This is a genomic window from Burkholderia sp. IO2, assembly GCF_029522185.1.
In the GTDB taxonomy this organism is placed as follows: domain Bacteria; phylum Pseudomonadota; class Gammaproteobacteria; order Burkholderiales; family Burkholderiaceae; genus Burkholderia; species Burkholderia cenocepacia.
The window spans coordinates 1-56,303 of sequence record NZ_JAKWFH010000041.1 but is presented as its reverse complement, the minus strand read 5'-3'; the positions used below and the strand labels follow the sequence as shown (position 1 = coordinate 56,303).

Genomic DNA, 56,303 nt, shown 5'->3' with positions numbered 1-56,303 from the left:
AGCTGCGCCAGGACCAGTTTGCGTACGAAGACGTGCGCGTGCTCGACGTCGTGATGATGGGCCACACCGAGATGTGGGCCGCGATGACCGAGCGTGACGCGATCTACGCGAACCCGGAAGCCACCGACGACGACTACATGCACGCGGCCGAGCTCGAGGGCAAGTTCGCCGAATACGGCGGCTACGACGCCGAAGCGCGCGCGGGCGCGCTGCTGCTCGGCATCGGCATCGAGGAGAAGTTCCACAACGGCACGATGGCCGACGTCGCGCCGGGCTGGAAGCTGCGCGTGCTGCTCGCGCAGGCGCTGTTCTCGAAGCCGGACGTGCTGCTGCTCGACGAACCGACCAACAACCTCGACATCAACTCGATCCGTTGGCTCGAGCACACGCTCAACGAGTACAACTCGACGATGATCATCATCTCGCACGATCGTCACTTCCTGAACTCGGTGTGCACGCACATGGCCGACATGGATTTCGGCACGCTGAAGGTCTGGCCGGGCAACTACGACGACTACATGCTCGCGTCGGCCCAGGCGCGCGAGCGCCAGGCTGCGGCGAACGCGCGTGCGAAGGAGCGCGTGGCCGAACTGCAGGACTTCGTGCGCCGCTTCTCGGCGAACAAGTCGAAGGCGCGCCAGGCCACCAGCCGCGCGAAGCAGATCGACAAGATCAAGATCGAGGAATTCAAGCCGTCGTCGCGCCAGAACCCGTTCATCCGCTTCGAGTTCGAGAAGAAGCTGCACAATGTCGCGGTGGTCGCCGAAGAGATCACGAAGAAGTACGAGCGCACGATCTTCCAGAACTTCAACCTGTCGGTGCAGCCGGGCGAGCGCATCGCGATCATCGGCGAGAACGGCGCGGGCAAGACGACGCTGCTGCGCTCGCTGCTCGGCGCGCTGCCGCTCGATCACGGCACGGTGAAGTGGTCGGAGAACGCGAACGTCGGCTACATGCCGCAGGACACGTACGAGGAGTTCCCGAACGACATCACGCTGATGGACTGGATCGACCAGTACCGCAAGGACGGCGACGACGAAACGATGGTGCGCGGCACGCTGGGCCGCCTGCTGTTCTCGTCGGACGACATCAAGAAGTCGGTGAAGGTGCTGTCGGGCGGCGAGAAGGGCCGCATGATCTGGGGCAAGCTGATGCTCGGCCGCCACAACGTGCTGCTGATGGACGAGCCGACCAACCACATGGACATGGAATCGATCGAGTCGCTGCAGATCGCGCTCGAGCAGTTCGAAGGCACGCTGATTTTCGTGTCGCACGACCGTGAGTTCGTAAGCGGGCTGGCGAACCGGATCATCGAAGTGAAGACGGATGGCACGCTGTTCGACTTCGGCGGGAATTACGAGGAGTTCCTGACGAGTCAGGGGCAGGAGTAAGTGTCCTGAGGTTTTCTCCGGTCGTGGGTGCACGGTAGGCATACCGGACGGAGCGAATCGCCGGAACCGCCACAAGCCCGCATCGACAGTAATGTCGATGCGGGCTTTTTCATATCCACTGCGGTAAAACGCGACCGCATCGCGCATCCGAGTTTCCTCCGCGTAATCGACTTCAGGTAAATTACCCACCCAACGCCCCATCATTCCCCATTTCACCCCGGAGCCGCCCTCGATGCAGGACCATCCTCGCCCGCTCGACCTGTCCGGCCTTGCGCCCAGCCTGTACGCGCAGGGCACCGAGGAGGGCATCCTGGCGCGCCTGATGGAGCGGATCGCGCCGACCAACCGCTTCTGCGTCGATATCGGCGCGAGCGACGGCCTGCGCAACAGCAACACGGCGCGGTTGCTGCGTGAACACGATTGGGCCGGCGTACTCGTGGAAGGCAGCGCATACCGGTTCGGCAAGCTTGCCGCGCACTACGCGGGCGTGGAACGCGTCCGCCTGCACCATGATCGCGTGCAGCCCGACACGGTCGACCGACTGCTCACCGACGCGAACGTACCGGCCGACTTCGACCTGCTGTCGATCGACATCGACGGCAACGATTACTGGGTGTGGCGCGGGCTGCAAGCGTTTGAGCCGCGCATCGTCGTGATCGAATACAACCCGTACTACACGCCGCCGGAGCGGTGGGTCATGTGCTTCAATCCGGACCACGAATGGGACGGCTCGACCTATTACGGCGCGAGCCTCGAATCGCTCGTGCATCTCGGCCGCGATAAAGGCTATGAACTCGTCTGCTGCGACGACATGGGCAATAACGCGTTTTTCGTGCGACACGACCTGTACCCGCTGCTCGGCATCGCGAACAACGATCCGTCGGTGTTGTTCCGGCCGGCGATGTACAAGCTGCGCTACGTCGGACACAACACGTTTCTGACGGGCCATCCGTATCGGCACGGGCCGGCCGAGCACATCTGAATGGATTCGCTCGCCGTCACCTTCGACGAGATTCGCGGCGCGTACGACCTCGGTCGCGGCGGGCCGCCGACGCAAGTGAGCGAACGGGTGTGGCATCTGCCGACCAGCGGCGGCGCGGGCGTGGCAGTGAAACTCTATGCGCTCGAACACCATGCGCGCGCAGTCAAGGAAACCGCCGTGCTCGCGCATCTGGAAACGCATGACGACCTCCGTTTTCATGTGCAGACGCTCGAGCGCACGACGTCCGGCGCATCGCTGTGGTCAGGGCAACATGCGCACGCGATGCTGACGCGCTGGGAAGCCGGGCAATTCAAGACCTACGATACGTTCTCGCCAGCCGAATGGGATGCGCTCGGCGCGAGTCTGGCCGCGTTGCACGTGAGCCTCGAACGACTGCATCTGCCGTCGCTCGATACGATCCGTGCGCGACTGACGTCGATCGACGCGGATGCGGTACGCCGGAACCTGCTGGATGCACTCGATCGAGCCGATGCGAACGCCGCCGACGCGACGAACCTGCGCCGCTACGTCGATCTCGCGCTGCGCATGCTCGACCGCTACTATCCGGGCAGCATCGAAGCGTTTCCGGCCGACGATCCGCAGCACCCGATCCACAACGATTACAACCAGTTCAACTATCTGTTCATGGGCACGCTGCCGCCGCTGATCGTCGACTGGGAAGCGTCGATCGGCGCGCCTCGAGAATACGAGCTGGTGCGCTGCCTGAATCATTTGCCGCTGGAAGCGCCGCACCTCGCGCAAGCATTCGTGCGTGCTTACCAGCGGGTGCGGCCGGTGAACCCCGCGCACATCGCGTGGGCGGTCGATGCCGCGTGCGTGCAGCACGCGCTCAAGCTGTGGATCGTGCAAGGCTGGCTTCACGATCCGTCGTGCTTCGCGTCGCACCTGAACGGCGCGGTGACGATGGCGTCCGCGATGGTGGACGCGCGTGGCCATCTGATCGATTTCTTTTCCCGTTGCGTGGAAGCAGGAAGCTGATGTGAGTGCGAATCCGAACCAGATCCCGAATCCGCCGCGCTCCGGCGAGCGGCAACACGTGTTTCCGCCGCCGCTGGATCGCGATTACCGCGTCGAGGACGGGCGCGTGCAGACGCGCTCGCTGGAAGCGCATATCGTCGATCACTGCAACCTGACCTGCGCGGAATGCTGCTCGCTGTCGCCGCTGTTGCCCGAGTGGTACGCGAGCCCCGCATCGATCGAAGCCGATCTGCGCAAGGCCGCGAAGGTGTTGCGCCCGCGCATGTTCAAGCTGGTCGGCGGCGAGCCGTTGCTGCATCCGGCGCTCGTCGAAATGATCGAGCGCGTACGCGCGACCGGCATCGCGCCCGTGATCTCGGTCACGACCAACGGCCTGAAACTCGGCGAGATGCCCGACGCGTTCTGGCAAGCGGTGGATGCGCTGACGATCTCGCGCTATCCGAAGCCCGCGCTTTCCGCCGAACTGATCGCGCATGTCGAGCGCCAGGCCGCGCGCTTCGACGTGCGCCTGAACTGGAAGGTGCAGGACGTGTTCACGACGATGAACCGCGCCCAGGCGGGCACGGATCGCGACGAAGCCCGACGCCTTTACCACGATTGCTGGATTCGCGAGCGCTGCCATATGATTCGCGACGGCATGTTCTACACGTGCACGCGCCCCGCGCATTTCCATACGCTGTACCAGGGCGAGAAGGATTTTCAGGCCGATGGCCTGCCGCTGCGCGACGATGCGGGCATGCTCGACGCGATGCTCGCCTATCTGCAACGCGAGACGCCGCTCGAAGCGTGCCTGCATTGTCAGGGCGGCAGCGCGCCGGTGGCGCCGCATCGCATCCTCAAACGCATTGAAGTGGACACCTTGAAGGCTCGTTATCCATGATCGTCGGCACGCGCGACCCGTTCGGTTTCGATCGTCTGCACTACCATCCGCGCAGCGGCGTGTCGGCGTCGGGTATCCGCGCCGTATTGCGGGCGTCGGGGCAACCGGCCGGCGCCCCGGACGCGGCCGCCATCGCGGGCTACCTGAGCGGCGAGCGCCTCGTCGGCCGCACCGTGCTGCGCGACGTGCTCGCGGTGCCGCCCGGCCATGCACTGATCCGGTCGCCGCAGGGGCTGACGGTGCAGCCGGCGCCCGGGCGGCCGCAGCCCGCCGATCTGGGCACCGCGCTGCGCGCGGCGCTGCAGCGCGCGCTCGACAGCGGCAAGCGGGTCGCGCTGGCGCTGAGCGGCGGGCTCGATTCGGCGCTGCTGCTCGCGTTGCTGCGCGAGCTCGGCGCATTGCGGCACGTGACGGCCTACATCCTCGTGACCGACATGCCCGATTACTGCGAACGCGACGCGGCGCTCGAATTCGCCACGCAGATGCAGGCGAACGTGAAGATCGTGCGCGCGACCGAGGCCGATTTCATCGCGGCGCTGCCGAGAACGACCCATGCGGTCGAGGAGCCGATGTTCAACCTGCATCCGGTCGCGAAGCTGCTGCTGGCCGAGGCGATGGCAGCGGACGGCGTCGAGGCCGCGATAACCGGCGACGGTGCGGATCAGGTATTGCGCCGCGACCGGTCGGCCAACTATCTGCCGCTGTGTCACGCATTGTTCGACGCCGCGTCGGTGGATCTGCATCCGCCGTTCGTCGATGCCGCCGTCGTCGCGCATCTGACGAGCATCGCGCCCGATCCGAACAAGCAGTGCCTGCGCGATCTCGGGGCGCGCCTGAACCTGCCGGACCGTCTCGTGCACGGTCCCAAGCGCGGGCGGCTCGCGCCGGCGATGGATCTCGCGACGCTGCTCGATCGCGACCGCACGCATGCGCTGGCCGACACGCTCGGCGTGGCCGCGCCCGCTTTGCAGACGGATACCGAACGCGTGCTGTGGACGACGCTGACCCTGATCCTCGATCATCTCGATCGCCTTCATCCCGATGCCGTGCATCGCCCCACCTGAGCCGTTCATGAAACGCATCCTGTTCTGCGTGGTGCCCGAGAAGGGCCACGTCAATCCGTGCATCGGCCCGGCCCAGCATCTGCGCGCCGCCGGTTGCGACGTCGCGTTCTATGCGCCGGCCGACATCAGCGACCAGCTCGACGGCGCCGGCGGTTTCGCGTTCGTCGGGCCGCGCGAGACGCCCGAGCGCCACGACCTGTCGCGCGGCGCAAGCTTCGCCGCGAACATTCGCGACGCCGACTGGCTGCGGCACTGGATCCGCACGCTGCTGATCGACCTCGCGCCCGCGCAGGTGGACGGCATCCGCGCGGTGCTGCGCGAATGGCAGCCCGACGTGGTCGTGATCGATCCGCTGCTCTATGCGGCGGCGATTGCCGCGGAGCTGGAAGGGCTGCCGTGGGTGTCGATGTCGAATTCGCTGAATCCGGTGCTGCCGGACGATCTCGATTCGGAACTGCTGCGCACGGTGCGATGGCTCGCACCGGAACGCACGCGCCTGTTCGCGCGCTACGGCCTCGACGCACGCTTTCGCGGTTGCGACGTGCTGTCGCCGCACCTGACGCTCGCGTTCACGACCGACGCGCTGGTCGGCGCGCCGCCCGCGGGTGTCGAACTGGTCGGCCCTGCGATGCCGTCGGGCCCGCGCGGCGACGAGACGGCGTTCCCGTGGGAGCGCCTCGACGCGGATCGGCCGCTCGTCTACATGTCGCTCGGCAGCCAGCTTTACTACCATCCGGACCTGTTCGCGAAGGTGATCGACGCGACGCGCGCGACGTCCGCGCAACTGCTGCTGTCGGTGGGTGAACTGGTCGATTCGGATCTGCTGCCGGCCGGTGACGCACGCGTGATCGCGGTACGTTACGCGCCGCAACTGGCGCTGCTGCGGCGCACGCACGCGTTCGTCAGCCACGGCGGCGCGAATTCGGTGATGGAGTCGCTCGCGTGCGGCGTGCCGATGCTGCTGTCGCCGTTCTGCAACGACCAGTTTCATTCGGCGCACTTCGTCGAGCGGGCCGGTGCGGGCTGCGTGCTCGATCTGCAGCAGGCGGGTGTCGCGGACATTACCGATGCGCTCGAACGCCTGTTACGCGCCGGACCGTTGCGCGAACACGCGGCGCGGATCCGCGACAGCTATGCGGCGCGCGACGGCTCCGCGCAAGCGGCCCGCCTGATCAGCGCACTCGCTTCAGGAACCCGCCTGGCGACAGCGTCATGAGCACGCGGTCCTCGATGTCGTGGTCGACTTCGAAGCGATCGTCGCGGGCGAGGAATTCGCGTGTGGCCGTGGCCGGGTTGTTGCCGCGGCCGTACGGCTTGCCGTCGAACATCGACTCGGGCAGATACTCCATGATGGTGTCCATCACGATCGCGTAGCTGCCGGGCGTCACGAACGGCGCATAGCATTCGAGTTCGCGCAGCACGTGCGCGTGCGTGTGCGTGAGATCGAGGATCGCCATCACGCGCGCGCCGTCGTCGATCTGCGTACGCACCGATGCAAGCGTGTCGGGCGCGCACGATTCGCCTTCGATCAGCACCATGCGATCGGTGAGGCGGTGCGATTGCAGGCGCTGGCGGACCTCGTCGCGCAGGCGCGGCTCGATTGCGACGACGCGGCCGTGATTGCCCGCGAGTTCCAGCATCGACGCGGTGAACACCACGCCGCCGCCCGCCGCGATGCCGGTCTGGACGATGCAGTCGGGGCGCTCGCGCCAGATCAGTTCCTGCAGCGCGAGCATGTCGCCGGGGAGATGGAAGAAGCGCTCGCCGAGCCAGCGGGTCTGGAACAGGTGGCCGAATTCGGCGGCGCGCGTCAGCCATTCGATGTTGATGTCCCGCATGCGGGCCGAAGGACGCTCTGACATGGTCAATGCAACGAGTAGGAGTGACGTGAAAACGCTGGAACCGTGGCTTCACCGGTACTGGAACATCGGGCCGGCGCGCCTGCAGGCGCTGGCGTCGGGCCATACTAACAAAACGTATCTCGTCGAGTGCGATGCGGGGCGCGCGGTGCTGCGCGTGTCGTGGGCCGGCAAGCCGCTCGGGCAGATGCAGCGCGAGGCGTCGATCCTCGGCCGTCTCGGCGCGGCACGCACGGCGCCGCGGCTGCCCGCGCTGCCGCGGCTGCGGCCGACCGTCGACGCGCGAACCGGCGTGCGGCTGCCCGACGGACGCTGGCTGCATCTGTTCGAGCATATCGACGGCCGTCCCGGCCTGCCGAACGACCCGCACGCGGGGGCGACCGATGCGATGCGCACGCTCGCGCATCTGCATACGGCACTGGCCGCGATACCCGCGATACCCGCGAGCGAAGCGGCGCCGCTGGCGTGGCTGTCCGCGCGGCATGCGCGCGTCGCGGCGCGCGCGATGCCGTCGCTGCCGGGCGATTTGAACGATGCCTACGACACGGTGATCCGCCGGATCGGCGCGCATCTCGACGCGGCGGCGGCGTGGCTGACGGGGCCGGCGCATTGGCTGCACGGCGATTATCACGCGGGCAACCTGCTGTACGTCGGCAACGCGGTGAACGGCGTGCTGGATTTCGACGACGTGGGCCAGGGCGCGCCATGGCTCGAGGCGGCCTTTGCGTCGTTCGCGCTGTCGCGCGATGCGGACCGGGACGATGGCTTCGTGTTCGACCGCGGGCGATGGGTGGCCAGTCTCGACGCTTATGCGGCGACGCGTCCGGATGCGGCGCCGGCTTGGCTGCGCGACCACCACGACGCGCTGACGACGCTGTTCTGCGCGGACCAGACGCTGATCCACCTCGAAGCCGCGCAGCGCGGGTTGTGGATGCCCGGGCCCGGCATCGGATTTCTCGGCGGCTGGCGGCAGTTGCTGGATGGGGCGGTGCCCGCGGGCTAACGGGGCGTGGCGGCAGCGCGCTGCCGGTTCAGGAACAGCCGCACCGCTTCGACCGTGTGGGGCCGCGCGTCGCCGTGCCGCGATCCATCGTGCAGGCAGAACAGCACGTCGCGATGCTGCGCCGCGCAGGCATCGGCATGCGCGCACATCGCGTCGAACAGCGCGTGCGGCGACGGCGCCGGCCGTTGCCAGTCGTCCAGTATCGCGGTCCAGCCCGTGTGTTCGCGTTGCGCGCGCGCGAGCACGGCCGCGCGACCGTCCTGCGGCATCAACCCGTATGGAAGGCGCAGCGGGATCGTGTCCGGCGCGGCAAGGCCGGCGCGACGGTAGACGTCGCGAATCAGCGCGTCGGTCGTGTCGATCTCGTCGATCAGCGCGGCGTCGGCGAGCGCGCCCGGTTTCGCGTGCGAATACGTGTGGTTGCCGAGCCGGTGGCCGTCGCGCGCGATTCTCGTTGCGACGTCGAGCGCGCCCGCGAGATGCTTGCCGAGCACGAAGAAGGTCGCCGTGCACGATGCGTCGTGCAGCACGTCGAGCAGCGCAGGCGTCGAGGGGCCGGGGCCGTCGTCGAAACTGAGGTGAATGGTCGTCATGGCTGGCCCGGGCCGCTTATTGAACCGGCTCGATGGCCAGCGGACACCGGCCGACTGGACGCAGCCGCGAACCGGTCCATTCGTAGAAGAACCGGGCCGCTTTCGCGTAGCTGTCGTCGCACGCATCGTTGAAGCAGCCGGCGACGATCAGCAGCGTGCTGCCGGCACGGAAGTCGACACGTTCGTCGTCATTGCCCATCACGCCCGAGATGGATTTCACGCCGGGCATCGTGTACGTCGCACCCGTGTCCTTGTCGACGATCGCGAAATTTCGGCAATCCGTTCCGCAACCCCAGATCGCGACGCGGTAGTGACCGGCAAAATTGGCCGGTTGCGCGAATTCGTCGCGAATGACGGTGCGGTACAGGCGCGCTTCCTTGCTGGTGAGCCGAGGCGTGGCAGCCGGCTTGCGCGGCGCACGGGCGGCGGTCGGTGCCGGATAACGGTCGAACGAAGGCGACGTGCAGGCCGAAGCCGTCGTGGCTACGGGCGCCGCAGCGGCGACATCGGTGGCATCGGCGCCGGCCATGAGTGCGGCCGATGCGCCGGCGATCAGCAAAAATCGATGGGCAAGCGCCACGCGAGGGTCATTCATTTCGAGGTGGATGTCGGATCGCAGCGGTCAGGCGGCCGACGACGATTCTATGACGCTTCGCGCGGGCCTGCGACACGGAAACGCCCGTCAAGCATTGTCAAATCGCTGCGATATCACGATGCCTGACGTTTCACGCGGCGTCGAAGGCTGTCATGCCACGGTCGATTGAGTATCCTTGGATGCGATTCGCGGTACTCACGCAATCACAACCGGGAGGCTTTACATGAATGCACGTCTTTACCGCGCGACCGTTGCCGGCGCGCTGATCGGATTGCTCGCGCCGTTTTCGGTCGCCCACGCGCAACTGGGCGACGTCCTGAAACAGGTCGGCGGGGGCGGTGATTCCGGCGGCAGCGCGGGCGGGGCGCTCGGCAACCTCGGCGGCCTCGGCGGCGCGCTGACGGGCGGCGGCGGTGCGTCGCTGATGCCGGGCAGCACGGGCAACGTCGCGGGCCTGCTGCAGTTTTGCATCCAGAACAACTATCTCGGCGGCGCGACCGGCGGCGGCGCGGCGTCGGTGAAGGACGCGCTGATCGGCAAGCTCGGCGGCAACGCGTCCGCGTCGTCCGACAGTGGCTATACGAGCGGTGCGAGCGGGATTCTCGACGCAGGCAACGGCAGCAAGCTCGACCTGAGCGGCGGCGGCCTGAAGCAGCAGGTGACCAAGCAGATCTGCGACAAGGTGCTCACGCAGGCCAAGTCGCTGCTGTAAACGCATCGGCACGCGTTGCGCGTGCCGGCGCCGGGGCGGCGCACATGCGCCGTGCCCCGGCAGTCATTCCGGCCGTGACGTTCGTCACGACGAACAGCGCGTATCCCGTCAGGCGATGCCGCGGCCCGGGCGCGGTCCGCGCGGCTCAATCCGCCAGCCGCTTGTCCGCGAGCGCCTTGCAGCAGTCTTCGTACACCCATTGCACGAGTTTGGCCCGATAGTCGAGATCGTCGGTATCGACGATTTCCTCGACCGCGTCGCGCGCCCACGACGCGTCGACGAACCCCGCATGCCGCTTCGCGATGTCCTGCGCGAGCGCCGCGAGCCTGGCGACCGACAGCCAGTCGGCCTGGCGGTGATGGCGGTCGAGCCAGCGGTGCGCGGCCTGCACCTGGAACGCGGCGTCCGGCCATGATTCGTTGAGGTAAAACGCGCCGAGGTTGCCGCAGGTGAGCCAGCAAAGCAGCTCCAGGCGGTCTTGCGAGCCGAGGGTATGGGATGCGTCGGACATGGCAGCGCTCACGAAGTGCGTCGATTCCGGGCGGCGCCGGCCGCAACGGGCCGATGCCGATATCAAAAACATAGCACGATGCGGGCCCGGCCGCGCACCCGGGCGGATGCTGACGTGGCGGCGACCCGACGGATGCCGCGCCGGCCGTGTGCGGCGGGCGGCGGAGCACCGGCGCGACGGGGCGCCGGTCCTTTCGAATCGCTGTCATTCGTCACACCCGTCACCGAAACGCTCGCTAGAATGGCGGCTTCCCTGGAGGCGGAACACGATGAAAATCTACGACCAGTTCTACATCGACGGCGCATGGCGCAAACCGGCCGGCACCGGCACGATCGACGTGATCGACTCGGGCACCGAAGCCGTGATCGGCCGGATTCCCGAGGGCGTCGCGTCCGACGCACAGGACGCGATCCGCGCGGCGCGCGCGGCCTTCGACGCGTGGGCGGCCATGCCGGCCGCGACGCGCGCGGGCTATCTGCGCAAGATCGTCGAGCATCTGCAGGCGCGCAGCGAGGAACTCGCGCAGTCGATCACCGGCGAAGTCGGCATGCCGATCAAGCTGTCGCGCGCGATCCAGGTCGGCGGCCCGATCTACAACTGGAAGGCGTACGCGAAGCTCGCCGAATCGTTCGAATTCGAGGCCCGGGTCTGCAATTCGCTGGTGGTGCGCGAGCCGGTCGGCGTCGTCGCGGCGATCACGCCGTGGAACTACCCGCTCAACCAGATCACGCTGAAGGTCGCGCCGGCGCTCGCGGCCGGCTGCACGGTGGTGCTGAAGCCGTCCGAAGTCGCGCCGCTCAACGCGTTCATGCTCGCCGAAGCGATCCACGAGGCCGGGCTGCCGGCCGGCGTGTTCAACCTCGTGTGCGGGTATGGCCCGGTCGTCGGCGAGGTGCTGGCGACCGACCCGGACGTCGACATGGTGTCGTTCACCGGCTCGACGCGCGCGGGCAAGCGCGTGGCCGAACTGGCGGCCGCGGGCGTCAAGCGCGTCGCGCTGGAGCTCGGCGGCAAGTCGGCATCGGTGATCCTCGACGACGCCGATTTCGCGACGGCGGTGAAGGGCACCGTCAACGCGTGCTACCTGAACGCCGGCCAGACCTGCTCCGCGCATACGCGGATGCTGGTGCCGGAAGCTCGCTACGACGAAGCGCGCGAGATCGCGAAGGCCGCGGCCGAAACGTACGTCGCGGGCGACCCGCGGCAGGAGGCGACGCGCCTCGGCGCGCTGGCGTCGGCCGTGCAGCAGCAGCGCGTGCAGGCCTACATCCAGCGCGGCATCGACGAAGGCGCGGAACTCGTGACGGGCGGCACCGGGTTGCCGGAAGGGCTCGCGAAGGGCTTCTTCGTGAAGCCGACCGTGTTCGGCCGCGTCGATCCGAAATCGACGATCGCGCAGGAAGAGATCTTCGGGCCGGTGCTGTCGATCATCACGTATCGCGATGAAGACGAAGCCGTGCGGATCGCGAACGATTCGCCGTACGGGCTCGGCGGCGCGGTGTGGGCCGGCAGCGACGAACGCGCGATGCGCGTTGCGCGCCGCATCCGCACCGGGCAGGTCGACATCAACGGCGGCACGTGGAACGGCGCCGCGCCGTTCGGCGGCTTCAAGCAGTCCGGGCACGGCCGCGAGAACGGCGTATACGGGCTCGAAGAGTATCTCGAATACAAGTCGATGCAGTTGAAGCCGGCCAAGCCGGCCTGAGCGCCGCGCGCGGCCCGAACCGGAGACGGCACGTTCGCGTGCCGTTTTTTTATTGACGGCCGTCAAGGTGCGCGGCGGTGGATCGTCGATCATCGCGGTTCCGATGTTCCGACGAGGTTTCAGATGACCGTACGCACTTCCTTTCCGCCGCTGACGATTCGCGGCCGCACCTTGCTGCCCGTCGTGCAGGGCGGCATGGGCGTCGGCATCTCCGCGCACCGGCTGGCGGGCAGCGTCGCGCGCGAAGGCGCGGTCGGCACGATCGCGAGCATCGACCTGCGCCACCATCACGCGGATTTGCTCGAGCGTTGCCGCGCGCAACCCGATCGCGCGACGCTCGAAGCGGCGAACCTCGACGCGCTCGCGCGCGAGATCCGTCTCGCGAAAACGTACAGCGAAGGGCGCGGGATGATCGCGGTCAACGTGATGAAGGCGGTGAGCGCGCATGCGGACTACGTGCGGGTCGCGTGCGCCGAGGGCGCCGACGCGATCGTGATGGGCGCGGGTCTGCCGCTCGACTTGCCCGACCTCACGCACGGGCACGACATCGCGCTGATCCCGATCCTGTCGGACAGCCGCGGGATCGCGCTGGTGCTGAAGAAGTGGATGAAGAAGGGGCGCCTGCCCGACGCGATCGTGATCGAGCATCCGGCGCACGCGGGCGGCCACCTCGGCGTTACGCAGATCGACGACATGCACGACGCCCGTTTCGATTTCGCGCGCGTGCTCGACGAGACCGCGCAGGTGATGGCGTCGCTCGGCATCGCCCGCGACACGATCCCGCTGATCGTGGCCGGCGGGATCAACAGTCACGATACGGTGCGCGCGGCGTTCGCGGCTGGCGCGGACGGCGTGCAGGTCGGGACGCCGTTCGCGGTGACCGAGGAAGGCGATGCGCATCCGCATTTCAAGCGCGTGCTCGCCGATGCGACGCCTGACGACATCGTCGAATTCGTCAGCGTGACGGGGCTGCCGGCACGCGCGGTGAAGACGCCGTGGCTCGATCGTTACCTGCGCAACGAGACACGCATTCGCACCAAGCTCGGCGCGCTGAAGCAGCGCTGCCCGACCGCGCTCGAATGCCTGAGCGTATGCGGCCTGCGTGACGGCATCGAGAAATTCGGCCACTTCTGCATCGATACGCGGCTCGCGGCCGCGTTGCGCGGCGATGTCGCGAACGGTCTGTTCTTCCGCGGCCGGGAGGCGTTGCCGTTCGGCCGCGCGATCCGCAGCGTGCGCGATCTGCTCGACCTGCTGCTGACGGGCAGTGCGACCGAGCCTGCGGCAAACCGTCCCACGTTTACGCTGGCTTGACCAATATCAAGATGACGAAAAGACCCTACAGGGAGAATGGAAACCATTCTTTGGGGGTCCGTACCATGCATAAAACGATTCGAACTTGTGTCACCGCTGCCGCCGTCGCGGCCACCATCGCGATGCCGTCGCTGTCGCACGCGGCGTCGCCGGGCGACGGCATCCATCAGGGTGACGTACTGGTTCGGCTTCGCGCGATCAGCATCCAGCCGAACGAGCGCGCGAGCGACACGCTCGGCGCGATCAACACGGGCGTGAACAACGCGATCGTGCCCGAGCTCGACTTCACGTACATGATCCGCGACTACCTCGGCGTCGAGCTGATCCTCGGCACGTCGCGGCATCAGTTGACGTCGAGTCTCGGCAATCTCGGCGGCGTGGGCGTGCTGCCGCCGACACTGCTGCTGCAGTATCACTTCAACCATGCGGGCAAGGTGCGCCCGTACGTCGGCGCCGGGTTGAACTACACGTATTTCTACAACAACGGACTCAACGTCGGCGGTGAGGGCGTGTCGATCAACAAGAGCAGCTTCGGCCCCGCGCTGCAGTTCGGCGTGGACGTGCAGCTGACGAAGAAGGTGTTCATGAACGTCGACGTGAAGAAGATCTGGATGAGCACCGATGCGACGCTGGGCGACAAGGGCATCGGCACGCTGCACATCGATCCGCTGATCGTCGGCGTGGGCGTCGGGATGAAGTTCTAGACGCGACGGAACAAGAACAGAGTTGGGGTTGGCGGCATGGCGGTCGGCATGCCGCTTTTTTTATGTGCGGGCGTCGCGGGCGGTATCGGGGTCCGGCTCGCAGCGCGCGTCGGCCCGCTCGTAGTAGCGCGTCGTGACGGGCGGCCGGTCCGGCAGTGCGATCGTCAGCCGACAGTGCTGGCCGTCCGGCAGCACGACGCGCAGCGGCATGCTCAACTGCGCGCCCGCGAGCAGCAGCTTGCCCGCGCTCGCGGATACGGTCACGAACCGGTCGTCGTCGTCGATGACGGTCGACAGCACCGGCAACGCCGCGCCGTTCGCTTGCGTCACGGTCAGCAACACGCGCCGCGTCGTCTCGACGGCGAATTCGACACGGCTCACCGAGCCGCGACCTGCTTCGACGGTCTGCATGCCGTTCTTCAGATCGATATTGCGCGGCAGGTCTTTCGTCCTGATCCGGATGAAGGTTTGCGCGTATGCGGGCAGCGACGCGATGACGGCCCGGCCGCGCCGATCGGTCCATACCGGGCCGGACGGCGTCGCGAGTTCGATGCCCGGCTGTTCGCCGACGCGCGCGAGCGCGAACGTGTCGCGAATCGCATACGGCGACAGCATGCCGGCGCCATCGATCCACGCGAGCGCGCCGCGCAGGTTGACGCTGAACATCGAGCGGCCGGCCCCGAACACGCCCGCGTTGACGGTGGCGCGCGCATGGTTCGGCGTCGCGCTGACGCTCGCGCGGATCGACGGCGACCGGCTCGCGGTGTCGTAGTCGGCCGCGACGCTGTAGTGGCCGGTACGGCCGAACGTGTCGGCGTAGCGTGCGCCGGAACGCACCGCATGGCCGTCGAGGTTCGCATAGGTGCCGACGTTGCGACGGCCGATCGGCACGCTCATGTTCACGTAGACCTGGGTGCCGCCCGCGCCGCGGCTGCCGAGCGTGCGGTTCACGTTCAGCGCGACCGATGCGCGTCCGAACGGACGCGTCCACGTGCCGGACACGCGCTGCAGCGCGGGGCCGTCGAACAGCCCGACGCGCGTGTAGTCGAACGACAGCGCGCCGAGTGCGCGATCGTGCCAGCCGAGTGTGGTCGCGAACTGGGTATGCGAGGGTGGCGTGAAGGCGTCCAGCGACCGGACGGCGTCGGTCAGCTCCCGGTATCCGGGCGTGCGTCGCACGAACGACAGACTGGCGCGCAGCGCCGTGTCGAGCGTGTTCGCCAATGCGATGCGGGCCTGGGTGCCGCGTCGGGCGGCGGTGCGGCTGACGTCGATGCCGACGGCCGCACCGAGCCCGGCAAGCGGCGCGAATTCGACGCGCGCGGCGCCCGACTGCAACGGCGACGACGCGAGGATGCCGGCGCTCAGCCGCGCACGCTGCCGGATCTGCCAGCCGCGCGTGGCGGTCGCGAGCCACGGCGCTTGCGCGTATCCGTCGTTCTGCACGCGGCCGACGGCGATCGCCAGCCCTTGCGCCGCCGCGAGCCCGGCGCCGGGCAGCGACGCGCCCGGCACGACGAAGTGCTGAACGCCGCCGGTTGCCTCGACCACCGTCACATCGAGATCCGCGGCGCCGCTGACGAGCGGCAGGTCGCCCAGCGAAAACGGTCCGGGCGGCACCTGCGACGCGTGGATCAGCACGCCGAGCTGGCGCACCTCCACGCGTGCCTGCGTCCGGGCGATCCCGGTCACCCGGGCAGCGGCGCCGGGCGCGGCGGCCAGCGCTTCGTCGGGAAACGTCTGCACGCCGAACATCCGGCCCACCGTGAACAGCGTCGATTGCGGAACGATCTGCCCGGCCTGCAGCGTCGTGCCGCGCGCGGCGAAGGTGCGCTGCGCGTAAGCCGCCTGATGCTCGACGCCCACGCGGCCGTCCACCGACGTGACGATCTGGCTGCTGTGCACGATCCAGTCCGATGCGTTGAATCCGGCCTCGGTCGCGGCCTGCCAGTACTGCGACGTGCCGGCCGGATTGCGTGTCGTCATCGCAAGCACGTCGTAGTTGACCAGGCCGGCGAGACCGCCGCGTGCGAACGTATCCGGCGTGCGCGGGCGCGTATCGAGGGCGTCGGCCGGTACGACGAAATCGATCGCGCCGTCGGCCGGGCGCAACGTGACGATCGCCTGCGGATACGCGCGCCGGTAATCGTGGCAGGCGGTCGCGTCGCGGAACGTGTCGGGCGCGACGAGGCCGGCCGCACGCAACAGCTCGGGCGTGACGCACAGGTTGCCGTCGGTGTCGAAACGCGCATCGGCACGGCCGGCGCGCCGGCCGTTGACCGTCAGCCGGACGGCCGAGAGACCCGGCATGAAGCGCGGTGCGTGCGCGAAATAGCGGCTGGTCGTGGCGTCGATACCGTGCTCGCGCAACGCGCCTGCGTCGAATTCGAGCGCGTCGGTCGACGGGTGTGCGGGGCCGGCCGGCGCTGCGCACGGCGCGCTGCCAGCGCCGACGTACAGCCCGAGCGCGAGCAGTGCGTTTCGGCGATGAGCGGAGCGCGACATGGACGGTCCGAAAACGATGCCGTGCGGTCTACCGGTGCGAGGCCGCATCGGCCGCACGGGGCGCGAGCGCCGCGTCGTAGTGCTCGACCGAGTAGCCGTAAACGGTGGCCGGGAAGATTCGTACCTGTTCGAGCGTTGCGGGACGCTCGGCGAGCGCGATCCGGCGGGTTTGCCCGGCCAGCACGTACGGCGTCGGCAGCGACACGATCTGCCGGGTCGGAAGCAGCTGCACTTTCTGTTCGAGGCGTACCACGTAGCGACTGTCGTTGCGCACGACCAGTTCGCCGCCTTCGACCGACCACTTCAACAACGTCCACGGTGCGTCGTTGCGCGCGAGATCGCGCGGCTGGATCAGCACGGGCAGGTTCTGGCGGATGATCGTCCGGATCTCGTTGCGGCCCGGACGCTGCGGCGGAATGCCCGAGAACGACGCGCGGGCGAGGCGCTGCGTGGCGAGCGGTGCGTCGCTGGCGAGGACGAACCGGACGAGCTGCACCGCACCGCCTTCGACTCGCGCGATCGGCGGGGTCACGACCACGAGCACGGCGTCGTCTTCGGGAATCGGTTCGATCGTCGTATGCAGCAGCGTCGGGTGATCGTCGGTGTTCTTGACCGAGATCGTGCCTTCGCCGTCGGCTTCGTCGACGATCACGACCGACGTTTCGGGCACGACGCCCATCGCGTGAACGGCGGCCGGGCCGAGCAGGCAACCGGCGAGCAGGGCGAGCGGGAAAAACCGCGGGAAATGGAGGGCTGGGAGAGTCATGGAACCGGCTGGCTGTTGGCGCAAGCGTGTGTCGCGCCGCCGCTTCGTGAAGCGGCGGCGCGGTCGACGCCTGTCAGGCGATCGAGTCAATCAATGGCACGACGCGTACCGGCATTACAGGTACACGAGGGACACGGTGGCGAGGCCGTCGAGATTGATTTCCTGGCTGAGGTCGAGATTCGACGTCTTGTCGATCGCGGCCTGCACGTCGAGCGTGCCGGAGAACACCTTCGCCGCGACCGGCACGGTCTGGCCTTTCTTGGCCCACGATTCGTAGCCGCCGGTGTTGTCGACCACGCCGTCGGAAGCCGTCCAGGTGGTGCCCTTGGTGCTCGAATAAATCGAATCGACGGCCGCGCCGTCGGCCTGGAACGAATTCTTCCGGAAACGGAATGCAAAGCCGCCGATATTCTTGCCGCTGGCCGTGCCGAGGCCGAATTGAACATTATCCGATTTCGACATGCCGAAGAAATTGATATTGCCGGAAAGGGCGCCGGTGCCGGCGCGATTATCCTGCGCCGTCAATGCGACGCGCGCGGCGGCGTCGCAGGTGATCGTGATCGAATCCGACAGGATCGCGAGCAGCGTGGGCGCGGTCGGGCTGAGTTGGGCCGAGCCGATCAGCCCGTAATCGAACGTGCCGCCGCCGGCCAGCGTCGGCGTGCACGCGCCGGGCTTCACCGTGCCGGTGACCTTGACGTCGAATGTGTCGGCGAAAGCCGCGGTGGTGCCCCATGCGAGCAGGCCTGCAATCACGAGGCGCGAGGCCTGGTTCGTCATCTTAACGAATTTCATCTGGACGTGTTCCTGGTGGCAATCCGGAATGCCGAAAATGGATTCGGCGATCCGGGTTTGTCTGGATTAATGAAATGAAACTTGCTCGCGGTTATTTCCGATGAGCGGAGGAAATTTATCAACTCGATTTCCGAAAAGAAATCGGACTTGTATAAATTTTCGAGGATATTTTTTATGAGATTTCCAGTTTTGGTCGGGAGGGGAATTCGATTTTCATGCGGAAAGCCGGTGTTTTAATTGTTAAGAATGTCAGATCAGATATTTTTAAACTTCGGCGACGATGAAGCGATATGGAATCGGCGTGCGCCGACGATGTTGACGAACGAAGTGCCCAACGGTTCGCACCGAGCGGTCGGCATTGGCGGCTCGGGACGGCGGACGCGTGACGTCATTGCGGCCGTCGCGTACGTCGGCAGCGGGAAGAGCGGGGAGAGAGGGAAGGTGTCGCGTCGGTGCGCGGCGGTGTAACAGCGAAGGCGGGCAGGGAGGCTGGCCGGATGAAGTCGGCCGGGGGGCGAGCGAGCGGCGTGTGAGCGGACGGCGCTGCCCGATCGTTCGCATCGCGTCGGCCTGCGCCGACGCGGGACGCTTTAGAGCTTGTCGTACTGGAAGCGCATCGCGGTGCCTTCGCGCGTGATGCGTTCCCACACCGCGCGCTTTTCGTCGTCGCTCAGGAACACCCAGTTCGACACTTCGGCGGCCGTGCGGCCGCAGCCCTTGCAGACTTCGTCGAAGAGCGTCGAGCACACGCCGATGCAGGGGCTGTCGGGGAGGTCGTGAAGATTGGAGGCCATCGGGAGGGTTCGCGCAGTTGAATCGTCAGCCGCCATTTTAATGCATCGCGGCGGCCCGGCCGGTCGCTCGCGCCGGCATGCTGTCCCGGCGCGGCAGCGGGACAGTACGGCCGGGCGTTGCCTGCGGGCGCCGGGCGGGCACGCCGGGCATGCGAACGCGGGTTCGCCGCTGTCCGTTTTTCCGGGTGGACAGCCGTCGATTACCCGATAGAATTCCCCCGGAACGCCCCGCCGCGCGGGCGGCCCGACGGGCCGGCGGCGGTAATCTGTTCCGTTTGCGCGACACCGGCATGATTTTTTTGTGACGGGGCGCGAATGATGGTAGTTTTCGGGGTTTTCGAGGGGCGGCGCGCCCGAATGCGCCGCCATGACGAGGCAGACGGCAGCCGGGCAGTGTGTCCGGCCGGAGGGAGAACGGGATGAAAGCAAAGGTAGTGGGCCGGTTCGCAGCGCTCGCGCTGTGCGTGGGTGCATCGGCGGCAGCGGCGAAGGATACGCAGCTCAATGTCTATAACTGGTCGGACTACATTGCGAAGGACACGATCCCGAACTTCGAGAAGCAGACGGGCGTCAAGGTCCGCTACGACAACTACGACAGCGACGACACGCTGCAGGCGAAGCTGCTGACGGGCAGCTCGGGCTACGACATCGTCGTGCCGACCAGCAACTACGCGGGCAAGCAGATCGCCGCCGGCATCTTCGCGCCGCTCGACAAGTCGAAGCTGCCGAACCTCAAGTACCTCGATCCGCAACTGATGGCGCTCGTCGCCGGCGCGGACCCGGGCAACAAGTACTCGGTGCCCTGGGCGTACGGTACGACCGGCCTCGCATACAACCTGACGAAGGCGCAGCAGGCGCTCGGCAAGGTGCCGCTCGACAACTGGGACATCCTGTTCAAGCCGGAAAACCTCGCGAAGCTGAAGACCTGCGGCGTGTCGGTGCTCGACGCGCCCGACCAGATGTTCGCGGCGACGCTGCACTACATCGGCAAGGATCCGATGAGCACGAACCCGGCCGACTACAAGGCCGCGATGGACGTGCTGAAGAAGATCCGTCCGTACATCACGCAATTCAACTCGTCGGGCTACATCAACGACCTGGTCGGCGGCGACATCTGCTTCGCGTTCGGCTGGTCGGGCGACGTCGTGATCGCGAAGCATCGCGCGATCGAGGCGAAGAAGCCGTACAAGGTCGAGTACTACATTCCGAAGGGCGGCGCGCCGGTGTGGTTCGACGTGATGGCGATCCCGAAGGATGCGAAGAACAAGGAAGCCGCGCTGCAGTGGATCAACTACATCGAGGATCCGAAGGTGCACGCGGCGATCACCAACGCGGTGTACTACCCGAGCGCCAATGCCGAGGCACGCAAGTACGTGCGGCCCGACGTCGCGAACGACCCGGCCGTCTACCCGCCGGCCGACGTCGTGAAGACGCTGTTCCTGCTCAAGCCGCTGCCGCCTGAAATCCAGCGTCTGCAGACGCGTCTGTGGACCGAGCTGAAGTCGGGCCGCTGACGCGAGCCGAAGTGAATCAGCAGTCATGAAGCCCCTGGTGCCCCCGGGGGCTTTGTTCGTCTAACGCAGGAGAGAAGCAGCACATCATGAATAGCCAGTCGGGCGCGCCGGTCGCGGGCGCGCCGTTCTCCGTTTCCTCCTCCGGCGCCGATGCGCGCGCCGAGAACTTTGTCCAGATCGTCGACGTCGTCAAGAAATTCGGCGACACCGAAGCCGTGCGCAGCGTCAACCTGACCGTGCGCCAGGGCGAGCTGTTCGCGCTGCTCGGCAGCTCGGGCTGCGGCAAGTCGACGTTGCTGCGGATGCTCGCGGGCCTCGAGACGGTCACGTCGGGCAAGATCCTGATCGACGGCGAGGACCTCGCGCAGATGCCGCCGTACAAGCGGCCCGTGAACATGATGTTCCAGTCGTATGCGCTGTTCCCGCACATGTCGGTCGAGTCGAACGTCGCGTTCGGGCTGAAGCAGGAAGGCACGCCGAAGGCCGAGCTGAAGGCGCGCGTCGCGTCCGCGCTCGAACTCGTGCAGATGGGCAAGTATGCGAAGCGCAAGCCGCATCAACTCTCCGGCGGCCAGCAGCAGCGCGTCGCGCTCGCGCGTTCGCTGGTCAAGCGCCCGAAGCTGCTGCTGCTCGACGAGCCGATGTCCGCGCTCGACAAGCAGATCCGCCAGCGCACGCAGATCGAGCTCGTCAACATTCTGAACAAGGTCGGCGTCACCTGCATCATGGTCACGCACGATCAGGAAGAGGCGATGACGATGGCGAACCGCCTCGCGGTGATGAGCGAAGGCCAGATCGTCCAGATCGGCTCGCCGAACGAAGTGTACGAATACCCGAACAGCCGCTTCTCGGCCGAATTCATCGGCTCGACGAACCTGTTCGACGGCGTGACGGTCGAGGACGAACCCGATCACGTGTACATCGAATCGCCGGAACTGCCGAGCCGGCTGTACGTGAGCCATGGCATCTCCGGCCCGCTCGGGATGCCGGTCACGGTGTCGGTGCGCCCCGAGCGGATCGCGCTCACGCGCAAGCCGCCCGAAGGCGCGTTCAACTGGGCGCGCGGCCGGATCAGCAACGTCGCGTACATGGGCGGCTATTCGCTGTATCACGTGAAGCTCGATGGCGGCAAGACGGTGATCGCGAACGTGTCGAGCCTCGCGATTTCGGAACTCGACACGCCGGCGCTCGGCGACGAGATCTACGTGCGCTGGAGCGCGACCGCCGGCGTGGTGCTGACGTCATGAACGCGTTCAAGTCCCTGCTCGAGTGGCCGGTGCGGCGCTTCAACCTGACGGGCGCGACGGCGGTCGTCGCCGGGCCGTTCACGTGGCTCGTGCTGTTCTTCCTCGTGCCGTTCGTGCTGGTCGTGAAGATCAGCTTCGCGGAGCTGCAGCTCGGCATCCCGCCGTATACGGAGCTTGCATCGTACGCGGACGGCGTCGTGCACATCGCGCTGAACCTGTCGCACTACGCGTTCCTGTTCACGGACAGCCTGTATTTCGCGACCTACGTGAACTCGGTGTGGGTCGCCGCGATCACGACGCTGCTGTGCCTGCTGCTCGGCTATCCGATGGCGTACTACATCGCGCGCTCGAACCCGGCCACCCGCAACCTGCTGATGATGGGCGTGATGCTGCCGTTCTGGACGTCGTTCCTGATCCGCGTGTATGCGTGGATCGGCATCCTGAAGAACAACGGCCTGCTGAACAACTTCCTGATGTGGATCGGGCTCACGCATACGCCGATCGAGCTGTACCGCACCAACTACGCCGTATACATCGGGATGGTGTATTCGTACCTGCCGTTCCTCGTGATGCCGCTCTACGCGCACCTCGTGAAGATGGACCTGCGCCTGCTCGAAGCCGCGTACGACCTCGGCGCGAAACCGTGGAAGGCGTTCGTGCAGATCACGCTGCCGCTGTCGAAGAACGGGATCATCGCGGGTTGCCTGCTGGTGTTCATCCCGGCGGTCGGCGAGTACGTGATTCCGGAGCTGCTCGGCGGCGCGAATACGCTGATGATCGGCCGCGTGATGTGGAACGAGTTCTTCAACAACGCGGACTGGCCGATGGCGTCGGCCGTGACCTGTGCGATGGTGTTGCTGCTGCTCGTGCCGATGGCGATGTTCCAGCACTTCCAGGCGAAGGAACAGGGGGGGCGTCGATGAAGCCGAATCGCTACCTGCAGTTCGCGGCGCTGTTCGTCGGCTTTGCGTTCCTGTACGTTCCGATCATCAGCCTGATCGTCTATTCGTTCAACGAGTCGAAGCTCGTCACCGTGTGGTCGGGCTTCTCGTTCCGCTGGTACGCGGCGCTCGCCGAGGACGACGAGCTGCTGACGGCCGCGTGGCTGTCGCTGAAGATCGGCGTGCTGACCGCGTTCGCATCGGTGTTCATCGGCACGTGGGCCGGCTTCGTGCTCGCGCGGATGGGGCGCTTTCGCGGCTTCGCGCTGTTCAGCGGGATGATCAACGCGCCGCTCGTGATCCCCGAGGTGATCCAGGGGATCTCGCTGCTGCTGCTGTTCATCGAGCTCGCGAAGTGGATCGGCTGGCCGGCCGAGCGCGGCGTGTTCACGATCTGGCTCGGCCACGTGATGCTGTGCATCTCGTACGTCGCGATCATCGTGCAGTCGCGCGTGCGCGAGCTGAACCCGTCGCTGGAAGAGGCCGCGCTCGATCTCGGCGCGACGCCGCTGAAGGTGTTCTTCACGATCACGCTGCCGCTGATCTCGCAGGCGCTGATCGCCGGCTGGCTGCTGTCGTTCACGCTGTCGATCGACGACCTCGTGCTGTCGGCGTTCCTGTCGGGCCCCGGCTCGACGACGTTGCCGCTCGTCGTGTTCTCGCGCGTGCGCCTCGGGCTGAACCCGGAGATGAACGCGCTCGCGACGCTGTTCATCATCGCGGTGACGGCCGGCGTCGTGATCGCGAACTTCGTGATGCTGCGCCAGGAACGCAAGCGGCTGGCGGGGTTCGCGGCCTGACGCGCCGATTGCGGTCGTCATGAAAAACGCCCGGTGCCGACGACGAGTCGGCCCGGGCGTTTCGTTTTGGCAGCGCGTGACGTCGCCTGGGTTTATCCGCCGAACGCAGCCTTGGCCAGCAGCCCGAGTGCGACGCACACGAGCACGGCCGCGAAACCGGCCTGCACGTGCCGCGCGGCGAGGTGGCGCGACGCGCCGCGGCCGGTGGCCATGCCGAGCGCGGTCGCGACGGTGAACCACAGCGTCACGTCGAGCGGCGCGCGCGTGCCGGACACGAGCGTCGCGAGCACGCCGCCCGTGCCGACCAGCGCGATCACCATCAGCGACGTCGCGACCACCCCGTGCATCGACACGTTCGTGAACTTGCGCAGCATCGGCACGATCACGAAGCCGCCGCCGACGCCGAGCAATCCCGTCATCAGGCCGGTGACCGCGCCGGTCGATGCCAGCGCGACGCCCACGGGCCACGACCACACGAGCCGGCCGGTGTCGGGATTGATGCGGCCGACGCACAGCGGTGACGCGTCGGCATCCGCCGCGACCCGCCGCAGCGCCTGTCGCAGCAGGCGGCCGGCGACGACCAGCATCGTCAGCGCGAACAGCGTGAGCAGCAGGCGCTGCGGCAGCACGTGCGCGAGCCGCACGCCGAGGGTGGTCAGCGGCACGCCGGCCACGGCCATCAGCAGCGCCGCGCGGTAGCGCACGAGCCCGCGGCGAAAGCCTTCGAGCGCACCGAGCGCGGCGCTGCCGGCCACCGCGACGAGCGCGACGGGCGTGGCCTGCTGCATCGGCCAGCTCATCCCGACGACGAGCGCGGGCACCGCGAGAATGCCGCCGCCTGCGCCGGTCAGGCCGAGCACGGCGCCCACGAAGCCGCCGAGTACGAGGGAAATCAGCATGACGTCATCGCGCTCCGGTCAACCTGCGATCGCGGGCTTCGCGAGCCATTCGCGGCCCTTGAGCATCGCCTTCCAGTAGAGCGGCGGCAGCACGCGCTCCTTGAGCAGCCACGCGAGCCGCGACGGGCGCTTGCCGTCGATCAGCCAGGCGGGGAAGGTCGGCGCGACCTTGCCGCCGTACAGGAATTCGGCGAGCACGATCTTGCCGCGCTCGACGGTGAGCGGGCACGAGCCGTAGCCGTCGTAGGCGGCGTCGCCGTGCGCGCGGCCGAGCGACGCGAGCAGATTGTGCGCGACGACGGGCGCCTGCTTGCGGGCGGCCGCGGCGGTTTTCGCATTGGTCGTGTTGGTGACGTCGCCGAGCGCATAGATGTCGGCAAACTGCTTGTGCCGCAGCGTCGCCGGATCGACGTCGATCCAGCCGGCCGCGTCGGCGAGCGGGCTCGCGCGCACGAAGTCGGGCGCCTTCTGCGGCGGCACCACGTGGATCATGTCGAACGACCGCTCGACGGTTTCCTTGCCGCCGTCCGGCAGTGCGCGCGAGAACGTCGCGCGGCGCGCGGGCCCGTCGATCGCGACGAGGTTGTGGCCGAACGACAGCGCGATGTCGTAGCTTTTCACGTACTCCATCAGCGCGGGTACGTAGTCGGCGACGCCGAACAGCGCGCCACCCGCATTCAGGAATTCGACGTTCGCGGCGTCGAGGCGCCCCGTGCGCCGCCAGTGATCGCACGACAGGTACATCGCCTTTTGCGGCGCGCCCGCGCACTTGATCGGCATCGGCGGCTGCGTGAACAGCGCATTGCCGCCGCGGAACGCGCGCACGAGTTCCCACGTGTACGGCGCGAGATCGTAGCGGTAGTTCGACGTGACGCCGTTGCGGCCGAGCGTGTCGGCGAGGCCGTCGATCGCGTGCCAGTCGAGCTTGAGCCCCGGGCACACGACGAGCTTGCGATAGCCGATGCGCCGGTAGCCGTCGAGCACGACCGCGTGCGCGTCGGGCTCGAAGCCCGCGACCGCGGCGCGGATGCGCTGCACGCCGCGCGGCAGCACGTCGGTTATCGGCCGCGCGGTGGTCCCGGGCTGGAACACGCCCGCGCCGACCATCGTCCAGCCGGGCTGGTAATAGTGGACGTCGGCGGGATCGATCACCGCGATGTCGAGCGACGCGTCGCGCGCGAGCAGGCTCGACGCGACCGCGATGCCGGCCGCCCCGGCGCCGACGATCACGATGTCGTGCCGTGCGTCCACGGCGGGCGTGCTCTGGCGGCTGTCCTGCGCGATACGCGATGCAAGCGCGCTCAGGTCGTAGCCGGCCGCGCCGGCGGTGGCGACGAGGTCGTCCAGTGGGCGCAGCCCCGCCTGCGACAGCGCCCACAGCGTGGCCGAGCGCGTGCCGCTGCGGCAGTACGCGAGCACGGGCGCGTCGAGCGACGCGACCAGCGCGCCGAATTGCGCGGCCTGGTCGCCGGTCACCTTGCCGGTATCGACCGGCAGGTAATGCACGTCGATGCCGAGCGGCGCGGCGGCCGCGCGGATCTCGGTGACGGTCGGCTGGTCGGCGCCTTCGCCGTCGGGCCGGTTGCAGATGATCGCGCGGATGCCCGCCGCGTGAAGCGCGGGCAGGTCGGCCGCCGCGATCTGCGGCGAGACCGACAGCGCGTCGGTCAGCTTGCGGATGTTTGTCATGTCGGAGTTCTCGGTGGGGTGCGGGCGCTCAGATCGCGTCGAGCGGAATCTTCAGATAGCGCACGCCGTTGTTCTCGGGCTCGGGCAGGTGGCCGGCGCGCATGTTGACCTGCACCGACGGCAGCATCAGCACGGGCATGTCGAGCGTCGCGTCGCGCGCGGTGCGCATCGCGACGAAATCGTCCTCGCTCACGCCGTCCTTCACGTGCACGTTCGCGCGGCGCTGCTCGGCGACGGTCGTCACGAACTGCACGTCGCGCCCGCCCGGCTGGTAGTCGTGGCACAGATACAGGCGCGTGTCGGGCGGCAGCGCGAGCACGCGTGCGATCGAGCGGTACAGCGTGCGCGCGTCGCCGCCGGGGAAGTCGCAGCGCGCGGTGCCGTAGTCGGGCATGAACAGCGTGTCGCCGACGAACGCCGCGCGTTGCGTCGCGTCGTCGACGCAGTAGGTCATGCACGCGGGCGTGTGGCCCGGCGTGTGCAGCGCGCGGATCGTCAGGGCGCCGAGCGCGAGCGTGTCGCCGTCGTCGACGAGCCGGTCGAACTGGCGACCGTCTTGCGCGAAGCCCGGCCCCGCGTTGAACAGCGTGCCGAACACGTGCTGCACGCGGCGCACGTGCGAACCGATCGCGATCTGGCCGCCGACCTGTGCTTTCAGGTACGGCGCGGCCGACAGGTGGTCGGCGTGCACGTGCGTCTCCAGCAGCCAGTGCACGGTCGCGCCGAGTTCGGCGACGCGCGCGATCAGCCGGTCGGCGCTGGCGGTGCGCGTGCGGCCGGATTTCGGATCGTAGTCGAGCACGCTGTCGATCAGCGCGCACGCGCGGCTCGCCGTATCGAGCAGGAGATAGCTGACGGTGTGGGTGGCCGGGTCGAAAAAGCCTTCGACCGACAGGGCGGGGGCGTTGCTCACGGGGTGTCCTCGATCGGGTTCTGCATCTGCAATCGCGATCTTTACCTCAAGAAGCGTGCCAGCCGGCCGCGCGGCGCCGGCCGATGTGGCAGGGACTTGATTCGGCTCGGTTTTTCGGCGCGGTGGCGGCCCGGTGGACGAAACGGCGGCATCTGGTGGCAGACCCGGACTGCCATAACTGGCAGTGTCGTGGCAGAATTGGCAGTCAGCCTGGCAGTCCGTCCGGGCATCCCTTCGCCGAGCGAGCTTCCGCATGCCTCCGCACGACACCATTCCGATCGTTCCCGCACCGCGCCGCGACGCGATGCCGGACGTCCGCGCGCTCGTCGCGTATCTCGAGCAGGACCCGCAGCCGATGATCGTGGTCGATCCCGACTACCGCATCCTCGCGGCGAACGATGCGTACCGGCGCCAGTTCGGTGTAGCCGGCGTCGAGCACGTCGGCCGGCATTGCTTCCAGGTGTCGCATCACTATGACGTGCCGTGCGACCAGGCCGGCGAGCATTGCCCGATGAAGCAGGCGCTCGAGTCGCTCGGGCTGAACCGCGTGCTGCACATCCATCACACGCCGCGCGGCCCCGAACACGTCGACGTCGAGCTGCGGCCGATCTTCGACGCGGACGGCGACGTGATCGCGTACGTGGAGCGGCTGACGACGGTGCGCAGCGCGTCCGCGCAGCCGAGCGCGGAAGGGCTCGTCGGCGGCGCGGACGCGTTCAACGCGGCGCTCGGCGCGCTGCAGCGCGTCGCGCCGTCGACGCTGCCGGTGCTGCTGCTCGGCGAATCGGGCACCGGCAAGGAGCTGTTCGCACGCGCGCTGCACGAGGCGAGCGATCGCGCGATGGGGCCGTTCGTCGTCGTCGATTGCTCCGGGATCGCCGAGACGCTGTTCGAGAGCGAGCTGTTCGGCTACGAGAAGGGCGCGTTCACGGGCGCGAACCAGCGCAAGCCGGGCCTCGTCGAAACCGCGCAGGGCGGCACGCTGTTTCTCGACGAGATCGGCGACGTGCCGTTGCCGATGCAGGTGAAGCTGCTGCGGCTGATCGAATCGGGCACGTTCCGGCGCGTCGGCGGGGTCGAGGCGCTGCGCGCCGATTTCCGGCTCGTCGCGGCCACGCACAAGCCGCTGCGCGAGATGATCGACGACGGCCGGTTCCGGCAGGACCTCTATTACCGGATCAACGCGTTTCCGATTCCGCTGCCGGCACTGCGCGAACGGCGGGGCGACGTCGCGCTGCTGGCCGAATCGATCCTGCGGCGGATCGCGAACGCGCGCGGCAACGCGGGCGACGCACATGCGCGGCCGTTCGTGCTGACCGAGCGCGCCCGTGCGTGCCTCGACGCATATGCATGGCCCGGCAACATCCGCGAGCTGCGCAACGTGCTGGAACGTGCGTGCCTGTTCGCCGATGACGGGACGATCCGCGTCGAGCATCTGCCGGCCGAGCTCGTCGCGGCAGCGGCGGCGCCGCAGGCGCAGGCGGCGGACGCGCGCGGCGTGTCGGATGCGGAGCTGGTCCGTATTGCGCGCACGTTCGCCGGCACGCGCAAGGCGCTGGCCGAGCAGCTCGGATTGAGCGAACGGACGCTGTACCGGCGGATGAAGGCGCTCGGCCTCGGCACGCGCGAGCGCTGAACGGGCAGGTCGCGCGCGACGGGCAGCGGCACGCGGCCTTGCCCCACCCCGACTGGACGGTGCGCGACCACGACCGGGCCGACGCTCGGTCCGTTGCGCGCGATACGGGCGGGGCGGTACGAGTCAAGCACGCTTCGCGATAAAAAATCACAACGGAACAACAATTAATTATCGTTTTACGATAATTATCGACGTACAATCGACGCTCGTTCATTCGTCGTCGAGGACACGTCATGCATTCCGATCGCATCGCCCGTATCAGCCAGCGGATGGCCACCGTCACGCTGGGATTCATCTTCTGCATGCTGGTGCTCAACGCCGCGTGCTGGCTGTTTCCGTCGCTGAGCGCGGCCTCGGGGCCCGGCTTCGTCTTCGGCCTCACGGATTCGGTGCTCTCCAACCTGCATGTGGATGTCGCCGCGTTCCCGTGGTGGCAGAAGGCGGTTGCCATCGTGCTGTCGAGCGTGCCGCTCGTCGCACTCGCAAACGGCCTGCGGCATCTGCGCGCGCTGTTCCGCACCTATGCGCGGCGCGACTATTTCTCCGCACAGGCGGCTGGCCACCTCGGCAAGACGGGGCGGGCGATCGGCCTGTGGGTGGTGCTGAGCCTGCTGTGCGAGCCGCTGCTGAGCGTGTGGGCGACGCTGCGCGAACCGGTCGGCCATCGGGTGGTCAGCGTCGGTTTCACCCTGCCGTACGTGGTCGCGTTGTTCACCGCCGCGTGCATTGCGGTCATCGCGCACATTCTCCGGCAGGCGAGCGAGCTCGACGCCGAGCATCGGCAATTCGTCTGAGGCGCGCGATGACGATCGTAGTCAAGCTCGACGTGATGCTCGCGACGCGCAAGGTCCGCTCGAAGGATCTGGCGGCAGCCGTCGGCATCACCGAACAGAATCTGTCGCTGCTCAAGCAGGGGAAGGTCAAGGGCATCCGCTTCGCGACGCTCGAGGCGATCTGCCGTTATCTCGACTGCCAGCCGGGCGACCTGCTCGCGTTCAGCGATGACGGCGGCGGCGAGCCCGACTGACGCAGCGCGCACGCGGCGTGTCGATGCGGGCGGGCGCCGTCGGTCGCGCGTGGTTGCGCTGGCCGTCGCGGTGTCCGTATCGATCCACGTGGCCGGATGGTTCGTGCTGCAATGGGCGCCGCGGCCGGCCGGCCCGAACACCGGCGAGAAGCCGCGGATCGCGCTGCGTGTCGAGTGGATTCCCGCGCGACCGGCGCCCGAGGTGATCGCACGCGAGACCGGGCGGGCCGGCCCGAGCCCGGGCAGGCGCGGCACCGGACAATCGGCGAAACGTTCCGCGGCGGTGGCGGATGCGCGTAGGGCGGCGCGTTCGTCTCCGGATGCGCCGGGTACGTCGCGCAGGCCAAGCGAAACCCGCGCCGGCCCAAGCGCGGCCGCACACGATGGCCGTCCGGCCACCGCTGCAAGCGCCGATCTCGACTGGCGTCGCGATCTGGACGCGATCGGTGCACGGCAACGCGCGGCGCGCAGTCCGGCGCAGGCGGCGGTCGGCGCGTTGGGCGCATCGTCGGGCGGCGCGGCGCCGCGTCGTCGCACCGTCGATGCACAGCTGGCCGACGGGATATCGAGCGCGCGTCGTGCCGATTGCCGGCATGCGTACGCGGGTGCAGGCCTGCTCGCGTTGCCGATGCTCGCGCTGGACGCGGTTCGCGATACCGGCTGCCAATGGTGAAACGGGCGGCACACGGGAATCCATGTGCCGCCCGCGCGAATCATGCGATCAGCGCGCCGGCGCCAGCTGCGCCATCGCTTCGCGCACGAAACCGAGCAGCGTGTCGTCGGTCCACGAATCCTTCGTCAGCGCCGGCTCGTTCATCAGCGCGTGGCGGAATTTCGCATGCGTGGCCGGATCCTGGCCCGCGTAGCTGCAGAACAGCTCGAGCCAGCGCTGCGCGAGCGCGCGGCCGTGCGGCGAATCGGGCCGCGTGCCCGCATCGATCGCGTCGCGCACGTCGGCCATCAGTTGCGGCCATTCCATCGAGCGTTCGGCGTAGTGCGCGCGCATGAAGCGGATCTCGTCCGGCGTGAGGTATTTCTCGAAGAGCCGCATCTTCGTTTCCGACGAAGCGCGCAGCACATAGTCGCGCAACGCGGTCGAAATGCCGATCTTCGACTGCATCGACGGTTCGTGCTCGTGCATCAGGTTCAGCTTCGCGAGCAAGCGCGGATCGTTGTTCGTGTCGCGCACCAGCAGCGCCATCCAGCGCGCGGCGAGCGCACGGACGCGCTCGTCCTCGGCGGGCACGCCCGCATCGTGCAGCGCACGCACGTCGGCAACGAGCGCGATCCATTCCGCGTCGCCCGCCTGGCTCTTCTGGTACATCGGCAGGCGCGCGAGTTCTTCCTCGGAAAAATATTTGTCGTACACGGTCATCAACTCCAGTGTGGTGAGCCAATCGGCCAGTTCCGGCTCGGTGCCCGCCGTGAGCTGCGCATGCAGGCTCACGAGCCGTTCGCGCAGCTGCGCGGTTTGCGCGAGCTGGCGGTCGAGCGACGCGATCTGTTTCGCGACGACATCGACGAGCGGGGTGCCGGGCCGGTTCAGGTAGTCGCCGATTTCGGCGAGCGACAGTCCGAAGCGACGCAGTGCCTGGATCTGGTGGAGCCGGGCGATGTCGTCGCGGTCGTACAGCCGGTAGCCGTTGTCGGCGCGCGCCGAAGGCGTCAGCAGGCCGATTGCGTGATAGTGATGAAGCGTGCGGACGGTCAGCCCGCTGCGTTTCGCCAGTTCTCCCACTTTCAGCCGCATTCGTTCCTCCGTTCGGTGCGCACACTGGAGTCTCGAACGTTACGCTACGTGAGGGTCAAGCGGAAGATCGGCGATCGGACGCGCGTGTCGGGAATCCGTACGCGCGTCCGATCGAAGGGGCCGGTTATTGCGCCGAAGGGGCGGCCGCGGGCGTGGCGGCGCGTGCCTGCGTGCCGGCCGTGCCGTCGCCGGCCGCGTGGCCGGTTTCAGCGGACTTGTCGCCGGTGTCGGCCGGCGGCGTGCCCATCGCCTGGTACAGCCGCGCGGTATCCGCGAACCGGGCGCCGGTCGCCCGAATCTCGTCGAGCCGCGCATTGCGGTACTGCAACTCGCTCGCGCGCGCGGCCGACGGCGGCAGCGCGCCGAGCCGCACGCGAGCCGCCGCGTCGTCGTACGCGCCCCGCGCGGACAGCGCGGCGCGCGACGACGCCTCGAGCGCCTCCGCGTCGTGCTCGAGCGCCGCGAGCGAATCGGCGACGTTCTGGAACGCGCCGAGCACCGCCTGCTTGTACTGGTCGACCGCGGCCTCGTAGGTCGCCTTCGCCGCGCGGCGCTGGGCGAGCAGCGCGCCGCCGTGAAAGATCGGCTGGCTCAGCGACGCGCCGACGTTCCAGATCGCGCCGGCGCCCGACAGCATCGTCGGCCAGCTGAAGCCGCCTTTGCCCATCGCCGCCGACAGCGACAGTTGCGGAAACATCTGCGCGGTCGCGAGGCCCACTTCGGCGGCGGCGGCCTTCAGCCCCGCGTCGGCGGCCTGGATGTCCGGGCGGCTTCGCAGCAGGTCCGTCGGCACGACGACGGGCACCTGCTCGGGCAGGTGCAGATCGGTGAGCGCGAGATCGGCCGGCGGCCGGTCGGGCGTGCGGCCGACCAGCACCGCGAGCGCATGGCGGGCCGAGTCGCGCTGCTGGCGCAGCGCGGGCAGGCTCGCCGCGAACGTGTCGGCGCTTTGCCGGGCGTTCAGCGCGTCGCCGCGCGAGGCCGAACCGAGCGCGTGGCGTCGCTCGGCGTCGTGCGCCTGGTCGTTCGCGAGCGCGACGAGCCGCTCGGTCGTGTCGATCTGCGCATTGAGCACCGACACGGTGATCGACGCGGTGACGATGTTCGCGGCCAGCGCGCGCCGCGCGGATTCGAGCTGGAACGCGCTGACGTCGACGCGTTTCGCGAGCGCGCGGTTCGCGAAGCGCGACACGCCGAACAGGTCGACCGTATAGCTCGCCTGCAATTGCCCGACGAACGTGTCGTACAGCAGCGTCGGCGCGCCGAGCGCGGGAATCGGCACGCCGAGCGCGCGCTGGCGCGTGGCCTGGCCGCCCGCGTCGATCGACGGCAGCATCGAGCTGCCGATCTGTCCGCGCAACTGTTCGCGCGCGGCATCCAGCGAATGCGACGCCGCGCTCAGCGTCGGGCTGTTGCGCAGCCCTTCGTCGACGAGCGCGTTCAGCGCGTCGGAACGGTACTGTTTCCACCAGTCCGGCACCGGCTGCGCGCCGACCTCGAACTGCTGCGCGACGCCGTGCGCGGACACGGTCTGCTGGACTTGCGGCGCGGCGCCGTAGTGCGCGGGCGCCGGCATCGCGGGCGGCTCGCCGCTCGGCGCGAACCATGCGCAGCCCGCGAGCGGGGCGGCGATGCTCGCCAGCGCGAGCGCGCGCGCGGCTTTCGTTTTCAGGGTCATCGATCGATCCATGGTCAGGCTCCCGACGGCGCGGCAGGCGTGTCGCCAGGCGGCGGGCCGTCCTGCGGGTCGCGTTCGTCGCGCTTCACGCGGAACCACGTCGCGTACAGCGCGGGCAGGTAGAACAGCGTCAGCACGGTCGCGCTCGTGATGCCGCCCATCAGCGCGGTCGCCATCGGCCCGAAGAAGTTCGAGCGCAGCAGCGGGATCAGCGCGAGCACCGCGGCCGCGGCCGTGAGCGTGATCGGCCGGAAGCGCCGCACGGTCGCGCCGATGATCGCGTCGACGCGACCGTGGCCGACCGCGATGTCCTGCTCGATCTGGTCGACCAGGATCACCGAGTTGCGCATGATGATCCCGAACATCGCGATCACGCCGAGCATCGCGACGAAGCCGAACGGCTGGCCGAACAGCAGCAGCGTCGCGACCACGCCGATCAGCCCGAGCGGCGCGGTCAGCACGACCATCAGCACGCGCGAGAAGCTCTGCAGCTGGATCATCAGCAGCGTGAACACGGCGATCGCCATCAGCGGCATCTGCGCGTTGATCGACTTCTGCGCCTTCGCGCTTTCCTCGACCGAGCCGCCGATGTTGATCTGATAGCCGACCGGCAGCTGCGCGCGCAGCGCATTCAGCTTCGCGTCGACCGCATGCGTGACGTCGATGCCCTGCGCGCCGGCGCGCACGTCCGACTGCACGGTGATGGTCGGCTGGCGGTCACGCTCCCACACGACGCCGTATTCGAGCGTCGGCGTGAAGCGGCCGAGCGAGCCGAGCGGCACGGGGCCGTTCGGCGTCGGCAGCGCGAGGCCCGCGAGTTTCGCCGGATCGACGCGGTCGGCCCGCGGCGCGCGCAGGTCGACGGCGATCAGCTTGTCGCGCTCGCGATACTGCGTGACCGTCGTGCCGGACAGCGTCATCGCGAGGAAGCTCGACACGTCCTGCGACGTGACGTTCAGCTCGCGCGCCTTCTTCTGGTCGAGCGCGAAGCGCACCGAGCGTTCGGCCGGTTCGTCCCAGTCGAACTGCACGTTGACCGTGCGCGCATCGCCGCGCATCGTCGCCGCGACCTTCTCGGCGATCGAGCGGACCGTCGCGATGCTGTCGCCGCTCACGCGGAACTGCACCGGATAGCCGACCGGCGGGCCGTTCTCGAGCCGCGACAGGCGCCAGCGCACGGCCGGGAACGTGTCGCGCAGCGTGGTTTCGAGCCAGGTCGCGAGCTTCTCGCGATCCTCGACTGATTTCGCGGTGATCACGAACTGCGCGAAGTTCGGCAGTTGCAACTGCTGGTCGAGCGGCAGGTAGAAGCGCGGCGCGCCGCTGCCGACGAAGTTCACCGCATGGTCGATCTCGGGACGCTTGTCGATCACTTTTTCCAGGCGCTCCGTCTCGCGCAGCGTCGCCGCGAACGACGCACCTTCGGGCAGCCGCAGGTCGACCAGCAGCTCGGGCCGGTCGGAGCTCGGGAAGAACTGCTGCGGCACCAGCGAGAAGCCCATCAGCGCGGCGACGAACAGCGCGCCCGTGATCAGCAGCACGACGAAGCGCCGCTCGATGCACCAGTCGATCCAGCCGCGCAGCCGCCGGTAGAAGCGGGTGTCGTAGATGTCGTGCTCGTGATCGTCGGGCAGGTGCGCCTCGTGCGCGTGGCGCTTGCGCTCGGGCAGCATGTGATAGCCCAGCAGCGGGATCAGCACGACGGCCGCGAACCACGATGCGATCAGCGCGATCGCCGACACCTCGAAGATCGAGCGCGTGTATTCGCCGGTGCTCGATTTCGCGAGCGCGATCGGCAGGAAGCCCGACACCGTGACGAGCGTGCCCGTCAGCATCGGGAACGCGGTGCTGGTGTACGCGAACGCGGCGGCGCGCGCGCGGCTGTAGCCCTGTTCGAGCTTCACGGCCATCATCTCGACCGCGATGATCGCGTCGTCGACGAGCAGCCCGAGCGCCAGCACGAGCGTGCCGAGCGACACCTTGTGCAACCCGATGTCGAACAGGTACATGAACAGCGCGGTGACCGCGAGCACGACCGGAATCGAGATCACGACGACCATCCCGGTACGCAGCCCGAGCGACACGAGGCTCACCACCAGCACGATCGCGACCGCTTCGGCGACGGCTTCGAGGAAGTCGTCGACCGAATGCGCGACCGCGTGCGGCATGCTCGACACCAGCGTCAGCTTCAGGCCTGCCGGCAGTTGCGCCTGCAAGTCCTTCGATTCGGCGTCGAGCGCCTTGCCGAGCCGGATCACGTCGCCGCCCGGCTGCATCGTCACGCCGATGCCGAGCACGGCATGGCCGTTGGTTCGCATCTGTGTAACCTGCGGATCGTCGTAGCCGCGTTTCACGGTCGCGAGATCGCCGAGCCGGAACGTGCGGCCGTTGATGCGGATCAGCGTGTCGGCGATCGCGGCGACGTTGTCGAACTGGCCGCTCGGCCGCACGAACACGCGATCGTCGGCGGTCGTCAGCACGCCGGTCGACGAGATGTCGTTCTGCGCGTTGATCGCCTGCCCGAGCTGCTGCGGCGAGATGCCGAGGCGCGTGAGCTGCGCGTTGTTGACCTCGATGAAGATCCGCTGGTCGGGGTCGCCGAAATAGTCGACCTTGCCGACGCCCGGCACGCGCAGCAGCACGGTGCGCAACTGGTCCGCGTAGTCGTGCAGTTGCGCGGGCGTGAAGCCGTCGCCCTCGAGCGTCCAGATGTTGGTGTAGACGTCGCCGAATTCGTCGTTGAAGAACGGGCCCTGCACGCCGGGTGGCAGCGTGTAGCCGATGTCGCCCACCTTCTTGCGGATCTGATACCAGGTGTCGGGCACGTCCTTCACGGGCGCCGAGTCCTTCATCGTGAAGAAAATCAGCGATTCGCCGGGACGCGAATAGCTGCGCAGGAAGTCGATGGCCGGCGTTTCCTGCAGCTTGCGGCCGATCCGGTCGGTCACCTGTTCCTGCACCTGCCGTGCGCTCGCGCCGGGCCAGAAGGTCCGGATCACCATCACGCGGAACGTGAACGGCGGGTCTTCGGATTGCGCGAGCCGCGTATAGGCGAGGATGCCCGCGAGCGTCGCGAGCGCGATCAGGTAGACGACCAGCGCCTGGTGGCGCAGCGCCCATGCGGACAGGTTGAAGCGGCCTTCTTCGTGGGAGACGCTCACGATGCGAAGTCCTCCGGATGCAGCGGCGCGATCGCGCGCACCTTCTCGCCCGCGCTGACCGTATGCACGCCCTGCAGCACGACGCGCTCGCCCGGCTGCAGCCCATGCGACACGGTAACGGTGCGCTCGTTGAAGCGCGCGACGTCGACGCGGCGCAACTCGAGCGTGTCGTCCTTCGTGCGTACGACCCACACGGCCGGTTGCGCGCCGTCGTGGAACAGCGCGGTCGCGGGCAGCGTGATCGGCTGCGCGTCGCCGGCGACCGGTGCGCCGTCGAACGCGACGTCCGCGGTCATCCCGAGCCGGATCGCCGGATCAGGCGTGCCGAGCGTGAGCTTCACGCGGTAGGTGCGGCTTTGCGGATCGGCGGCCGGCGCGATTTCGCGCACCTTCGCGGCGAACTGGCGGCCCGGCAGCGACGGCAGCGTGACGCTGGCCGTGTGGCCGGGTGCGAGCGACGCGAGCGCGGCTTCGGGCACGTCGCTGACCACATCGACGTCGCCCGACCACGCGAGCTGGTAGACCGGCTGGCCCGCCGACACGTTCTGGCCGGTATCGGCCTGTTCGGCGGTGATGGTGCCCGCATGGTCGGCGACGAGCGTCGCGTAGCGGAGCTGGTTCTTCGCGAGCGCGAGCTGCTGCTGCGCCTGGTCGCGCTGCGCGAGCGCCGACGTGTAGCTGTTCTGCGTCTGTTCGAGCTGCGCGGTCGCGATCAGGTTTTCGCGGGCTTGCGCGCGATCGCGGTCGAGCTGCTGCTTCGCGAACGCGAGGCTGTGCGTCGCGGCATCGAGTTGCGCCTGCGCACTCGCGGCGTTTTTCTCGACGTCGGACGGGTCGAGCAGCGCGACGACCTGGCCGACTTTCACCGTATCGCCGAGCCGCACCCGGCGCTCGATGATCTTGCCGGCGATGCGGAACGACAGCGGAGTCGCATAGCGCGGCTGGATGTCGCCGGGCAACGTGCGCGCGGCCGCGGCGGTGTCGGCCCGCGCGGGCAGCGCGACGACGGGGCGCGGGGAGGGCGGCGCGGATTCTTTTGGATGACAGGCGGCAAGGACGAGCGCGGCGCCGATCAGCAGCGCGGCGCGGGAACCGGAGCGATTCACGAAACCCCCAGGTGAGGTGGAGCGGAACGAGGCCGGCAAGCGCGGCGGGCGCTTGCCCCAGAACGGCGCCGGCATCGGCGCACGCGGACAGACGGACAACATTTTGAGAAACTGTGGCGGATTCTAATACATACCTGTATCTGAATGCAAAAATGAATCCGAAAGGGAAAGGATGCTAGACTGCGCGCCATGAAACCACAGCGCTTAACTCGTGAGCAGAGCAGGGACCAGACGCGCGAACGTCTGCTGAAAGCCGCGCATCGCATCTTTATGAAGAAAGGCTATGTGGCCGCGAGCGTCGAGGACATTGCCGCGGCGGCCGGCTATACGCGTGGCGCGTTCTACTCGAACTTCCGCAGCAAGTCCGATTTGTTGCTGGAGCTGCTGGAGCGCGATCACGCGGCGGTGCGGGCCGACTTCGAGGTGATTTTCGAAGGCGGCGGCACGCGCGAGCAGATGGAATCGATGGCGCTCGCGTATTACCGGACGCTGTTTCGCGACGACGAGTACTCGCTGCTGTGGGGCGAGGCGAAGCTGCAGGCGGCGCGCGACGCGAAGTTCCGCGTGCGCTTCAACCAGTTCCTGCACGGCAAGCGCGTGCAGATGGCCGAATTCATCCAGCGCTTCGCCGAGCGCGCGGGTACGCCGCTGCTGTTGCCGGCCGACACGCTCGCGTTCGGGCTGATGTGCCTGTGCGACGGCGTGCAGTCGTATTACACGGCCGATCCGCAGCACGTGTCGGCCGACGTGGCCGAATCGGTGCTCGCGGGGTTCTTCGCACGGGTCGTGCTGGGGCGTGCGCCGGACTGACCGGCGCGGGCGGGGCGGGCGGTTTGGCGGCGCGCGTCAGCGTTCGCCGGTCATCCGCCGGTACGCGTCGAGCAGCGACGTCTTGTAGACGACGCCCGCGAGCGTCGGCTCGGCTTCGCTTTCGATCACCGGCAGGCGTTCGCCCTGGAACGCCATGAAGCGTTCGAGCGCGGTCGCGAGCGGCATGTCCGGCGTGAGCAGCGGAAACGGCGTGTGCGCGTAGTGTGCGGCCGTCTTGTCGGTCGTGTCGCGCTTGTCGAGCAGGTCCGACGTGATGTCCTTCAGCGCGACCGCGCCGCGGAAGCGCCCGGCGTCGTCGGTCACGTACAGGTACTTCACCGGATATTCGAGAAACACGCGGGTCATGTCGGCGACGCTCGCGGTGAGCGGCACGACCGTCTGCGCGGGCTGGATCAGCTCGCGCATCTGCGTGGTGCGCAGCCGCTGTCGCTCCTGCGCGTCCTGGTAGTGGTGCTGCGTGATTTCGTACATCGACGTCGTGCCGGTCGCGCGCGCGACGAAATACGCGAACACGCACGACACCAGCAGCGGCAGCACGACCTGATAGCTCAGCGTCATCTCGAAGATCATCAGGATCGCCATCAGCGGCGCCTGCGTGGCGCCCGCCATGAACGCGCCCATCCCGACGATCGCGTACGCGAAATACGCGGACGTATGGCCGGGCCACAGCGCGTCCATCGCGAGCCCGAATAGCGAGCCGAACACGGCGCCGACGAACAGCGTCGGCGTGAACACGCCGCCGATCGCGCCGGAGCCGGCGGTCGCGGCGGTCGCGATCACCTTGAACACGAGGACCGCGACGAGCGCTTGCCAGGTCCACGGCGCATGGAGGATGTGGTTCACGACGCTGTAGCCGTTGCCCCACACGTCCGGAATCCACACCGAGATCACCCCGACGACGAGGCCGCCGAGCGCGAGCCGCACGGGCAACGGCACCGGCAGCCGCTTGAACTGCGTCTTCGACGCGTCGAGCAGGTGCAGGAACTGCGGCGCGAGCACCCCGCACAGCGCGCCGAGCACGACGAACAGCAGCACCTCGGGGCCGGTCACGGCCGGAAACACCGGCATCTCGTACGGCGGCCGGTAGCCGGCGAATTCGCGCATCACGATGTTCGCGACGACCGACGCGACCACCATCGGCCCGAAGCTTTCCATCGCGATCGTGCCGAGCACGATCTCCGACACGAAAAAGGCGCCGGCGATCGGCGCGTTGTACGCGGACGTGATACCGGCCGCCGCGCCGCACGCGACCAGCAGGCGCAGGCGCGGCGGGTCGAAGTGCGCGAAGCGGCCGACGAGCGACGCGGCGAGCGCCGCGAGCTGCACCATCGGGCCTTCGCGGCCGATCGAGCCGCCGCTGCCGATCGTCAGCAGCGACGACACGCTGCGCCACAGGCTCTGCCGCACCGGCACGACGCCGTTGCCGAGCGCGACCGATTCCATGTAGTCGGTCTTGGCGGCCTGCTTGTCGCCGCGCGTCGCAAGCAGCAGCACGCAGCCGGCGAGGAAACCGCCCGCGGCCGGCATCCAGAACCGCACGTACCACGGCAGGCTCTTCGCCATCTGCACGAAGCTGCCGCTGTGCCCCGAGATCAGGCGCTGCATCAGGTCGATGCCTTCGCGGAACGCCATCGTGGCAAAGGCGCCGCCGACGCCGACGATGGCCGACCAGATCAGCATCGTATGGGCGTCCGACAGGCGGAACAGCGTTTGGGCGCGAGTGCGCAGCTTCAGCAGGAACGAGAGCACGGCTGAAAGGGGGCGATGGAAAACGACGCGAAGCATAGCACTGCGCCGCGCCCGCGGGACCTCCCCGGCGGACGCGGCGCGCGAACCGTCACGGACATGCGGCTCAGCCAAGCCAGTGCTGCACGGCCCAGGTGATCCCGTAGCCGCCGGCGATCAACCACACGTACAGGATCAGGCCGGTCATCAGCGCCCGCGGGCCGGCCGCGCGGATCTGCGCGACGCGGGTCTCGATGCCGAGCGCGGTCATGGCCATCGTGAGCGCGAAGGTGTCGAGCACGTTCAGCGTATGCGTGACGTCCGTGGGCAGCACGTTCAGCGAATTGACGATCACGAAGCCGAGGAAGCCGAGCGCGAACCACGGCACCGCCACCTTGCGCTTGCCTTGCGCGCCGCCGGCCGCGTCGTGACCCGCGGGGGCCGAGCGGGCGAGCCACCAGCCGAGCGCGAGCAGCACCGGGACCAGCAGCATCACGCGCGTCATCTTCACGATCGTCGCGACGTGCGCGACCTCCGGGCTGATGTCGCTCGCCGCGCCGACCACCTGCGCGACTTCGTGGATCGTGCCGCCGAAGAACAGGCCGAGGCCGGCCGGATCGAGGTTCAGCAGCCCGGCGTGATAGGCGAGCGGATACAGGAACATCGACAGCGTGCCGAACAGCACGACGCTGCCCACGGCCATCGCGCTCTGGTGCGGCTTCGACTGCAGCGTCGACTCGAACGCGAGCACGGCGGCCGCGCCGCAGATCGCGCTGCCGGCGGCGGTCAGCAGCGCGGCGTCGCGGTCGAGCTTCATCAGCTTCATGCCGGCCCAGGTGCCGATCACGAGCGTGCTGACGACGACCAGCACCGAGACCGTGAGGCCCGGCAGCCCGACCTGCGCGATTTCCTGCAGGCTCACGCGCAACCCGAAGAACGCGACCGCGATGCGCAGCAGCTTGCGTGCGGAGAAATTGACGCCGGCCGCCCAGCTGGCCGGCATGCCGTCGCGCAGGCCGTTGCCGTACAGCGCACCGGCGACGATGCCGACGATCAGCGGCGACAGGCCGAGTCCTGCGATCGCGGGAAGCTGGGACAGGCTCGTGACGGCGGCGGCGAACAGCGCGACGAACAGCACGCCGTTCAACTGGCCGCGCATCGACGGCGCGGCATGGCTGAGATGGGGAGTCGGAGCAGTGGACATGGAAGCACCGTGATGGAGCGTGTTGCGATGCTGTAATCCTAATTTTGTTATATCGATATGAAAAATTGTGATTTGTGACGTAAACTATCCGGAAAGCCGATAATTTATCCCCATGACCCCGGATCAACTGATAACGTTCGCCGCCGTCGCCGAGCATCTGAACATCAGCCACGCCGCCGTGGCGCTGCACCTGTCGCAGCCGGCCGTGTCGGGCCAGTTGCGGCTGCTGCAGGACGAATTCGGCGAGCCGCTGTACCAGCGCGACGGCCGCGGCATCCGCCTGACGCCGGTCGGCGAGCAACTCGCGCAGTACGCGAAGGCGCAGCGCGACACGTTCGCGCAGGCGCGTGCGTTTCGCGATGCGGTGCGCGGACTGGAAGCCGGCACGCTGCGGATCGGCGCGAGCACGACGCCCGCGAGCTATCTGCTGCCGTACCTGATCGCGGCGTTCCAGCCGCGCGCGCCGCGCGTGTCGATCCAGACGATGAGCGGCAATACGGCCGACGTGGTCGCGGCGCTGCCGTCGCTCGACATCGCGCTGATCGAAGGGCCGCCCGGCGAGGCGCTGCCGCCGGGCACCGCCGTGCACGCGTGGCACGAGGACGAGATCGTCGCGATCGTGCCGGCCGGCCATCCGCTCGCGGCGTCCGGCTACGACGCGGGCGTGACGCTCGACGCGCTGGCCGCGCATCCGCTCGTGCTGCGCGAGGCGGGCTCCGCGGTGCGGCAACTCGTCGAGCGCGCGTTCGCGCATGGCGGCGCGCCGATGCGCGTCGCGTTCGAGATCGCCGGGGTCGAGGCCGTGAAGGAGGCCGTGCGCGCGGGGATGGGCGTCGGCTTCGTGTCCGCGATGTCGCTGCGTCACCAGGATGCGGCGCTCGTGCTGCGCTCGCTCTCGCCCGCGCCGCTCACGCGGCATTTCTCCATTCTCGTGCCGCATGGCGGCGCCCCGTCGCGGGTCGCCGCGCAATTCCTCGAAATGAGTCTCGCGCAGGATCTCGCGTAGACGGCCGACGCCGCGCCGGGAACGGGCGTTGCGCGCCGTGCGGCGCGGATTCGCGCGGTGCGCGGTCTTAGGGATTTCCTCTATGGCGTGGGCCTGACGTGAAGCGCACCATCCGTCTCAAGCAAATGGAACCGGTTCCATTCCGGTTTAAAAAGGGCAAAATGGCAGACATCGTGATCGTGGCGAGCGCATTCGGGATGGACCGGGTGCGCCAGGAGAGCCACAGTGCATTCATCGCGACCGTGGCGGCATCCGGTGCGACCGGTTTCGAGGTGCGGCGCGAACTGTTCGCGTCGGACGACGACACGGCGCCCGGCGCGCTGGCCGCGCTCGGCGCGCTGATCAGCGGCCACGGGCTGTGGTCGGTCTATTCGACACCGGACTCGCTGTATACGGACACCGGTGCGCTCGACGCAGACGCATTGCGCGACGCGCTCGCGCAAGCCGACGCGCTCGGCGCGCGCTTCGTCAAATTCCAGCTCGGCGGCTTCGCCGGCGACGCGCACGCGGCCGAAATCGTCGCGCTGTCGCGCGGCGCGCGGGCCCGCGTGGTGGTCGAGAACGGCCAGCTCGAGGTCGGCGGCGCGTTCGCGCAGTTCCGCGGGCTGTTCGACGCGCTGGCCGACGCCGGCATGCCCGACGCGCTCGGCATGACGTTCGACATCGGCAACTGGCAGTGGCGCGGCGAAGCGCCGCTCGACTGCGCGCAGGTGCTCGCGCCGCACGTGGAATACATTCATTGCAAGGCCATCGAAGGCGAGGGCGCGCGTCGTTTCGCCACCGCGCCGGCGCCGAACGATCCGCTCGTGACCGGCGTGCTCGCGGCGCTGCCGCAGCATGCGCCGCGCGGCATCGAGTTTCCGTTCGACGCGGCCGACCTGGCCGGCGATGCCTGCCGGCGCGTCGCGTGGCTCGCGACCGCGTGACGGCAGCAGGATCCTGAGGAGTTCAGTCATGAAAGCAGCACTCGATGTCGTGACCTACGGCGAAGCGATGGCGATGTTCGTCGCGACGGAGCCGGGCCACCTCGCGCACGCCGGGCAATTCGCGAAGCGGATCGCCGGCGCCGACCTGAATGTCGCGATCGGCCTGTCGCGGCTCGGCTTCCGGGTCGGCTGGATGAGCCGGGTCGGCCGCGATTCGTTCGGCCGCTACGTGCTCGACACGCTGGCGCGCGAGGGCATCGACGCGTCGTGCGTGACCGTCGACCCGCGTTACCCGACCGGTTTCCAGCTGAAGTCGCGCAACGATGACGGCAGCGACCCGACCGTCGAATACTTCCGCAAGGGCTCGGCGGCGAGCCACCTGTCGTGCGACGACTACGTGGCCGACTACGTGCTCGGCGCGCGCCACCTGCATCTGACGGGCGTCGCGCCGGCGATCTCCGCGACCTCGTGCGGACTCGCGTTCCAGCTCGCGCGCGAGATGCGGGCGGCCGGCAAGACGATTTCGTTCGACCCGAACCTGCGCCCGACGCTGTGGCCGTCCGCCGACGTGATGGCGAAGACGCTGAACGCGCTCGCGACGCTCGCCGACTGGGTGCTGCCGGGCCTCGCCGAAGGGCGGCAACTCACCGGCCACGACACGCCGGCCGACATCGCGGGCTTCTATCTCGCGCAGGGCGCGCGCGGCGTCGTGATCAAGCTCGGCGAGCAGGGCGCGTATTTCCGCACGGCCGACGGCCGCGAGGGCACGGTCGCCGGCGAGCGCGTCGAGCGGGTCGTCGATACGGTCGGCGCCGGCGACGGCTTCGCGGTCGGCGTGGTCAGCGCGCTGCTCGAAGGGCGCGGCATCGAGCAGGCGGTCGCGCGGGGCAACCGGATCGGTGCGCTCGCGATCCAGGTGATCGGCGATTCGGAAGGACTGCCGGCGCGCGACGCACTCGACCGGCTCGAAAACGTCAGCAATCGCGCCGATCGCTTAGAGGAAACCGTCACCGCGCAATGAGAGGCCGGACACGGCACAATCCGCGGATCCATTTCGTGCGCGACGCACAGTCATTTTGTTCGAGGCCGGGCCGGCGCCAGTGCGCCCACTCCGGTCCATATACGGAGACACTCTCATGGCAGCCAATCTCGCAGCGCGCCGGTGGTGGACGATCATGCCGATCGTCTTCATCACGTACAGCCTCGCTTACCTCGACCGCGCGAACTACGGGTTCGCGGCGGCGGCCGGCATCAACCAGGATCTCGGGATCAGCAAGGGCCTGTCGTCGCTGATCGGCGCGCTGTTCTTCCTCGGCTACTTCTTCTTCCAGATTCCCGGCGCGATCTACGCGGAACGCCGCAGCGTGAAGAAGCTCGTGTTCGTCAGCCTCGTGCTGTGGGGCGCGTGCGCGGCCCTGACCGGCGTGGTCAGCAACATCCCGTCGCTGATGGCGATCCGCTTCGTGCTCGGCGTCGTCGAGGCGGCCGTGATGCCGGCGATGCTGATCTACATCAGCAACTGGTTCACGAAGAACGAGCGCTCGCGGGCGAACACGTTCCTGATCCTCGGCAACCCGGTCACCGTGCTGTGGATGTCGATCGTGTCGGGTTATCTCGTGCACGAGTTCGGCTGGCGTCACATGTTCATCGCCGAAGGCGTGCCGGCCGTCATCTGGGCCGTGTGCTGGTGGTGCCTCGTGCAGGACAAGCCGGCCGATTCGCCGTGGCTCAGCGCGCAGGAAAAGCGCGACCTCGACGCCGCGCTCGCGGCCGAGCAGGCGGCGATCAAGCCGGTGCGCAACTATGGCGAGGCGTTCCGTTCGCCGGCCGTGATCAAGCTGTGCGCGCAATATTTCTGCTGGAGCATCGGCGTGTACGGCTTCGTGCTGTGGCTGCCGTCGATCGTGAAGAACGGTTCCGACCTCGGGATGGTCGCGACCGGCTGGCTGTCCGCGCTGCCGTACCTCGCGGCGACGATCGCGATGCTCGCCGCGTCGTGGGCGTCCGACAAGGTCGGCTCGCGCCGCGGTTTCGTGTGGCCGTTCCTGCTGGTCGGCGCGGCCGCGTTCGCCGCGTCGTACGCGCTCGGCTCGTCGCATTTCTGGATCTCGTATGCGCTGCTGGTCGTCGCGGGCGCCGCGATGTATGCGCCGTACGGCCCGTTCTTCGCGATCGTGCCGGAACTGCTGCCGAAGAACGTCGCCGGCGGCGCGATGGCGCTGATCAACAGCATGGGTGCGCTCGGCTCGTTCGTCGGTTCGTACTTCGTCGGCTACCTGAACGGTGCGACCGGGTCGCCCGTCGCGTCGTACGCATTCATGAGCGCCGCGCTCGTCGCCGCGGTGATCCTCACGCTGTCCGTCAAACCCCAGGCGCGCGATGCGCATCCGCTCGCCGCGCCGCTGCAAGGAAAATGAAACGATGAAGCCCCGTATCGTCGCGTACAAGCCGCTGCCCGATGACGTTCTCGCGTACCTGCGCGAGCATGCGGACGTCGTGCAGGCCGACGGCGCCGACGCGCTCGCCGCCGCGCTCGGCGACGCGGACGGCGCGATCGGCGCGAGCCTGAAGGTCACGCCGCAGATGCTCGATCGCGCGCCGCGGCTGAAGGCGTGGTCGACGATCTCGGTCGGCTACGACAACTTCGACGTCGCCGATTTCACACGTCGCGGCATCGTGCTCGCGCATACGCCGGACGTGCTGACCGAATCCACGGCCGATACGGTGTTCTCGCTGATCCTCGCCTCCGCCCGCCGCGTGGTCGAGCTGGCCGAGTGGGTGAAGGCCGGCCACTGGCACCGCAGCATCGGCCCGGACCTGTACGGCACCGACGTGCAGGGCAAGACGCTCGGCATCGTCGGGCTCGGGCGGATCGGCGGCGCGGTCGCACGGCGCGCGGCGCTCGGCTTCCGGATGCAGGTGCTGTACGCGAACCGGTCCGCGCATGCCGAGGCCGAGACGCAGTACGGCGCACGGCGCGTGACGCTCGACGCGCTGCTCGCGCAGTCGGATTTCGTGTGCCTGCAGGTGCCGCTGTCGCCCGATACGCGCCACCTGATCGGCGCACCCGAATTCGCGAAGATGAAGCGCAGCGCGATCCTGATCAACGTGTCGCGCGGGCCCGTCGTCGACGAAGCCGCGCTGGTCGACGCGCTGCGCGCGGGGACGATCCGCGCCGCGGGGCTCGACGTGTTCGAGAAGGAGCCGCTGCCGGCCGATTCGCCGCTGCTGCAGATGAAGAACGTCGTCGCGCTGCCGCATATCGGCTCGGCGACGCACGAGACGCGCCATGCGATGGCGCGCTGTGCCGCGGAAAACCTGGTCGGCGCGCTGGCCGGCACGCTGCGCACGAATCTCGTCAATCCGGATGCGCTGGCGCACGCCTGAACCGCGTCCGGCAACGGGCCGGCAGGGGGCCGGCGCCGTTAGAGTCGATGATCTTGGTGCCGGAGGGCTGGCTGCGTTATGATCGCCCGCTCTCGTCGCATCGACGACCGGCCACGCGGCTGGCGGCGTCGCGCGGCGGGCATCCGCGCCAGGTCCGGTGCGGCCGACTGCTGTAGCACGCGATGGGCGGGCGCTGATCGACCGCGCAGCAACCGGGCCAGCGCAGGCGCCGACGCGCCGGGACAGGGAAGGCCGCCGGTTGGCTTACGTTTCCAACAACAAAGGTCCGTCTGCTCACGAAGCGGCGCGGATCGTACGTCGCGAGGCACGACAGTGACCGATTCGCAACCTTCCACGACGCGTCCGGCGACGATCAGCGACGTCGCGCGCGAGGCCGGCACGGGCAAGACCAGCGTTTCGCGCTACCTGAACGGCGAGACGCATGTGCTGTCCGTCGATCTGCGCCAGCGGATCGAGGCGGCCATCGCGCGGCTCAACTACCGGCCGAACCAGATGGCGCGCGGGCTCAAGCGCGGCCGCAACCGGCTGCTCGGCATGCTCGCGGCCGACCTGACCAATCCCTACACCGTCGAAGTGCTGCAGGGCGTCGAGGCCGCGTGCCATGCGCTCGGCTACATGCCGCTCATCTGTCACGCGGCGAACGAAGTCGAGATGGAGCGCCGCTTCTTGCAGTTGCTCACGACTTACCGCGTCGAAGGGCTGATCGTCAACGCGCTGGGCGCCGAGGAAGACGTGCTGCGGCCACTGCGCGGCGCGGGCATTCCGGCCGTGCTCGTCGACCGCACGGTCGAGGGCTTCGAGGCCGACCTGATCGGTCTCGACAACACCGACGCGATCGAGACGGCGCTCGCGCACCTGGTCGAGCGCGGTTTCGACGCGATCCACTTCGTCGTGCAACCGTTCGAGCAGGTCAGCTCGCGGCGCGTGCGCGAGGCCGCGTTCCGCGCGGCGCTGGCCGCGCGCGGGCTGGCGGTGCCGCCGACGGTCGTGCTCGACCTGAACGAACCCGACGCGGCCGCGGCGGCGCTCGCCGACGTCGATGTCCGCATCGACGACGCGGCCCGGCGCGGCGTGCGCGCGGCGCTGTTCGCCGCGAATGCGCCGGTCGCGCTGGCGATTGCGCGCCACCTGCGCGCGCGCTTCGGCGCCGCGTGGCAACAGAAGGCGGCGCTGCTGTCGATCGACGACCCGGAATGGGCCGAGCTGATCGGCATCACGACGATCCGTCAGCCGACCTACGAAATCGGCTACAAGGCCGTCGAATTCGTGCACGAGCGGATCGACGGCGCGGCGGGCGACGTGCGCGTCGCGATGCTGCCCGGCGAGCTGATTGCACGCGCGTCGACCGCAAGCTGAGTATCATTCGGGGCACGCGGCGCTTCAGGCGCGCTGCTTCGAACCAAGGAACTCCATGACTGTCGCTCCCGTCACGCTGGCGGCGCTGATCGCCGCCACGCTGATCATCGCGCTGCTGCCGCTCGTCCTCTACCGCATCCTGCGCAAGCCGCTTGCGCTCAACCGCCGCGACACGATCGTCGGCGTCGCCGTCTTCACGCTGTTCGCGATGATTCTCGAGCGCGCGTTCCACGGGCTCGTGCTGAGTCACACGCCCGAGGACGGCTGGCTGACGCAGCCGCTCGCGTTCGTCGCGTACAGCGCGCTCGCGACCGCCGTATTCGAGGAAGTCGGCCGCTATCTCGGGATGCGCGTCCTGAACCGCCGCTATGGCGCATCGGCCGGCGATGGCCGCGGGATCGGCTACGGAATCGGCCATGGCGGTGCCGAAGCGTGGTTCGTCGGCGTGCTCGTGTGGGGCCAGTGGTCGTATCTCGCGTGGCTCGCGAGCCGCGGCCAGCTCGAGACGCAGTTGTCGGACCTGCCAGTCGACACCGTGGTGCGGCTGCACATGATGCTCGCGACGCTGTCGGCCCAGTCGATCCTGCTGTTGCTGCTCGAACGCTGCGCGGCGTTCGCGGTGCAACTGGCGTTGTCGGTGCTGGTGTGGCGCGGCGTGCGTGCCGGCCGACTGGCCGTGTTGCCGCTCGCGATCGTGCTGCATGCGCTCGCGGCGACGCCGACGCTGCTGTACCAGGTGCGCGTGCTGCCCGCCGCGTGGGTCGAGGCCGCGTATTTCGTGCTGGCCGCGATCCTGGTGATCGTGCTGGTGAAGACGTGCCGGCCGTCGCGCGCGGCGGCATGACGGGGGAAGACGCGATGGACGACTATCTGATCGAATGCCAGAGCGCGGAATTCGACGCGCTCGCGCGCGTGATCTGCGATCTCTTTCCGGAGCAGACGCGCTTTGTCGAAAACAGCGACGCGCGCGGGCGATTCCTGTCCGTGCAGTGGCTGGCGATGCGGTTCGGCGCGACGCCGAAGCGGATGACGCTCGACATCCGGATCGTGCCGGCCGCGCTCGCGCGCTACCTGGCGCTCAAGCCGATGCAGCGCGCGCGCAGCCATGCGGTGCTGCATGCGTATACGGAAGCGATGCTGGGCTCGCTCGAGGAGCGGCACGCGGCCGGCGAGGCCGTCGAGCGCGACGCGGAACTCGAACTCGACGAAGACTTTGCGTGAGCGACCGCGCCGGCCTCGTGCCGGCGCGGTGCATTACGCGTCGCGGTAGACCTGCGCGAAGCGCTGCGCCTGCACGACGCCGTAGTCGCCGGGCGCGTATTGCATGACCCAGTCGCCGGCGACGCCGCGCAGCGTGTCGCCGTTTTCCGAGCGGGCGATCGTAAACGGTTCGTCCATCCGCCGCGCGAGCACGACGGCCGGCCGGTTGCGATAGGCGCCCGGCGTGCCGTGCGCGAGCGCCGGATCGGCGGGCAGGTATTTGGCGTCGAAGCGCGCGCGCGATACGACCCAGCGGTCGCCGGTCGAGCCGGTGATCAACGCGTCGCCCGCGACATAGCGGTTCGGGCCTTCGAGGCTCATCAGTTCGCCGTCGGCGTCCGCGAACGACACGGCGACGGTTTCGTCCTTGACGACGCGACGGGCCTGCGGATCGGTACGCAGATCGAGTTGCTTGAGTTCGAGCATGGCGGGGAAGGGCGGGAAAGCGGGAAAGCCGGGAGCTTATCCCGAATTCGGCGCGCCGTGTGGCGCGCCGGTCGCCGATCGCGACGCGGCGCCGTTCGGCCCGGGCGGGCCGGCACGGCGCCGGTGGGGAGGGCGTCAGGGCTGCGCGGGTGCGCTCGCGGCCGGCGCGGCGGCGGCCTTGCCTTCCTTGCCCTTCGTCTTGCCCTTGCCGCGGTGCTCGCCGCCGTGGTGCAGCCAGCTGCGGAACGTCGTGTCGGCCAGCGCCTTCTGCTCGGCCGGGAAGCTCTCGTAGAGCGGCGCGAACGCGTCGGCGAGCTTCTTCGCGCCGTCGGCGTTCGCCTGCGACAGTTCCGCGTACTGTTCCATGTCGTCGAGCGCGGACACGTCGTGCTTGGCCATCCGTTCGCTGTAGAGGCGGCCCATCGTTGCGCCGTTGTCGCGCATCGTGTCGGCGAACGTCTTCCATTGCGGCTCCTGCGCCGACGTGATCTTCAATTGATCGTGCAGGTACTTGATGCGCTGCTCGATGCGCGCTTCGTGGCGTGCCGCGCGCTGCTCGGCACTCGGGGCCGACGCCGCGGCGGGCGTGGCGGCCGTCGTGGCCGGCGCCTGGGCGCTCGCTTGCGGCTGCGCCGGGGTTTGCGCGAATGCGCTGGCTGCAACGACGAGCGTAGCGAGGGTGAGCGAGATTTTCTTCATGGTGGGCTCTCCGGGGTGGTGTCTGGCGAGCGGGCGCGGCGGCCATTGCCGCCAGCGCGCCGCTCGCGTCGCCCGCTATTAGTAGCACGTTGCATGCAGCGCGGCAGGGAATGCGACACTTGCTTACATCCGATACGAATCGAAATTGAAAGGTTCGCCGCCGGGCGATGCCGGTTGGGCGCGCCGGCGTTCGGCGCTATCATCGCGTCACTTTCCACTCCGCCGGCGCATCGCGTGCCGGCCCAGCGTCATGCGTCCACCCCGCCTCGACCAACTCGACGATCTCGACCGGCAACTCGTCGCGCTGCTGCAAGCCGATGCGCGCGCCAGCGTCGCCGATCTCGCACGCCAGCTCGACGTGGCGCGCACGACAGTCGTCGCACGCATCGCGCGGCTCGAACGCACCAACGTGATCGCCGGATACAGCGTGCGACTCGGGCAGGACGTGCTCGACGCGAGCATCTATGCGTACGTCGGCATCATCCTCACGCCGAAGTTCGGCAAGGACGTCTTGCGCAAGCTCGACCGGATGCCGGAAGTCCAGTTGCTGTGCGCGGTGAGCGGCGAGTACGACTACGTTGCGTGGCTGCGCGCCGACTCGCCGGAGCGGCTCAACGACCTGCTCGACCAGATCGGCACGCTCGAAGGCGTCGAGCGCACGACGACGTCGATCATCCTGTCGCGCAAGATCGATCGCGGGACGATCGGCGGCTGACCTGTTGCGCGCGTCGCCGCGCATGACGGCGCAAGTCCCTGCATCGCGCGGGGCGCGTTGCGTCACGGATGCGCGGCTTGAAGTCGGGTACCTGTCCGCTCGCATGCGTATTGGCCTTTGCTGTACTTCATGATCGGCACGGGCGACCGTGGTCGACCCTTCGCGCATCGCGCGCGTCTCTCCCGAATCTCCGTTCGTATTCCGCTTCGACCGACGTGCCGCATCGGACGCACGGGCCGTTCGTGCGCCCGATGTCACGCGGTGTGTCCGCGTCTTCGTCCTTGCAATATGCAACCGCCAACGTCCGGTTTGCGATCGCGTTGCTACACGATTTTTAGATGATTTGGTCGTTTCGACCAAATATACCGTCATAACGTCGAAACTATCGGTCGTTTCGCATCATTCTTCGTCTTGGAACTGATTTTGAGCGTCCCTAAACTGTGTTCATGGCTCGACGCCGTACACCAACATCAAACCCATCATCAGGAGATAAGCGCATGAAAATCGCCATTGTCGGCGCAGGTCTGATCGGCCACACCATTGCTCACATGCTGCGCGAAACGGGCGACTACGAAGTCGTCGCGTTCGACCGCGATGCGGATGCGCTCGCGAAGCTGTCGCGCGAAGGCATTGCGACGCAACGGGTCGATTCGGCCGACGCGAATGCGATTCGCGAAGCAGTGAAGGGCTTCGATGCGCTCGTCAACGCGCTGCCTTACTACCTCGCGGTCAACGTGGCCGCCGCCGCGAAGGCTGCCGGCGTTCACTACTTCGACCTGACCGAAGACGTGCGTGCGACCCACGCGATCCGCGAACTGGCCGACGGCTCCGACCGCGCGTTCATGCCGCAGTGCGGCCTCGCGCCGGGCTTCATCGGCATCGCCGCGCACGAGCTCGTGAACGGCTTCAGCGAAGTGCGCGACGTGAAGATGCGCGTCGGCGCGCTGCCCGAGTATCCGACCAACGCGCTGAAGTACAACCTGACGTGGAGCGTCGACGGCCTGATCAACGAGTACTGCCAGCCGTGCGAAGCGATCCGCGACGGCCGCAAGCAGTGGGTGCAGCCGCTCGAAGGCCTCGAGCACTTCTCGCTCGACGGCACCGAATACGAAGCGTTCAACACGTCGGGCGGCCTCGGCACGCTGTGCGAAACGCTGTCGGGCAAGGTCGAGACGCTCGACTACAAGTCGGTGCGCTACCCGGGTCACCGCGAGCTCGTCCAGTTCCTGCTGGAAGACCTGCGCCTGTCGACCGATCGCGACACGCTGAAGTCGATCATGCGCCGCGCGGTGCCGTCGACCAAGCAGGACGTCGTGCTCGTGTTCGTCACGGTGACGGGCGTGAAGGACGGCCAGCTGGTGCAGGACGTGTTCACCCGCAAGATCTTCGCGAAGGACGTGTGCGGGATGCACATGAGCGCGATCCAGATCACGACGGCCGGCGCGATGTGCGCGGTGCTGGATCTGTTCCGCGAAAAGAAGCTGCCGCAGAGCGGTTTCATCCCGCAAGAGAAGGTGTCGCTGAAGGCGTTCCTGTCGAACCGCTTCGGCAAGCTGTACGACGGCGGCACGATGGAGCGCGTGCACGCGGTTGCCTGACCGCGGTTGCCAGACCATTCCGCCAGCCTCTGGCACGAGGGCCGTACGACGCCGGGAGCGCAGCAGCGCTTCCGGCGTTGTTTTTTGCGGGAAGGGAAAGGGTGCCGGGCGGCGCGATCAGGCCGGCAGCGGCGGGACGATCGTCGCCGGTTGCGGCGGCGGCACGATGCGGTACAGCAGTGCGTCGACGTCCGCGTCCGACGGCGTGGTGTTGTCGAACATCACGATGCCGTCGCATTCGTGGCCGGTCGGCACGAAGCGGCGCTGCCGGTATTCGTCCCAGTGCGCGAGCTTGTACGCATCGTTCGGATTGGCGCGCGCGACGATCCGCTGGTGCGCGACGTCTTCCGACGTATGGACCCACACGACCGTCAGCGTGACGTCCGGTGCGATGCCGAGCCACGCGCGATCGAGGATGCGCCGGTCGCGCACTTCACGCGACAGCGGGCCGACGACGAGCGCGCCGATGCCCAGCGAGAGATTTTCGCGGGCCGTGTCGAGCAGCCCCTGGTATTCGGGATCGCGAAGATGTTTCAGATAGAGCGGGCTGTCGCGATCGTTCGGATCGTCCGCGAGCGCGCCCATCGCGGCCGCGCTGTAGCGGCCGTACAGCGTGTCCTTGTCGAGCAGGCAGAACGCCTCGCCGGTCGCGCGCATCAGCGGCCCGATGAGCCGCTTCGCGAGCGTGGTCTTGCCGGTGCCGGCGTGACCGCAGAAGAACACCAGATGCGTCACGAATACCGGCTCCCCGACCGCTGGCCCGACGTATCGCTGCGCTTGTCGCCGCGCGAGAATACTTCCGCTTCCAGCCACATCGCGTTGATGATGCCGAAGCCGAGCGCCACGCCGATGCCGAGTATCCACGAGAAATACCACATAGGTCTGTCTCCTTGACGGTTGGGCCGCGCGGCCGTTGTGCGTCGCGCAACGCAGGCCCGGCGGGCCTGTGGGAGCGCGTCGACGCGCATGCTGCGGCGCACGCAGCCCGATCATGACCAATATCGGCGTGCCGCGCAAGCCGGGCCGTTCGTGCAGCAAACCGGTAAACTGATGCGCAAACCGCAACGTCACGAATACCATGCTGATCAACTGTGCTGCTTACCAGGACGGCCGCAAGCTGGCCGATATCGACATCGACGCCATCAGCGATTACGTGTCGAAGCCCGAATGCTTCGTGTGGGTCGCGCTGAAGGACCCGACGCCCGAGGAAATCGACCTGATGGGCGAGGAGTTCGGCTTGCACGAGCTGGCGCTCGAGGATGCCCGCAAGGGCCATCAGCGGCCGAAGATCGAGGAATACGGCGATTCGCTGTTCGCGGTGCTTCACACGGTCGAACTCGACGAGGACGACGAATTCAAGGTCGGTGAATTGAACGTATTCGTCGGTCCGAATTACGTGCTGTCGATCCGCAACCATACCGAGCACGATTTCCGCGACGTGCGCAAGCGTTGCGAGCGCGAGCCGCACTTGTTGCGGGAGGGTTCGGCGTTCGTGTTCTACGCGTTGATGGACCAGGTCGTCGACCGGTATTTCCCGATCCTCGAAACGCTCGGAGCGGAACTCGAGGAACTCGAGGACCGCATCTTCGCGAAGGCGACGCCGGCGTCGTCGCGCGCGATCATCGAGGATCTCTATTCGCTGAAGCGCCGGCTCGTGCTGCTGTACCAGCACACGGCGCCGCTGATGGAGCCGCTCGCGAAGCTCACCGGCGGGCGCGTGCCGCAGGTCTGCAGCGGGATGGCGGCTTACTTCCGCGACGTGTACGACCATCTGCAGCGGATCGTGAAGACGATCGAAGGGCGTCGCGAGATGGTCGTCACGGCGATCCAGGTCAACCTCGGGATGATTTCGCTCGCGGAGAACGAGGTGACCAAGCGGCTCGGCTCGTTCGCCGCGCTGTTCGCGATACCGACGATGATCGCCGGCATCTACGGGATGAACTTCGCGAACATGCCCGAGCTGCACCTGAAATACGGGTTCTACGGCTGCATCGCGGTGATGGCCATCGCCGACCTCGCGCTGTGGTGGCGTTTCAAACGGGCAGGGTGGCTGTAGTCCGGCTTCAGGCCGGACGCGGCGCGTGCTTGCCGATCACGACGCGCCATGGTCGCACGCGCCACGATTTCACGAGGCCGTTCTGCACGTACGGATCGGCGCGCGCGAACGATTCGGCCGCTTCCGGCGAATCGCCTTCGAACACGAGCACGGCCTGGTCGGCCGGGTCCGCCAGCGCACCGGCGAGCACCAGTTCGCCGCGCTCGGTCGCCGCTTGCGCGAGTGCGAGATGCTGGGCGCGGAACGGTTCGCGCCGCGACAGGTAATCGTCGACGAGTTCGTAGATCAACTGGTAATGCATGATCGCTCCAGGAGTCGGTTTCTGCCGCGGGAGGGTGAGCGGCGGGATCAGTATAGGGCAGTGGGAAAGCCGTGGGCGGCGTGGGTTTGCCGGCGTGATCGCGGGCGTTGCTGCGCTCGTTTTTTGAATGACGTATCCCGGGCGGGTATCGTGTTGCTTTCCTGAAATGCAACTAACGGTCTAGTTTTCCCACGTCAACAAATTGCCGGACTCATTCGCGCTTGCCACACCCACGCCCGATTTGTCTACATGAAATGAGGGTCTGCCAACCGTATTCAGGGTCGGGATTTCGCATGCCGGCGAGGGCGGATGAACGGGGCGAAAAGCGACCAGAGCCGGCTGCCGGGCCGTCTGGACGGGCGCCGTGCGAGGGTGTTTCCATTGGGCCGGAATGCGACCTATGCTGAACGAATCCGGAGCGAACGCCGTTCGCCCGATTCGTCCAGACGAGGTGCGCCATGCCGGTCTCAGCCACCCTGCAGGATTGCCTGCGCCAGAAGTCATCGCGGTACGAAGTCGTGTACCACCCCTATAGCCATACGAGCATGGAGACGGCCGCCGCCGCGCATATTCCCGGCGATCGCCTCGCGAAAACCGTGCTCCTGGAGGACGCCGAAGGCTACGTCGCCGCCGTATTGCCGACGACGCACGCCGTGCGCCTGTCGGATCTCTGGGTGAAGACGGGGCGCCATCTCGTGCTCGCCCGGGAGGTCGAGTTGCGCGAGCTGTTCAAGGATTGCGACATGGGCGCGCTGCCGCCGGTCTGCATGGCGTACGGGATGAAGACGTTTCTCGAGGAACGCCTCGCGCAGCAGCCGGAAGTCTATTTCGAGGCCGGCGACCATGAAGCGCTGATTCACATGATGCAGGACGAATTCCTGATGCTGATGGAGACGGCCGAGCGCGCGCATTTTTCGCACCGAATGCAGGGAATGATGTTGTCCTGATGCGGGCGGGTTGTGGCCGTCGATTCGGGGCGGTCCGGAGATCGCCCGGGATGGTTGTGTGTCCGGGGAAATGGGTGCTGTGGGCGGCCGGTGAGGTGCGATTCGGGGCTTTGTCTGGCGGCGATGTTAGACGGGTTGCCGAGTAAATTTCGTATTTGACATAATCATTATTATCGACAGTTTATGTTGTAGTAGCTTTTTAGAAATGTCGTGTTCTAGCCATTTAGAAATGTCGCATTTGGACCTCGGTAAGCTTGCCGGTTCCCCGTCAGATCATGGAGCCGACGATGCACCGAACAGCTCTGGTGACAT

Annotated in this window: 54 protein-coding genes (1 of these 54 running past the window's edge); 32 read left to right on the top strand and 22 right to left on the bottom strand. The window is 68.0% G+C overall.

Annotated elements, in window-relative coordinates:
- The 6 genes from MMB92_RS24340 to MMB92_RS24315 form a co-directional block, all read left to right on the top strand.
- Positions 1-1,391 carry the 3' portion of an ABC-F family ATPase gene (locus tag MMB92_RS24340; protein ID WP_006485248.1) on the top strand. The gene continues 202 nt to the left of window position 1, outside the view, so only the last 1,391 of its 1,593 coding nucleotides appear in the window; the start codon falls outside the window, past its left edge; its stop codon occupies positions 1,389-1,391.
- Positions 1,392-1,623: 232 nt separating this feature from the next.
- Positions 1,624-2,373 carry an FkbM family methyltransferase gene (locus tag MMB92_RS24335; protein ID WP_058901506.1) on the top strand — a complete coding sequence of 250 codons (750 nt, stop codon included), beginning with the start codon at positions 1,624-1,626 and terminating at the stop codon, positions 2,371-2,373.
- The gene (locus MMB92_RS24330; protein WP_058901505.1) at positions 2,374-3,372 is read left to right on the top strand and encodes a hypothetical protein; all 999 of its coding nucleotides are present in this window, start codon (positions 2,374-2,376) and stop codon (positions 3,370-3,372) included.
- Position 3,373: 1 nt separating this feature from the next.
- Positions 3,374-4,252: a 4Fe-4S cluster-binding domain-containing protein gene (locus MMB92_RS24325; RefSeq protein ID WP_077020197.1), complete on the top strand. Its 879-nt coding sequence runs from the start codon at positions 3,374-3,376 to the stop codon at positions 4,250-4,252.
- Complete coding sequence (locus MMB92_RS24320; RefSeq protein WP_277562999.1) at positions 4,249-5,316, top strand: asparagine synthase-related protein; 1,068 nt, start codon at positions 4,249-4,251, stop codon at positions 5,314-5,316. Before MMB92_RS24325 ends, MMB92_RS24320 begins: the two co-directional genes overlap by 4 nt.
- A 7-nt stretch (positions 5,317-5,323) precedes the next feature.
- A complete protein-coding gene (locus MMB92_RS24315; RefSeq protein WP_124633689.1) occupies positions 5,324-6,532 on the top strand; it encodes a glycosyltransferase in 1,209 nt (402 codons plus the stop codon).
- Here the strand turns inward: MMB92_RS24315 and MMB92_RS24310 are convergent.
- Complete coding sequence (locus MMB92_RS24310; protein WP_048986488.1) at positions 6,489-7,178, bottom strand: CmcI family methyltransferase; 690 nt, start codon at positions 7,176-7,178, stop codon at positions 6,489-6,491. The two genes, MMB92_RS24315 and MMB92_RS24310, sit on opposite strands and share 44 nt — an antisense overlap.
- On the opposite strand from MMB92_RS24310, the gene MMB92_RS24305 reads away from it, so the two are divergent.
- The gene (locus tag MMB92_RS24305) at positions 7,177-8,178 is read left to right on the top strand and encodes a phosphotransferase (protein WP_277562998.1); all 1,002 of its coding nucleotides are present in this window, start codon (positions 7,177-7,179) and stop codon (positions 8,176-8,178) included. The two genes, MMB92_RS24310 and MMB92_RS24305, sit on opposite strands and share 2 nt — an antisense overlap.
- Here MMB92_RS24305 and MMB92_RS24300 read toward each other — a convergent pair.
- Positions 8,175-8,771 (bottom strand): polysaccharide deacetylase family protein, encoded by a 597-nt coding sequence (locus MMB92_RS24300; protein ID WP_006485231.1) that lies wholly within the window; start codon positions 8,769-8,771, stop codon positions 8,175-8,177. The genes MMB92_RS24305 and MMB92_RS24300 overlap by 4 nt on opposite strands.
- Positions 8,772-8,787: 16 nt before the next feature.
- Positions 8,788-9,351 carry a hypothetical protein gene (locus tag MMB92_RS24295; protein WP_277563001.1) on the bottom strand — a complete coding sequence of 188 codons (564 nt, stop codon included), beginning with the start codon at positions 9,349-9,351 and terminating at the stop codon, positions 8,788-8,790.
- Positions 9,352-9,589: 238 nt separating this feature from the next.
- Here MMB92_RS24295 and MMB92_RS24290 point away from each other — a divergent pair, with 238 nt between their 5' ends.
- Entirely contained in the window at positions 9,590-10,078 is a 489-nt protein-coding gene (locus tag MMB92_RS24290; protein ID WP_006493163.1) for a DUF2501 domain-containing protein, read from the top strand.
- A 145-nt stretch (positions 10,079-10,223) separates the two neighbouring features.
- On the opposite strand, the gene MMB92_RS24285 is transcribed toward MMB92_RS24290, so the two are convergent.
- Positions 10,224-10,589, bottom strand: a complete 366-nt coding sequence (locus MMB92_RS24285) for a hypothetical protein (protein WP_006488152.1) — start codon at positions 10,587-10,589, stop codon at positions 10,224-10,226.
- 268 nt (positions 10,590-10,857) lie between these two features.
- On the opposite strand from MMB92_RS24285, the gene MMB92_RS24280 reads away from it, so the two are divergent.
- From MMB92_RS24280 to MMB92_RS24270, 3 genes are all read left to right on the top strand, one after another.
- Positions 10,858-12,294: an aldehyde dehydrogenase family protein gene (locus tag MMB92_RS24280; RefSeq protein WP_277562997.1), complete on the top strand. Its 1,437-nt coding sequence runs from the start codon at positions 10,858-10,860 to the stop codon at positions 12,292-12,294.
- Between the two features lie 123 nt (positions 12,295-12,417).
- Complete coding sequence (locus tag MMB92_RS24275; protein ID WP_277562996.1) at positions 12,418-13,608, top strand: nitronate monooxygenase family protein; 1,191 nt, start codon at positions 12,418-12,420, stop codon at positions 13,606-13,608.
- Between the two features lie 65 nt (positions 13,609-13,673).
- Entirely contained in the window at positions 13,674-14,312 is a 639-nt protein-coding gene (locus MMB92_RS24270; RefSeq protein ID WP_006488120.1) for an OmpW family outer membrane protein, read from the top strand.
- 60 nt (positions 14,313-14,372) lie between these two features.
- Here MMB92_RS24270 and MMB92_RS24265 read toward each other — a convergent pair whose 3' ends face one another.
- From MMB92_RS24265 to MMB92_RS24250, 4 genes are all read right to left on the bottom strand, one after another.
- Positions 14,373-16,817, bottom strand: a complete 2,445-nt coding sequence (locus tag MMB92_RS24265) for a fimbria/pilus outer membrane usher protein (protein ID WP_277562995.1) — start codon at positions 16,815-16,817, stop codon at positions 14,373-14,375.
- A gap of 28 nt (positions 16,818-16,845) precedes the next feature.
- Positions 16,846-17,583: a fimbria/pilus chaperone family protein gene (locus MMB92_RS24260; RefSeq protein WP_060264932.1), complete on the bottom strand. Its 738-nt coding sequence runs from the start codon at positions 17,581-17,583 to the stop codon at positions 16,846-16,848.
- Between the two features lie 114 nt (positions 17,584-17,697).
- The gene (locus MMB92_RS24255; protein WP_006488135.1) at positions 17,698-18,378 is read right to left on the bottom strand and encodes a DUF1120 domain-containing protein; all 681 of its coding nucleotides are present in this window, start codon (positions 18,376-18,378) and stop codon (positions 17,698-17,700) included.
- A 590-nt stretch (positions 18,379-18,968) separates the two neighbouring features.
- On the bottom strand, positions 18,969-19,172 hold the full coding sequence (locus MMB92_RS24250) for a DUF1289 domain-containing protein (protein ID WP_006493160.1): 204 nt from the start codon (positions 19,170-19,172) through the stop codon (positions 18,969-18,971).
- Positions 19,173-19,591: 419 nt separating this feature from the next.
- On the opposite strand from MMB92_RS24250, the gene MMB92_RS24245 reads away from it, so the two are divergent.
- The 4 genes from MMB92_RS24245 (at position 19,592) to MMB92_RS24230 (ending at position 23,674) form a co-directional block, all read left to right on the top strand.
- On the top strand, positions 19,592-20,686 hold the full coding sequence (locus MMB92_RS24245; protein WP_006497200.1) for a polyamine ABC transporter substrate-binding protein: 1,095 nt from the start codon (positions 19,592-19,594) through the stop codon (positions 20,684-20,686).
- 86 nt (positions 20,687-20,772) lie between these two features.
- Positions 20,773-21,933 carry a polyamine ABC transporter ATP-binding protein gene (gene potA, locus MMB92_RS24240; RefSeq protein WP_006488129.1) on the top strand — a complete coding sequence of 387 codons (1,161 nt, stop codon included), beginning with the start codon at positions 20,773-20,775 and terminating at the stop codon, positions 21,931-21,933.
- On the top strand, positions 21,930-22,856 hold the full coding sequence (locus MMB92_RS24235; protein ID WP_006488137.1) for an ABC transporter permease subunit: 927 nt from the start codon (positions 21,930-21,932) through the stop codon (positions 22,854-22,856). Before potA ends, MMB92_RS24235 begins: the two co-directional genes overlap by 4 nt.
- Complete coding sequence (locus tag MMB92_RS24230; protein ID WP_006488141.1) at positions 22,853-23,674, top strand: ABC transporter permease subunit; 822 nt, start codon at positions 22,853-22,855, stop codon at positions 23,672-23,674. Before MMB92_RS24235 ends, MMB92_RS24230 begins: the two co-directional genes overlap by 4 nt.
- A gap of 92 nt (positions 23,675-23,766) precedes the next feature.
- Here MMB92_RS24230 and MMB92_RS24225 read toward each other — a convergent pair whose 3' ends face one another.
- From MMB92_RS24225 to MMB92_RS24215, 3 genes are read right to left on the bottom strand one after another with little or no spacing between them, the layout of a single operon-like run.
- Positions 23,767-24,573 (bottom strand): sulfite exporter TauE/SafE family protein, encoded by an 807-nt coding sequence (locus MMB92_RS24225; protein WP_277562994.1) that lies wholly within the window; start codon positions 24,571-24,573, stop codon positions 23,767-23,769.
- 18 nt (positions 24,574-24,591) lie between these two features.
- Positions 24,592-26,262, bottom strand: a complete 1,671-nt coding sequence (locus MMB92_RS24220) for a bifunctional protein tyrosine phosphatase family protein/NAD(P)/FAD-dependent oxidoreductase (protein ID WP_277562993.1) — start codon at positions 26,260-26,262, stop codon at positions 24,592-24,594.
- A gap of 28 nt (positions 26,263-26,290) precedes the next feature.
- Positions 26,291-27,175, bottom strand: a complete 885-nt coding sequence (locus MMB92_RS24215) for an MBL fold metallo-hydrolase (protein ID WP_062884505.1) — start codon at positions 27,173-27,175, stop codon at positions 26,291-26,293.
- 253 nt (positions 27,176-27,428) lie between these two features.
- On the opposite strand from MMB92_RS24215, the gene MMB92_RS24210 reads away from it, so the two are divergent.
- From MMB92_RS24210 to MMB92_RS24195, 4 genes are all read left to right on the top strand, one after another.
- Positions 27,429-28,811 carry a sigma 54-interacting transcriptional regulator gene (locus tag MMB92_RS24210; RefSeq protein ID WP_264835748.1) on the top strand — a complete coding sequence of 461 codons (1,383 nt, stop codon included), beginning with the start codon at positions 27,429-27,431 and terminating at the stop codon, positions 28,809-28,811.
- A gap of 233 nt (positions 28,812-29,044) precedes the next feature.
- Positions 29,045-29,605, top strand: coding sequence for a DUF2975 domain-containing protein (locus MMB92_RS24205; protein ID WP_112751518.1), 561 nt, complete (start codon positions 29,045-29,047; stop codon positions 29,603-29,605).
- A gap of 8 nt (positions 29,606-29,613) precedes the next feature.
- Positions 29,614-29,838, top strand: a complete 225-nt coding sequence (locus MMB92_RS24200) for a helix-turn-helix transcriptional regulator (protein WP_006488139.1) — start codon at positions 29,614-29,616, stop codon at positions 29,836-29,838.
- A gap of 70 nt (positions 29,839-29,908) precedes the next feature.
- Entirely contained in the window at positions 29,909-30,511 is a 603-nt protein-coding gene (locus tag MMB92_RS24195) for a hypothetical protein (protein ID WP_260433680.1), read from the top strand.
- A gap of 48 nt (positions 30,512-30,559) precedes the next feature.
- Here the strand turns inward: MMB92_RS24195 and MMB92_RS24190 are convergent, their stop codons facing one another.
- The 4 genes from MMB92_RS24190 to MMB92_RS24175 form a co-directional block, all read right to left on the bottom strand.
- Positions 30,560-31,588 (bottom strand): MerR family transcriptional regulator, encoded by a 1,029-nt coding sequence (locus MMB92_RS24190; protein WP_034201736.1) that lies wholly within the window; start codon positions 31,586-31,588, stop codon positions 30,560-30,562.
- Positions 31,589-31,712: 124 nt separating this feature from the next.
- Entirely contained in the window at positions 31,713-33,278 is a 1,566-nt protein-coding gene (locus MMB92_RS24185; protein WP_277562992.1) for an efflux transporter outer membrane subunit, read from the bottom strand.
- Positions 33,279-33,280: 2 nt separating this feature from the next.
- The gene (locus MMB92_RS24180) at positions 33,281-36,427 is read right to left on the bottom strand and encodes an efflux RND transporter permease subunit (RefSeq protein WP_058901491.1); all 3,147 of its coding nucleotides are present in this window, start codon (positions 36,425-36,427) and stop codon (positions 33,281-33,283) included.
- The gene (locus MMB92_RS24175; protein ID WP_212111906.1) at positions 36,424-37,533 is read right to left on the bottom strand and encodes an efflux RND transporter periplasmic adaptor subunit; all 1,110 of its coding nucleotides are present in this window, start codon (positions 37,531-37,533) and stop codon (positions 36,424-36,426) included. Before MMB92_RS24175 ends, MMB92_RS24180 begins: the two co-directional genes overlap by 4 nt.
- 189 nt (positions 37,534-37,722) lie before the next feature.
- Here MMB92_RS24175 and MMB92_RS24170 point away from each other — a divergent pair, with 189 nt between their 5' ends.
- Positions 37,723-38,343 (top strand): TetR family transcriptional regulator, encoded by a 621-nt coding sequence (locus MMB92_RS24170; RefSeq protein WP_006491184.1) that lies wholly within the window; start codon positions 37,723-37,725, stop codon positions 38,341-38,343.
- Between the two features lie 36 nt (positions 38,344-38,379).
- Here the strand turns inward: MMB92_RS24170 and MMB92_RS24165 are convergent, their stop codons facing one another.
- Both MMB92_RS24165 and MMB92_RS24160 read right to left on the bottom strand, forming a co-directional pair.
- A complete protein-coding gene (locus MMB92_RS24165; protein WP_006491181.1) occupies positions 38,380-40,113 on the bottom strand; it encodes a ClcB-like voltage-gated chloride channel protein in 1,734 nt (577 codons plus the stop codon).
- Positions 40,114-40,216: 103 nt separating this feature from the next.
- The gene (locus MMB92_RS24160; RefSeq protein ID WP_264835751.1) at positions 40,217-41,293 is read right to left on the bottom strand and encodes a YeiH family protein; all 1,077 of its coding nucleotides are present in this window, start codon (positions 41,291-41,293) and stop codon (positions 40,217-40,219) included.
- Positions 41,294-41,405: 112 nt separating this feature from the next.
- Between MMB92_RS24160 and MMB92_RS24155 the strand changes: the two genes are divergently transcribed.
- The 8 genes from MMB92_RS24155 to MMB92_RS24120 all read left to right on the top strand — a co-directional run bounded on the left by MMB92_RS24155 (position 41,406) and on the right by MMB92_RS24120 (position 49,210).
- Positions 41,406-42,299: a LysR family transcriptional regulator gene (locus MMB92_RS24155; protein WP_034201739.1), complete on the top strand. Its 894-nt coding sequence runs from the start codon at positions 41,406-41,408 to the stop codon at positions 42,297-42,299.
- A 161-nt stretch (positions 42,300-42,460) separates the two neighbouring features.
- The gene (locus tag MMB92_RS24150) at positions 42,461-43,225 is read left to right on the top strand and encodes a sugar phosphate isomerase/epimerase (RefSeq protein WP_277562991.1); all 765 of its coding nucleotides are present in this window, start codon (positions 42,461-42,463) and stop codon (positions 43,223-43,225) included.
- 28 nt (positions 43,226-43,253) lie between these two features.
- Positions 43,254-44,246, top strand: a complete 993-nt coding sequence (locus MMB92_RS24145) for a sugar kinase (protein WP_277562990.1) — start codon at positions 43,254-43,256, stop codon at positions 44,244-44,246.
- A 115-nt stretch (positions 44,247-44,361) separates the two neighbouring features.
- Positions 44,362-45,642 (top strand): MFS transporter, encoded by a 1,281-nt coding sequence (locus MMB92_RS24140; RefSeq protein WP_006493476.1) that lies wholly within the window; start codon positions 44,362-44,364, stop codon positions 45,640-45,642.
- 4 nt (positions 45,643-45,646) lie between these two features.
- On the top strand, positions 45,647-46,612 hold the full coding sequence (locus MMB92_RS24135; RefSeq protein ID WP_258250019.1) for an NAD(P)-dependent oxidoreductase: 966 nt from the start codon (positions 45,647-45,649) through the stop codon (positions 46,610-46,612).
- A gap of 333 nt (positions 46,613-46,945) precedes the next feature.
- Positions 46,946-47,989, top strand: coding sequence for a LacI family DNA-binding transcriptional regulator (locus MMB92_RS24130; RefSeq protein WP_006497217.1), 1,044 nt, complete (start codon positions 46,946-46,948; stop codon positions 47,987-47,989).
- A 55-nt stretch (positions 47,990-48,044) separates the two neighbouring features.
- Entirely contained in the window at positions 48,045-48,833 is a 789-nt protein-coding gene (locus MMB92_RS24125) for a YhfC family glutamic-type intramembrane protease (RefSeq protein WP_058901487.1), read from the top strand.
- A 14-nt stretch (positions 48,834-48,847) separates the two neighbouring features.
- Positions 48,848-49,210 (top strand): DUF3022 domain-containing protein, encoded by a 363-nt coding sequence (locus tag MMB92_RS24120; protein WP_006491177.1) that lies wholly within the window; start codon positions 48,848-48,850, stop codon positions 49,208-49,210.
- Positions 49,211-49,243: 33 nt separating this feature from the next.
- Here the strand turns inward: MMB92_RS24120 and MMB92_RS24115 are convergent, their stop codons facing one another.
- Positions 49,244-49,675 (bottom strand): PGDYG domain-containing protein, encoded by a 432-nt coding sequence (locus MMB92_RS24115; RefSeq protein ID WP_006491182.1) that lies wholly within the window; start codon positions 49,673-49,675, stop codon positions 49,244-49,246.
- 135 nt (positions 49,676-49,810) lie between these two features.
- Positions 49,811-50,374, bottom strand: a complete 564-nt coding sequence (locus MMB92_RS24110) for a Spy/CpxP family protein refolding chaperone (RefSeq protein ID WP_109341344.1) — start codon at positions 50,372-50,374, stop codon at positions 49,811-49,813.
- 250 nt (positions 50,375-50,624) lie between these two features.
- Between MMB92_RS24110 and MMB92_RS24105 the strand changes: the two genes are divergently transcribed.
- A complete protein-coding gene (locus MMB92_RS24105; protein WP_006481526.1) occupies positions 50,625-51,089 on the top strand; it encodes an Lrp/AsnC family transcriptional regulator in 465 nt (154 codons plus the stop codon).
- A 497-nt stretch (positions 51,090-51,586) separates the two neighbouring features.
- Positions 51,587-52,687: a saccharopine dehydrogenase C-terminal domain-containing protein gene (locus MMB92_RS24100; RefSeq protein ID WP_006481527.1), complete on the top strand. Its 1,101-nt coding sequence runs from the start codon at positions 51,587-51,589 to the stop codon at positions 52,685-52,687.
- Positions 52,688-52,804: 117 nt separating this feature from the next.
- On the opposite strand, the gene MMB92_RS24095 is transcribed toward MMB92_RS24100, so the two are convergent.
- Together MMB92_RS24095 and cydX are read right to left on the bottom strand one after the other, a co-directional pair.
- Positions 52,805-53,422, bottom strand: coding sequence for an ATP-binding protein (locus tag MMB92_RS24095; RefSeq protein ID WP_196433420.1), 618 nt, complete (start codon positions 53,420-53,422; stop codon positions 52,805-52,807).
- Entirely contained in the window at positions 53,419-53,565 is a 147-nt protein-coding gene (gene cydX, locus MMB92_RS24090) for a cytochrome bd-I oxidase subunit CydX (RefSeq protein WP_006481521.1), read from the bottom strand. The genes MMB92_RS24095 and cydX overlap by 4 nt, the downstream gene beginning before the upstream one ends.
- Positions 53,566-53,765: 200 nt before the next feature.
- Between cydX and corA the strand changes: the two genes are divergently transcribed.
- A complete protein-coding gene (corA, locus tag MMB92_RS24085; RefSeq protein WP_006475972.1) occupies positions 53,766-54,743 on the top strand; it encodes a magnesium/cobalt transporter CorA in 978 nt (325 codons plus the stop codon).
- A gap of 7 nt (positions 54,744-54,750) precedes the next feature.
- On the opposite strand, the gene MMB92_RS24080 is transcribed toward corA, so the two are convergent.
- Positions 54,751-55,044: a YciI-like protein gene (locus tag MMB92_RS24080; RefSeq protein ID WP_006481522.1), complete on the bottom strand. Its 294-nt coding sequence runs from the start codon at positions 55,042-55,044 to the stop codon at positions 54,751-54,753.
- 458 nt (positions 55,045-55,502) lie between these two features.
- Between MMB92_RS24080 and MMB92_RS24075 the strand changes: the two genes are divergently transcribed.
- Positions 55,503-55,991 (top strand): YbaK/EbsC family protein, encoded by a 489-nt coding sequence (locus MMB92_RS24075; RefSeq protein ID WP_059723782.1) that lies wholly within the window; start codon positions 55,503-55,505, stop codon positions 55,989-55,991.
- Positions 55,992-56,303: the final 312 nt, after the last annotated feature.

Excerpts from the sequence above, each read along its gene's own strand:
- MMB92_RS24275 (WP_277562996.1), top strand. The coding sequence starts at position 12,418 with ATGACCGTACGCACTTCCTTTCCGCCGCTGACGATTCGCGGCCGCACC.
- MMB92_RS24225 (WP_277562994.1), bottom strand. The coding sequence starts at position 24,573 with ATGCTGATTTCCCTCGTACTCGGCGGCTTCGTGGGCGCCGTGCTCGGC.
- MMB92_RS24220 (WP_277562993.1), bottom strand. The coding sequence starts at position 26,262 with ATGACAAACATCCGCAAGCTGACCGACGCGCTGTCGGTCTCGCCGCAG.
- MMB92_RS24290 (WP_006493163.1), top strand. The coding sequence starts at position 9,590 with ATGAATGCACGTCTTTACCGCGCGACCGTTGCCGGCGCGCTGATCGGA.
- MMB92_RS24280 (WP_277562997.1), top strand. The coding sequence starts at position 10,858 with ATGAAAATCTACGACCAGTTCTACATCGACGGCGCATGGCGCAAACCG.
- MMB92_RS24150 (WP_277562991.1), top strand. The coding sequence starts at position 42,461 with ATGGCAGACATCGTGATCGTGGCGAGCGCATTCGGGATGGACCGGGTG.
- MMB92_RS24115 (WP_006491182.1), bottom strand. The coding sequence starts at position 49,675 with ATGCTCGAACTCAAGCAACTCGATCTGCGTACCGATCCGCAGGCCCGT.
- potA (WP_006488129.1), top strand. The coding sequence starts at position 20,773 with ATGAATAGCCAGTCGGGCGCGCCGGTCGCGGGCGCGCCGTTCTCCGTT.
- MMB92_RS24145 (WP_277562990.1), top strand. The coding sequence starts at position 43,254 with ATGAAAGCAGCACTCGATGTCGTGACCTACGGCGAAGCGATGGCGATG.
- MMB92_RS24270 (WP_006488120.1), top strand. The coding sequence starts at position 13,674 with ATGCATAAAACGATTCGAACTTGTGTCACCGCTGCCGCCGTCGCGGCC.
- MMB92_RS24170 (WP_006491184.1), top strand. The coding sequence starts at position 37,723 with ATGAAACCACAGCGCTTAACTCGTGAGCAGAGCAGGGACCAGACGCGC.
- MMB92_RS24285 (WP_006488152.1), bottom strand. The coding sequence starts at position 10,589 with ATGTCCGACGCATCCCATACCCTCGGCTCGCAAGACCGCCTGGAGCTG.
- MMB92_RS24120 (WP_006491177.1), top strand. The coding sequence starts at position 48,848 with ATGGACGACTATCTGATCGAATGCCAGAGCGCGGAATTCGACGCGCTC.
- MMB92_RS24200 (WP_006488139.1), top strand. The coding sequence starts at position 29,614 with ATGACGATCGTAGTCAAGCTCGACGTGATGCTCGCGACGCGCAAGGTC.
- MMB92_RS24155 (WP_034201739.1), top strand. The coding sequence starts at position 41,406 with ATGACCCCGGATCAACTGATAACGTTCGCCGCCGTCGCCGAGCATCTG.
- MMB92_RS24205 (WP_112751518.1), top strand. The coding sequence starts at position 29,045 with ATGCATTCCGATCGCATCGCCCGTATCAGCCAGCGGATGGCCACCGTC.
- MMB92_RS24185 (WP_277562992.1), bottom strand. The coding sequence starts at position 33,278 with ATGGATCGATCGATGACCCTGAAAACGAAAGCCGCGCGCGCGCTCGCG.
- MMB92_RS24335 (WP_058901506.1), top strand. The coding sequence starts at position 1,624 with ATGCAGGACCATCCTCGCCCGCTCGACCTGTCCGGCCTTGCGCCCAGC.
- MMB92_RS24320 (WP_277562999.1), top strand. The coding sequence starts at position 4,249 with ATGATCGTCGGCACGCGCGACCCGTTCGGTTTCGATCGTCTGCACTAC.
- MMB92_RS24265 (WP_277562995.1), bottom strand. The coding sequence starts at position 16,817 with ATGTCGCGCTCCGCTCATCGCCGAAACGCACTGCTCGCGCTCGGGCTG.
- MMB92_RS24315 (WP_124633689.1), top strand. The coding sequence starts at position 5,324 with ATGAAACGCATCCTGTTCTGCGTGGTGCCCGAGAAGGGCCACGTCAAT.
- MMB92_RS24255 (WP_006488135.1), bottom strand. The coding sequence starts at position 18,378 with ATGAAATTCGTTAAGATGACGAACCAGGCCTCGCGCCTCGTGATTGCA.
- MMB92_RS24105 (WP_006481526.1), top strand. The coding sequence starts at position 50,625 with ATGCGTCCACCCCGCCTCGACCAACTCGACGATCTCGACCGGCAACTC.
- MMB92_RS24210 (WP_264835748.1), top strand. The coding sequence starts at position 27,429 with ATGCCTCCGCACGACACCATTCCGATCGTTCCCGCACCGCGCCGCGAC.
- MMB92_RS24300 (WP_006485231.1), bottom strand. The coding sequence starts at position 8,771 with ATGACGACCATTCACCTCAGTTTCGACGACGGCCCCGGCCCCTCGACG.
- corA (WP_006475972.1), top strand. The coding sequence starts at position 53,766 with ATGCTGATCAACTGTGCTGCTTACCAGGACGGCCGCAAGCTGGCCGAT.
- MMB92_RS24100 (WP_006481527.1), top strand. The coding sequence starts at position 51,587 with ATGAAAATCGCCATTGTCGGCGCAGGTCTGATCGGCCACACCATTGCT.
- MMB92_RS24190 (WP_034201736.1), bottom strand. The coding sequence starts at position 31,588 with ATGCGGCTGAAAGTGGGAGAACTGGCGAAACGCAGCGGGCTGACCGTC.
- MMB92_RS24250 (WP_006493160.1), bottom strand. The coding sequence starts at position 19,172 with ATGGCCTCCAATCTTCACGACCTCCCCGACAGCCCCTGCATCGGCGTG.
- MMB92_RS24135 (WP_258250019.1), top strand. The coding sequence starts at position 45,647 with ATGAAGCCCCGTATCGTCGCGTACAAGCCGCTGCCCGATGACGTTCTC.
- MMB92_RS24080 (WP_006481522.1), bottom strand. The coding sequence starts at position 55,044 with ATGCATTACCAGTTGATCTACGAACTCGTCGACGATTACCTGTCGCGG.
- MMB92_RS24230 (WP_006488141.1), top strand. The coding sequence starts at position 22,853 with ATGAAGCCGAATCGCTACCTGCAGTTCGCGGCGCTGTTCGTCGGCTTT.
- MMB92_RS24075 (WP_059723782.1), top strand. The coding sequence starts at position 55,503 with ATGCCGGTCTCAGCCACCCTGCAGGATTGCCTGCGCCAGAAGTCATCG.
- cydX (WP_006481521.1), bottom strand. The coding sequence starts at position 53,565 with ATGTGGTATTTCTCGTGGATACTCGGCATCGGCGTGGCGCTCGGCTTC.
- MMB92_RS24330 (WP_058901505.1), top strand. The coding sequence starts at position 2,374 with ATGGATTCGCTCGCCGTCACCTTCGACGAGATTCGCGGCGCGTACGAC.
- MMB92_RS24310 (WP_048986488.1), bottom strand. The coding sequence starts at position 7,178 with ATGTCAGAGCGTCCTTCGGCCCGCATGCGGGACATCAACATCGAATGG.
- MMB92_RS24125 (WP_058901487.1), top strand. The coding sequence starts at position 48,045 with ATGACTGTCGCTCCCGTCACGCTGGCGGCGCTGATCGCCGCCACGCTG.
- MMB92_RS24110 (WP_109341344.1), bottom strand. The coding sequence starts at position 50,374 with ATGAAGAAAATCTCGCTCACCCTCGCTACGCTCGTCGTTGCAGCCAGC.
- MMB92_RS24245 (WP_006497200.1), top strand. The coding sequence starts at position 19,592 with ATGAAAGCAAAGGTAGTGGGCCGGTTCGCAGCGCTCGCGCTGTGCGTG.
- MMB92_RS24140 (WP_006493476.1), top strand. The coding sequence starts at position 44,362 with ATGGCAGCCAATCTCGCAGCGCGCCGGTGGTGGACGATCATGCCGATC.
- MMB92_RS24160 (WP_264835751.1), bottom strand. The coding sequence starts at position 41,293 with ATGTCCACTGCTCCGACTCCCCATCTCAGCCATGCCGCGCCGTCGATG.
- MMB92_RS24305 (WP_277562998.1), top strand. The coding sequence starts at position 7,177 with ATGGTCAATGCAACGAGTAGGAGTGACGTGAAAACGCTGGAACCGTGG.
- MMB92_RS24260 (WP_060264932.1), bottom strand. The coding sequence starts at position 17,583 with ATGACTCTCCCAGCCCTCCATTTCCCGCGGTTTTTCCCGCTCGCCCTG.
- MMB92_RS24235 (WP_006488137.1), top strand. The coding sequence starts at position 21,930 with ATGAACGCGTTCAAGTCCCTGCTCGAGTGGCCGGTGCGGCGCTTCAAC.